This window comes from Anabaena sp. UHCC 0187 (genome assembly GCF_009712035.1).
In the GTDB taxonomy this organism is placed as follows: domain Bacteria; phylum Cyanobacteriota; class Cyanobacteriia; order Cyanobacteriales; family Nostocaceae; genus Dolichospermum.
The window spans coordinates 1-50,258 of record NZ_VILB01000018.1 but is presented as its reverse complement, the minus strand read 5'-3'; the positions used below and the strand labels follow the sequence as shown (position 1 = coordinate 50,258).

Sequence of the window (50,258 nt, the reverse complement as noted above, 5' to 3'; positions counted from 1 at the left end):
TTAGTGCGGTTCTTAGTTCTAACGTACTATCCGCACCATCTTTAGGAGAGACAACACCTGAACCACGTTCAGTTTTAACTCCTAATTTATCAACAGGACGATCTCCATCGCCCAAATTAAGACGGGAAGCAACTCCCAAACAACAAACAACTCCCAAACAACAAACAATACCCAAAGAACCAACAACTCCTAGGCAACCAATAACACCCAGACAACAAAGATCCCGCACATCTCCTAACTGGTCAGAGTTGCAGATAGGTTTCCTGTTGATTTTTCTGTCTGCGGTGGTTTCATCCCTTTACAATGTTGCTATTAAAGCGATTTTCTATACAGGTTCTAATTCCTTGGCAGGATTGCAAACACAGCAGTTGATTTTACCTACATTGGGTAATATTTTCTTAATTTTAATGCTACGTTTATTAGTGGTTGTACCATTAATGTTACTTTTATCACCTATATTACATCCCCCTATTTGGCAAGAACTAGAAAATTTATTGGCTTCGTTACGGGCAAATGCAACTCCTAGCCAGAAAAAAACCAAACAGGCTTTATTTTTATCAGTCATCAGCGGTTGTTTGTTATTTTTGTCCCAGGTATTTATTTACGTTGCTATTGGTGAAGTAACAACAGGAATGGCGATCGCCCTTTTCTTTATCTATCCGGTTATGAGTGTGTTCCTGTCGTGGTTTCTATTTCAGGAACGTCCTAAGTTATTCGTTACGGGTGCAATGGCGGCAATTTTTTGCGGTGAATTATTAGTTTTAGGTAGTCAGTCTGTAGGGGTGAATAATACTTCCTTAGGAAGCACCACAGCTATTCTGTCTGGGATAGCATTTGCAATTTATGTGATTCTGACGAGGATATGCGCTACTAAACTCAAACTACATCCCGTATCTTTGACTTTAATTAATTTCACTACCATGTTGTTATTAAGTTTTATCTGCTTAATAATTCCTTTACCCAGTAATTTAAGTTTAGCAATTAGCTCTTCTAATATCCTGGAATTGGTGTTAAGTGCTTTTATATTAGGCGTTTTGACTTTGTGCGGTTACTTATTTAATAATTTTGGCATTCGTAAACTAGGCTCTCCTGTTTCATCTTTAGTTGGAGCTACAGTCCCAATTTTAACCGTAATTTTTGCTGGTTTAATGCTGCAAGAATCCCTAAATATTGTCCAAGTGATAGGAGTTATCTTGGTTACGGCTGGTGCAGCAAGTATTAGCTGGAGAAAAACACCCAATCAGCCACAACCTAGTACCGCAGTGCGGAATTAAAAATTTGACAAAAGCAGATTACACAAGCTTTTGTCAAATTTTTAATGGTTGATTGACTTACGCCGTTGTGTACTAGTAAATAACGCAGTTAGGACATCAATTGATCATACTGATCGGAAAACTGCATCCACATCGGTGTTTTACTTGTCACTCTTGACTTTTGCTAGATCCGGAACAAATTCATGGAAAAATTTTTTAAAAATGTATAGATATTTCAGCAATAGAAAGTTATAATGGTCTCTTAGATACAAAACACAAATCATTTTAGTTTCTTACGTCCTTCTCTATATCCCTGCATCCCAACACCCTGGATACCTAAAGTTTTCTAGTCATACCAGGGGGAGGGGTTAGTTGGTCAGACGCGAGAAATTACCAATTTACGCCCCAAACATTTACCACCTAAAAATTTCCGAGTCAACCAGTAATTTTAGGTTTAGATTTAAAATATTTGTATCCAACTGGGTGTATAATTCGTAGTTTGATTTGAATATCACACTTGTAAACGAGCCATTTATCTGTCTGTAGAATATGACCAACGACATCGATCTGATCAAGCGTCTTGGCCCTAGTGCGATGGATCAGATCATGCTTTATCTGGCCTTCAGTGCCATGCGTACAAGTGGCCACAGGCATGGAGCATTTTTAGATGCAGCCGCAACAGCCGCAAAGTGTGCAATTTACATGACCTATCTAGAACAGGGACAAAACCTGAGAATGACTGGACATTTGCATCACCTTGAGCCGAAGCGAGTTAAAATCATTGTTGAGGAAGTCAGACTTGCTTTAACTGAAGGCAAACTTCTAAAAATGCTGGGTTCCCAAGAACCTCGTTATCTGATCCAACTTCCTTATGTCTGGATGGAAAAATATCCTTGGCAACCAGGAAGATCCCGTGTTCCCGGTACTAGTTTGACCAGTGAAGAGAAAAAACAAATTGAGCAAAAGCTCCCAGACAATCTTCCTGATGCCAAGTTAGTTTCCTCATTTGACTTTATGGAGTTAATTGACTTTCTCCATAAGCGATCGCAGGAAGAATTGCCTCCTAATCATCAGATGCCCTTGAGTGAAGCATTAGCCGAACATATTAAGCGTCGTCTACTGTATTCAGGAACGGTAACACGCATTGATTGTCCGTGGGGAATGCCCTTTTATGCTCTCACTCGTCCGTTCTATGCTCCAGCGGATGATCAAGAACGCACGTACACAATGGTAGAGGACACGGCTCGATATTTCCGAATGATGAAATATTGGGCAGAGCGTAAACCAAACACGATGCGGGCGGTAGAAGAACTGGACATTCCGGCTGATTGGATTGAGCCAGCAATGGAGGAATTAGATGAAATTATTCGTTCTTGGGGGGATAAATATCACCAAGAGGGCGGAGTACCGATGATCTTACAAATGGTTGTTGGTAATAAAGATGAATAGAAAACACAATTTTTATGTTGGGTAGGGTGGCATATTTACCAACCCTACAGTTATGAATCTATTTACTCATGGGAGTTGATGGACAAAGCGAAAGTCTTCAAGTTGGGGTTACAAACCCAATGGCTTTGTAGACACCCCGCCAAAACCGCTAGATCCCTCACTGGCATCAATACAAGTATTTAATGCCTGAGTAGGACTTAAATCAATTTCTCGACGTAAACCAACTACGCATTCAGCAAAAGTTACTGGTAACAAACTGCGACCACAGGATGTTAAAGTAGCTGAATTTTCTGAACCCTGATTACTCTTACTAATGCTAACTACACAGGTTGCTAGATCCTGTGGACGACGAGCCTGCTGACAGGAATAAAGGGCATCCACAGGTGTGATTTGTGTAAGCTTATGAATTTTTGCTACACATGAGGATAACTCTCGTGGTCGAAGTGCAGTGGCACAACTTTGAGATGCCGATTTAGCTGTGACTCCCACGCTTAATAGTTGAGCAGCACAAACCCGATAGTCATTCCCATAGGAATCGGTAACAGCCAGAGTAGGTAAACTACTGGTTATTAATCCACCTATGGTTATAAATGATGCTGTAAATGCCCTGAAGGCATAATTGGTTTGTTTGTTCCCAAGGTTACTCATTTTTTTTCGCTTTTTAACATAACCGTTTTCGATTCAACCAAGGTTATGCTACCGTAGAATTTAGTCCCAATCTTCTACCATCAAGGAATGTCGGTGCAATCACCATAAATCCACCGAAAATTGGTGAATTCAACGGATTGATTTCTCTGAATATTAGCGGTAAATAAAAGGCAATTTAGCTATAAAATGTCTATGCTTTTGGGAACTATGCCATAATGGTAGGTCTGAATAAAATTTTAGAAGGATTAAATTAAGGAAACTCATGTCCCGATATAGAGGACCCCGCCTCAGAATTGTCCGTCGTTTAGGCGAATTACCAGGCTTAACTCGGAAGAGTGCTAGACGTGCTTATCCCCCCGGACAACATGGTCAAAACCGTAAAAAGCGCTCTGAGTATGCTATCCGTTTAGAGGAAAAGCAAAAACTCCGCATGAACTACGGTTTAACTGAAAAACAAATGCTTCGTTATGTCCGTAAAGCTAGACGAGTAGCTGGTTCTACCGGACAGGTGTTGCTGCAATTGTTAGAAATGCGCCTGGATAATACCGTTTTCCGCATGGGTATGGCTCCCACAATTCCAGCCGCCCGTCAATTGGTGAATCACGGTCACGTCACTGTGAATGGCAAACCAGTAGATATTGCCAGCTATCAGTGCCGTCCTGGTGAAGAAGTCGCTGTGAGAAACAGAGAAGTTTCTAAGAAGTTGGTGGAAGCTAACTTGCAATATCCCGGTTTAGCTAACCTGCCTAGTCATCTAGAGTTTGATAAAACTAAGTTGTCTGGTAAGGTCAATAGTGTGATTGAACGGGAATGGGTAGCTCTACAAGTTAATGAACTACTTGTGGTGGAATACTACTCACGTCAAGCGTAGTAGTCAATGGTCAGTGGTCAGTAGTTAGTGGTTATTAAACAACGAACAACTGACTAATGACTAACCGCCAATTTGCGACATGGTACGGGTATAAGTGCCGACAGTACCAGAGTCGCGTTGTTTAAAGTTTATTTCTGATTTGATATTTAAAATTCGTCTGACTTGTTCTTGTAATTCGGTGGTGCTAATACCTGCACGTAATGCGGTTTTTAAGTCAATTTGACCTGTTTCGTTTAATAAGCAGGGACGTAGCCAACCGTCGGCACTCAGACGCATCCGGTTACAGCGATCGCAAAAACATTCTGACATTTGGCTAATAAATCCTATTGTGCCTTTAGCCCCAGGAATTTGAAATACATCAGCCGGTCCATTACCACGAATTTGAGATTCTGTCAAGCCCCAACGATGCCGGATTGATTGACGCAAATCTGCGGAAGATATCCAACCGCGATCGCCAAATAAGTCTCCGTTACCAATGGGCATAAATTCAATAAATCTAACGTGCCATTGTTTATCAATGGTTAAAGCTGCTAAATCTAAAATTTCATGGTCATTAACGCCAGGAATTACGACTACATTTAATTTTAACGGGTCAAATCCCACATTATACGCGGTCTGGATACCTTGCCATACTTGTTGCCAGCGTCCACGTCCATGATTACCGATAATTTCTTCAAATATATGTGAATCTAGGGAGTCTAAACTAATATTAATTCTTTTTAAACCTGCATTATAGAGATTTTGGGCGATAGGAGCGAGTAAAAACCCATTTGTAGTCATTGCTAAATCTTCGGTTTGGGGAAGATGAGCAATTTTGGCGACTAAATCAACTACATGAGGACGGAGTAAAGGTTCACCACCGGTTAAGCGAAAGCGGGTAAAACCAACGGGGATAAATACTTCTTGAATGAGGGTAAGCAGTTCCTCATCAGTTAATAATTGCTGCTTGACGATATAATCAAGTTCTGCACCTGCTGGCATACAGTATTGACAACGGAAATTGCAGCGATCAATTAAACTGATGCGGAGGTAGTCCACTTTGTTTATAGTTGCGCTGGTTGTCATATTTGGGAAGTCAATTATTTAGAGCGGTTGTACCAAAATCATCTTAACTGATTTTTCAAAGGAATAAAATAAAGGCAAATGATAAGTTAGCGATCGCGCTATTCCTCTCCAGCCATAAATTCAAAGAGAGATTACAGTGTAACTTTCCAATTATATAGACTTAAGTGCAAGTTCAAAAGCTAATTGAGAACTATAAAAACACACATCAAACTCCTGAAAAAAATTGATTCTCCCTAAAAGTAAAGGTATATTTTTAGCTTGAGTCCAAGCAAAAACTAAGGTAATAGGTACAAATGGATCAATTGTGGCTGATAAAATAACTCCTTTAGCGGGAAAATTGGCTAAATTACCTGCCAGAGTAACAGATGTATTATAGTTATCCCAATTTAGCCCTAGTTGTAATCCTATTTCATAGGGTAAAACATTGACACTTGCTCCTGTGTCTAATAATCCTGATACTGAAATCGAACTATCTGGAGATGATAAGCTAAAAGGAAGATAGGGAACGAAGCTAATTTCTCCTAAAGAGTTTGATTTTTCGATAAATTTAAAGCGTTTTTTCAATGTCATTTTATTGCTTTATTTTGTTTCTTTTTGTAATAAATGTTGTTCTAACATATCGGTTAAAACTTTTTCTGCTGAGAAAGCATCATAAGGTGACCAAACTTCATAGGTTTTTCCATTTTCAATAACACCTGAATCTTGTTCTTCTTTAGCTAATTCTATGGCTAAAAATTGAATGGCTTGGATTTTTTCTCGATGGGATAATTTTTGGAGTGATGGCAATATTTCTGTCAATGTCATATAAATAAATGATAAAAGACTATTTAGATTATAGTGCGCTATTCTCAAGGAAGGCATTCTATTTGTGCATGAGGATGGAATTCAAGAAACATCAGCGATTCCTTAGTCTTTGCAATACTTCATCGGCTGGAATTAACTCGATTTGACCTTCATCTATTGCCTGTATGCGATTTGCAATTTCTGTTTCCCAAGCAGCCTCGACTTCAGGATTAATTTCATCAAGACTTTTGAGAAGATGTTCAGCAAGCATCGCTCTGTATAGAGGAGGTAAAGTTAATACTGCTCCAAAAATTTCATCGTAAGTAACGTTAGCCATACAGAAAACTCCTTACAGAGTGCGGTAATGGCATTTTAGCATAAATGCGGTTAATTTGGGAGTAATAACTATGTGTTATTTACTAACAGAAATTATAGTCATGAAATTTGATTTTGATGAATTTACAAAATAATTCATCTTATGTATTATTATATTTTATCGTAAATTAATCATTAGAAATAAGATACCCGACTTCTTTTTTTAGCCTGTAAATAAATGGTAAATTGATCATAGAAGTCGGGTATCTGGGTTTAGAAATATTCACAAATCCATAAGACTAATTTTGATTAGGTAAGTATTTAGCTAAATTACCCAGCAAAAACGCCATTATTTTTTTGAGATTTGGGTGCTTTTTAATGTAGCTTGCAGCTATCGGACCAAAACGATAATAATGACCAATGAATTTCCTTCCTAAGATATTCTTAGTTAAATATTCATCCCTGAAGTAACGATATTTAATTACTTCTGGTGAGTATGGTGTACCGTAAGTGGCTGTAACAACAAAGCAATCCGAAGAATTGTTAGTAGTTTGAGACTGTGTTTGAGATTGTGGTTGATACTGCTGCTTTTTAGAAATATCTAGAGCTATCTTTTCCAGTCGAGCAAAAAATTCAGCATTTAACTGATATATGGCAGGATATCTAGACTTTATCCGCTGTGCAGATGCGAAAACTTCGTTATCAGGTGAGTTGCTAATTTCATCAATGATACTTTTGAAATTTCTTTCTCGTTCATAGGCAGAATCTTCTGCTCCCAATGCGGTTACAATGCCGAATGCTGCTAATCTTTTAAAGCCGGGGATAATTTGATAATCATCTTTGAGAATATCATATTGACTGAAAGCACTAACAACTTCTGAAATGCTCTTATGTATTTTCCCAATTTCACCATTACCAGGACTGAATCTTTTTGCTGCTTCCATGAAAGTTAGTGCAGCTTTTAATATGTTGGGGTTTATGTATTTTGCACCAGCTTCAACTAGTTCAAATCCAATCACGGCAAATTTAGATGCAACGTAATTGCGTACATCTTCATCTTCTGGTAAACAAGAAATAATCCGTTCTGCTGTGGATGTAACTTGTTCTAGTTGACTACTGCGTAAATAAATAATACAAAGGGAGAAAAGTGCATCAAAGTCTTGAAAATCAACTTTTCCATCTGCACCTATAGCTTTCTCTGTCCAGTTGACAGCTTCTGAGTAATTTTCTTCAGCTAAAAAAGTTTGGGCAATCACCATGAAAGGTTGTGAGTTAAAAGACTCTAACTCTATTGACTTTTTAAAGCAAGTTCTCGCTCCTTTATAGAGTTCAGAACGCTGAGAATCGTTTTCTGAAACAGATTCTGCTTTTTCTTTATAAGTACAACCAAAATTCGACCAATATAGAGCAACATCAGGATTTGATTTAGTTAAACTATAATACAGTTTTCCAGCTTCATCTAATTGTTTGTTATGGATATAACATAATCCCAAACGATTACGAATTGGATCGGAAGTAGGAGAAAGTATCAGAGTATGTTTGAGGAGACGAATTGCTTCAGTCCAATTTTCCTCATTGATTCTATCTTCGGCTTGACTTAGGAGTTGAATAATTTCTCCACCATGTTTCTGTAATGAATCATAGCCTTGCTTGGCTTTAGGATCGGATAGGGTCTCATAAGCCTCTCGAATAAGTTTGAACCTTTCAGGATCTTTCTCCGGTGAATGTTTGCGTACTAGACGATAATATGAACGGCGAATTTCTTCACTAGATGCTTGTGTGGGGAGATTTAGTGTTTCGTAAAGTTCGTAAGCCATTTGATTACACCCCTATTGATTTTCCCAGTCATACATCATGTCTATGAGGCGATCACCTGCTACTTCAATCTCATGAGAATTGTCAGTCATCAAAGCCTCTTTCAAATCCATTACCGCGCGAGAAAGAGGCGATCTTTCCTGGGGTGGAATACCTGCCATAAAGCCTTCAGCTTTATTGATCAAGCTTTCAAATTCTTTTGCTCGTTCATTCTGTTTCCATAAGTCTTGATTACGTTTTGTAGCGGCTTGTTTTTCCTCATCAGTCATGCGTTTGTCTGACTTTCCATAGACAATTTCAACACTTTTACGAATATCGGGAATACTGGCTGTAAGTGTAGCAAGCCCATTAATATCGTAAGAAAATTCAATTTCAATTGGATAAGGATTGCCATTTGGTGCAGGTGGGATATCAGTAATCTGACCAGCAATTCCCGTATCTTCAGCATCTACAGGCAGTTTAGCCTTGCCTGTACGATCTTCATAGAGTCGCACTTCAACTTGCTGTTGTTCAGCATGAAGTAAGGTGTAAGTTTTTTTGACTGAATAAGGGATAGTAGTGTTTGGTTGAATCAACGGTTCATAAGTCAACATCACTTGTCCACCGATGATGCTCACCACATCAATTCCTAAACCACGGGAGGATACATCTGTTAAAATAATGCCGCTTTCTTCATTAATTAATCCATTGGCTAGAGCAGCTTGTATACAAGCACCAATACCAACTGCTAAATCTGGATTAACATCTAATTTTGGTTGTTTTCCAAACATTTCCGCTACCATTTTCCGCACTGCGGGAATATAGGTTGTACCACCAACTAGCAACACTCTATCAATTGCACTTGGTCGGATTTTCTTAGCATTTAATGCTCCTCGGATACAAGTTCTTGCTCTTTCTAAAAGTGGAGCGATCGCTTGTTCAAATTCTGTGCGAGTAATTTCTACATCTAAATCAATTGCTTTTCCATCTTTAGTTGCAAAATTGGAAAAGTGAACATCACAAGATTGTTCTGTAGAAAGTATTTTCTTTGCTAGTTCTGCTTTTTCCTTTAATTCCGTTTCACGGTTATCAACTGAAACTTCTGGATGCTGTGCTGCAAATTTTTTGAGTAACAGCAAAATCATCACATCATCAAAATCCTTACCACCCAATTCCTCATCACCGAAACTGCTTTTTACCTCTAACACTCCTTCAAACATTTCTAGAACTGAAATATCTAAAGTTCCACCACCAAAGTCAAACACAACAAGTTGTTCTTCAGAATTAATATTTTTAATGCCAAATGCTAATGCTGCTGCGGTTGGTTCATTGATCAAACGGAGTATATTCAAACCAGCTATCTCACCAGCATTATATGTGGCTTTACGAGCAGCATCTGGAAAATTAGCAGGTACGGAAATGACTACATCTTGAATTGGGTGTCCTAAGGCTTCTTCAGCATTATCCTTTAATTTCCTCAGAATCAAAGCGGCAATTTCTTCTGGACGATAATCTTGTTCTCGTAAGCTAATTACTTCACCTTTTCCCATTTTTCGCTTGCTTTCTCTCACACCAAAACCTGCACGATCAACAATTCCCCTTGCTGTTTCTCCAACTAAAAGTTTTCCTCGCTCATTGATAGCAACAATTGAAGGGATAATAGGAATTTTTGTACTCGGATCAGAAATTGGTAAAGACTCATTATTTTTATAAACACAAATTTCTGAGGTTGATGTACCTAAATCAATACCAATGGCGTAATTTGTTGTCATTTTTGAAATCTCCTGATAATACCTTTCGTAGTGATGCAATTAAAGTTACAGTTTGAATAATACTCTCTAAGAATCAGTCTTGATATCTTTAAGAGGTTCTACAGGTGTTTCTTATTCAGAAAAATCTAAGGATTCAGGTTTTTTGGCGAGAATTACTGCTGCTGGTTGTAATACTTTTTCACCTAATCTATATCCCCAACGATTGCATTTTAGAATAGATCCATCTTCTAGTTCTGATGATATTTCTTCACCCTTAAACTCATGTTGAGTTTCATCAAACTTACCGTTAATAGATGGAATGATGCGATATAAACCCCGGTTGTTAAAAAGCATTTCAAACTCTCGAATATTTTTCTCAATCACTTCTAGACGCTCATGATTTTTTTCAGTTTCAAGTCCTCGTTCCAATGTTTGAAAAAAATCAATAGCACTCTTGTACCAATTATTTAATTCACGCTGGCAATTACCCTTTTCTTGACGCAGTTCCATCAATTCTTTGGCAATAGACTTGTTACTCTCTATAAGCTCTCCAATTTCCTGTTCAATACCGTTATGTAATTTATCAACTCGCGCACTATTTTCTTCAATAGCAGCAGTATTTCTGTAATACTCTCTGCCAACTCTTTTGAGTTCTTCAATTGTTTTTGGCAAGACACCCACCAATTCTTGATCCTGATCTCGCAGTGAGATCCATAAGAAAAAGCTAAAAGATACCAAAAGGTAAATTGCTGAAATAACGAAGAGGATATCGCGCCCAATTTTAAGGGGATTAGGTAAAAGAATAACTGCAAGACCTATCAGAGAAATGACGAAAATAATTGCAGTAATGCCATAAAGAAGCGGATGTTTTTTAAAAGGGTTTGTAGTTTTACGCATTTAGAGAACTCCTTTGTAAATTGCCGGAAAGTTAGATATTGAGTGAGAATGCCGTATTTAGAGTAAATACTGCTCGTTAAGCTTATCTATCAGTATCATTACATTCTATATTTATATTGGAAGATACCTATTCCAATAAATAGCTTATTTAATTGTGTGGCTTTTCTGTAAGCTACCTAACAAAGCCACGCTGACTTGTCCTGTAAAAGAACCAGTTATACCAACACCAAAAGTAAATGCACCAACTATCATCCAGTCTGAGAACTGCCCCATCTCGACACCTTAACGATTTTTATACTAAGCTACTCAACTAATCTCATTAAATCACAATTAGAAATAACTAATACGTCAAAATTACTGAAATTATCTTATATTCATATACAATAAATTAAGAAAAATTACGCAAATATCACCCTGAAACCAAATTCCAGAGTGCATCAAATTTTATCAAAAATAAAATAGATCCCCGACTTCCGAAAGAAATCGAGGATCTAGCTTTCAATTAATCACAAGTATTAAATTAAACAGCAGCTAATTCTGGAGTCGGACGCTTACTGTTACGGATATTGGTAATCGCCTCAGCATAATCAGGGGCATTGAACACAGCCGAACCCGCTACAATAGCATTAGCGCCAGCTTCCAAAACTTGCCAAGTATTATTAGCTTTGAGTCCCCCGTCCACTTCAATCCAAGGATCTAAACCGCGTTCATCGCACATTTGACGCAACTTGCGGATTTTAGGAACTACGCTAGGAATAAAGCTTTGACCACCAAAACCGGGGTTAACGCTCATAATTAGCACTAAATCGCACAATTCTAGGACATATTCAATTAACTCCAAAGGTGTACCCGGATTGAGTACAACCCCAGCTTTCTTACCGAGTTCTCTGATTTGTCCGAGGGTGCGGTGCAGGTGAGGAGATGCGTTATGTTCTGCGTGGACAGAAATAATATCAGCACCAGCCTTAGCAAACCCTTCTACATACTTTTCTGGTTCCACAATCATCAAGTGGACATCCAGAGGTTTGGTTGTAACTGGACGAATCGCCTCCACAATCAGGGGACCTATTGTAATATTAGGGACAAAACGTCCATCCATTACATCAACGTGAATCCAATCTGCTCCCGCTTTGTCTACGGCGCGGATATCGTCACCCAGACGGCTAAAATCTGCTGATAGGATAGATGGAGCGATAACTATAGGCTTTTGAGATGAATTTTGGGTCATGGCTAGTGGGTTTTAAGCGTCTTCGTCTGTAGGCATTGTAACAAAATATGGAGAAATTATTAAAAATTAATTCAAAATTCAAATTTTTAAGAAAACTTCCCCCTCTTCCCTAAAAATATGAACAAAAATTGGCTAATTTTTTGGAGTGTAGGTTTTTCTTGCTTGACTTTACCCGTCTTTGCTGGGGTGAAGTTTGCAAATTTTTTAGGTGCTAACGGTATTGATGCGCTGAAACTACATCAAGCCCCTTATAATTTGACTGGGCGAAAAATTGCCATTGGTCAAGTAGAAATTGGTCGTCCGGGGATGTTTGGCTGGGATAAAGCCGTATCTAAAAATCGGGCTGTATCTCCATTTGCCGTGTTTTCACGCAATGCCCCTGCTAAATCGAATGTTGGCGTTGATCCTCATGCCTATAATGTTTCTGGTGTCATGGTAAGTCAAGATAAGGCTTTTCCTGGTGTCGCCCCAAACGCCCGTTTATATTCTTCCGCTGTAGGATCTACAAAAAAAATTGGTCAACCGGAGGAGTGTTTATCAGCACAACATATTGCATTACAAAATGGTGGTGATGTGCGGGCGATTAATTTTAGTTTTGGTGAAACTCTGGAACGTGATCCCCGACCAGAAGCTGTTTTAGATGGTAATGCTTTATTAACATTATGTATTGACTGGTCTAGCCGGGTTCATGATGTTGTATATTCAATTGCTGGCAATCAAGGCAAAGGCGGGATTCCCATTCCTACAGACAATTTTAACGCAATTAATGTGGCTTTTTCATCGGAACGAGAGAGAATTTTTAATAAAGTTCACGTTTCTAATCTAGCGAGTATTAATCAAGGTATAGAAAATCGTTTGGCTGGGAAAGAATTTAATATTGGTGGGAGAAGTGCAATTAATATAGTTGCTCCTGGGACTAATATTCCTTTACTTAATCCTGATGGTCAATTAAATAAATCTACGGGTACGAGTTTTGCCGCACCACAAGTTACGGCTACGGTGGCTTTATTACAGGAATTTGTTGATAGACAGTTACGAACTAAACAACCAAATTGGACTATTGATGCTCGTCGTCATCAAGTCATGAAAGCAATATTACTCAATTCAGCCGATAAAATTAAAGATAGTGGTGATGGTTTACGGTTGGGAATGACGAGGACGTTAATTGATAAACAAAATCAAGATTGGTTAGTAACGGACGCTTATAAAAATGCAAAAATTCCTCTAGATGCTCAAATGGGGGCAGGTCATTTAAATGCTTTCCGAGCTTATCAACAATTGAATGGTGGTGAGTGGAAACCTGATGCACCAGTTCCGCCTATTGGGTGGGATTATGGTACTGTTAATGCTAATTCTTCTAGGGAATATACTTTGCAAAAGGGTTTGAAACAAAATAGTTTTGTGGCTATTACTTTAATTTGGGATCGTTTGGTGGAGTTGGATGATAAAGATAATAATCAGGAATATGATATAGGTGAAACATTTATAGATAAAGGATTAAATAATCTTGATGTTTATTTAGTTAAAACTAATGAAGTTGTTGTTTGTGATTCTGTGAGTGAGGTTGATAGTGTGGAACATATTTTTTGTCCAGTTCCCGCTAATGGTAATTATAAAATTCGGGTGCAATTTAAAAAGCAGGTTAATGAAGCTATTCAACCTTATGCTTTGGCTTGGTGGACTGTCGGGGAAAGGTGATATTTGGTAATTGTCAGATTAAGCGATTAAATCATCTTCTAATAGTTCAGCTATTTTCATTATTGATTTTAAAGTCCCCAGCTTTAGATCTTGATTTCGATGTACAGGAATAGAGATAATTTTAGTCTCATCAGGCTTTTCATAAATATGATGACTACCTGTAATTTTTTTGAGAATCCAGCCTTTTTTCTCAATAATTTTACATAATTTTTTCCCTGAGATTGATTTCATACTGCAATTTCAATAATTTGTGAGATAGGATCTGGTTTTTGGATTTCATTCGCTACTTCTAACCAGCCTTGTATCGCATCTTGAAGGTTATTAACCAATTCTTCCATTGTATCTCCTTCGGTTATACAACCTGGAAGAGCAGGTACTTCAGCCCAATAACCACCTTCTTCGGCAGGATAAATAATGGCTTTAATTTTCATTGCTTTTACATTTATAGTTGTTGATATGAACAAATTTTAACAGATCACCTGCTAAAAATCAGCACAGTGAAATATCCTGGCTTGACCTAAGTTCTGTTAGATAAGGCTAATTTACTGTCCTTGTGGATAACTTAAAGCAGTTCAAGTTATGATTGTATCGCAGATGCAGTATAATTAATTTCATGGAGTTAAGTTATCCCATAGCCGTACTTTTTGTAAATTATTGCGAAAGTATAAATATAATAAGTATTAAAAAACATAGCATGACTATAATTATCACCAATGACGACGGTATAGACGCACCAGGTATTGCAGCTTTACTTAAAGCAGTAAATGGTAAATCGGTAATTATTGCTGCACCACAAACCCATCAATCAGGCTGTGGACATCAAGTTACTACCCACCAACCGATTAATCTGCAACGTCGTTCTGATTTTGAATATGCAATAGCGGGAACTCCCGCTGATTGTATCCGAGTTGCCATATCACATATTACAGAAGATGTCAAGTATGTGATTTCCGGGATTAATGCTGGGGGAAACTTGGGAGTTGATGCGTATATTTCTGGGACTGTGGCTGCTGTCAGAGAAGCCGCAATGCACGGAATTCCCGGAATTGCAGTTTCTCAATATCGTCAAGGTAAACGTGATTATGATTGGGATGCGGCTATTAGATGGACATCTGCATTGTTAGATAATTTGATGGAACTTCCCCTAGAACCTGGATGTTTTTGGAATGTCAATTTACCGCACCTATTACCGCAACAAGCAGATCCAGAAGTGGTATTTTGTCAAGCTTGTACGAAACCTTTACCTGTTAATTATCGAATAGAAGGTGATGATTTTTACTACATAGGAGAATATGGTAAACGAGAACGGACTCCTGATAGTGATGTTGATATATGTTTTTCTGGAAAAATCGCGGTGACAAAATTAAGGGTTTGAGACAATTAGGACTTACTAATTCAGGTTCTAGATTATTCCTTCTTCTTCCTTCTTCTTCCTTCTTCTTCCTGACTCCTGACTCCTGACTCCTTCCATCATTATTCATCTTGTAATAAGGATACAAGCCCATCTAAGGTTTGTGATAACTGAGTAATTTGTTGCATGGAATCTTTTTGAGAGTCAGCTAAACTTTGCACAGCGTCACACAAAGCAAAAATCTGATAACCTTGCTGCTGTACTTGTTTTCCTTGAGCTTCTACTTGTAGACTTAGGGCATCTACTCTTTGAGCAAGACGTTCAATTGTCTCGGTTGTCGAGAGTACAGCGTCTCCAATTTGTTCAACAAGAGATTCTAAGCGACTGATTTTTGCTTCTACTCCAGTTGCAATCATTTCTGGCCTGCTCCAATCTTGGGAAAAAATCATCACACTAATATTCCTAAATATTCATCCAATAGTTTCATAATCAGCATCATTAATAAATAAAGTAATTGGTAATAATTCCTCCGTTATAGCTAGATGAATGTAATTTTTAATTCCTAATTAAGCAATCCCAATACCTGTTCCCCAATCCCTCAGTTAAATTATTGAGTATCCCAAAAATACGATACCAATTGCACAAAATATAAACCCAGCAAATCTAGCAATTTTAGGTAAGATTTCGTTAAATTCATTGATGCCAAAAGTTACACCTATTTCTCTGGAACTCATGATAATTATTGATTGAGATAGAGTAACACCAATCACGTAAGTAATTACGGTGAATATTTCCGCACCAATAATATGGGCTGCATCAGCGTAACCTTGAAATATGCCAGCAGTAACGCTTAATATGGCGATAGCTAACCAATTCATAGAAATTGGTGTAACTAACATCATCCCTAAAGCGATAGTACAAATAGCAATAGCTATTGATGATCCGGGTAAGATTACTGGAGACAAGTTAATTAGTTGTCCACAAATAGCAGCAATCACAAAGGTTATATTTAACCAACTACCACGGACGAATCTAGCGGAGAATAAACCCAGTGCCACAATACCCGCAAAACGGTCTAAACTAATCACTGGATCGGCTATGCCCCAAATAAACCCTTCCCAGCCATTGGAAACATTGTGTTCAATGGGTGATCCACCGGCTGAAGTCAGCAAACTAATGACAACTAAAATACCTATTGCCCCTAGAAGACGCTGCTGTTTAGATTTGGGCAAACTACTGGACTCAGAAGCTAATGATGGTGAATTTTTAAACATCTTTAGATTATGTCAAATTAGTTTTGTTGGTAATTAATATTACTGCTAATTATTACAAAAATTAATCCATTTTGGTTCAACGTAATAGTTCTTCTACTTGATGCTGATTCCACAAAGTTTTGTAAAGTCCCGGCTGTGCTACTAATTCTGAGTGATGACCAATTTGGACAATTTTACCCTGATCCATCACCAAAATGCGGTCAGATGAGGCAGCGGCGGAAAGTTGATGAGTAATGAAAATTACAGTTTTTCTTTTTGTGCCAGTAGAAAGATTATTCAGAATTTGTGTAGCAGTTTGATTATCTACACTGGAAAGAGCATCATCTAACAGTAAGATCGGGGCATCAATTAACATTGCTCTTGCTAAAGCTGTGCGTTGTCTTTGTCCACCAGAAAGAGTAATCCCACGCTCACCAACTAAGGTTTCATACTGTTGGGGGAAATTCTGGATTTCTGCATCAATTTGCGCCATTTTTGCGGCGTAAACCACATCTTCCTCTGCTGTAATGGGATCGCCATAACGGATATTATTTTTGACTGTGGTACTGAATAAAAAACTATCTTGAGGTACGTAGGCGATCGCTCCCCGTAAATCACTCACAGCTAGTTTAGTAATGTCTAAGCCATCTAAAAACAACTGTCCTGGCTGAATATCCAATAACCGTGGTAGAGCATTGGCTAAGGTTGATTTTCCTGAACCAATGGGACCAACAATGGCCACCACTTCCCCAGGGGAAATCGTAAAATTAAGATGTTCTAAAGCTGGGGTATTTACGCCGGAGTATGTGTAACTAAAGTTTACTGCTGTCAGTTCCCCTTTGAGTTTGCTTGCCTCCACATGGATAGCATCTGGTGTGTCTTGAATTTTGGGAGTTACACTGAGAATAGTCTCTAAGCGGTCAATACTAACTTCACCCCGTTGATAAGCAGTAATGGTAAAGCCTAACAAAGCGGTAGGAAAAACTAACCGTTCTACATAAATTAGCAACGCTAAAAAATCCCCAATGGCCAGAGAACCACTAGATATCCTGGCTGTACCTAACCAGATAATGATCAAAGAACTGAGATTTGCTAACCCACCAATCAGCGGAAATAGGGTATTACGACTTTTCGCTAGTTTGAGGTTAGCTGTTAATAGCTGTTCATTTTTCTGATTAAATGCTTGACGCTCATTGTCTTCTTGGGCGTAAATTTTAATCAGTGCCATACCGCTCATATCTTCGCGCACCAGTTCACTGATTTCTGCAAGTTGCTCTTGGACAACGGTTTGTTCGTTACGCAAGCGATCGCTAAACAAATGCACCATCAGAAACATGAACGGGTAAACTGCTAGTGATGCCAATGTCAGTTCCACGCTTAGAGACAGCATAACTGGCAATGTCAAAGTATAGGCAAACAAAGTATTTGCCAAACTCAAAACAGCAAAACCTAACAACCGTCGAATATTATCTACATCGCTGGTGGCGCGACTAATTAAATCCCCAGGAGTATTAACCGTAAAATAAGCGGGTTCTAATTGCAATAAGTGCTGAAAAATCCGCTGTTTCAGGTCAAATTCTACCTGTCTGCCCACACCAAATATCCAAATCCGAGAAGCCATTCGCATCATCCACATAGCGGAACTAAGTAGAGCGATGATGACTACATAATGGATGACCTGATTAAAACTAAAACTCTTAGAAAGAGTATCTACCCCTGACCGAATTAACAAAGGTATATAAACACCTAGCCCATTAACAACGAATAAGGCAATAATACCCAATATAGTTTCTCGCCAATGGGGGCGTAAATAATCGGCGATTTTAGCAAGTCTGTGAGATTTGGCCATGCCAGCAATTATGTAACTTTTTAGTAATGGGTAATTACAGGAGGAGTCAGAAGTCAGGAGTCAGGAGTCAGGAGTCAGGAGTCAGGAGTCAGGAGAAGAAGAAAGAAGGAAATTTCTCCCCCTGCTCCCTGCTCCCTGCTCCCTGCTCCCTGCTCCCTGCTCCCTGCTCCCTGCTCCCTGCTCCCTGCTCCCTGCTCCCTGCTCCCTGCTCCCTGCCCCCTGCCCTCTGCCCTCTGCCCCCTGCTTCCCTGTCTCTTTCCTTACGTCCGGCCACGTAAGAAAATATAAATCTGGTTGAGATAACTTTCCCATACTTGGGTAGTAAGTTGCAGAGTTTCCGCATTAGGAACAAAGTCTTCTACTCGTAACCCCCGTGTCCTAATTGCTTGAGGATTTTGGAGTAGATAGGAAGGAATATTCACATTGAGACTATTGAAAGCTACGGTTGGGGAATTTATCTCTCCCATAGGTGGGATGATATTTTGCCCAATATCTGAGATTGTGAAATTAGGATTTGCTGGACCCAAGGCGACTAAGGTTGAGGCAGTTTGCTGATTTAGGTTCATCCCCTCAACTGTAGCCACTGGTGATCTGACTAAGAAGTAAGCGATCGCTGGGGTGCTGGATAGGAGTAAAACCGTTAGCGCCCATCCTAATAAGAAACCTCCTGGTTTATCAATGCCACCCCCTTTAATTTTTTGAGCAGCCAAAAACAACATTAAAACCGCTGCTCCCAAAGGCTTGAGGGGAAAGGAGATAAACCGCCACAAGGAAGACACCGCTGGTTCACTAGGATTGAGAAATGCTAAGGCTAAAACAACTAGAACCAGACCTAAAAGAAATTTGCCGACAAAAGTTATTGATGGATAGAATCTTTGAAACAAAGAGTAGGCTACGACACCAATTAAGAGCCATAGCAAAACCCGGCTTAACAACTGAAACATAGATTAACTCTCTAATTTTTTAGGGACGTAAGCCTAGAGGACGGAGGAAGTGGATTAATTTTATAAGAAAATAGGCTGAAAACCTCGGAATTAACAGCTAAAAACTTTGGGGATTTTTAGCTGTTAATGTCTTTTAAGCCGGGGATGTCCGCGTTCAGCGTTCCCGAAGCAAGGGATAAATCACCTAGGGACTTATGGTGTTATCGTCAAGTTGACTTAAAAATACCTCACACCTCACACCCAAAGATTACCGTCGTAGTGATTTTAGTGCATTTTTTTGACACTGAGTGTATTATTTGCGATTTTCCCAAAGAGTAATTTTTAGATAAAACTTTTAGGACATAGATCCCTGACTTCTTCAAGAAGTGAGGGATTTAAAGATCGTACTTATTTATACGTACTTATTTGCTTGAGAATCTCCCTCTTGCGGGGTATAAGCATAATCAACCCTTTGATGGACGGTCTTAATCATAAAAATATCTAATGTATAGATATTAGAACAAAAACACTAAAAACTAATAACTCAATTTTACCAGGTTCTAATGTTAATAATAATCCCTTGACAGTTGTAATCCCTTGACAGTTGATGACATCAACTGATGATGAAACTGCCACAGGAGCAAGATTGTCAACCTGTTACCTGCCACATTCGTAAAAAGTGGAGATGGAAGTAGTATGTCTCTTTTAAAAATCAAAGAATTTGATCCAAATTATCGGGAAACTTTTGAAGGCAAAGACATCAAAGGTATGGGTGTCTATGCCAGCGTAGAGGAAAAGATTGGTACAGTCAGCGATATTTTAGTAGATGAACAAGGACATTTCCGCTATTTTGTTGTTGACTTAGGCTTATGGATTTTCGGAAAAAAGGTTTTGTTACCGGTCGGTCGTTCGCGCATTGATCATACCTCCGAACGGATTTATACAGTGGGAATGACCAAACAACAAGCGGAGAATTTACCTGAATTTAACGACCACAAAGAAATTGATTATAACTATGAAGAACAGGTCAGGGGAGTATATCGTTCAGAAGCATTTTTAGAAAGTTCTGGTTCTGTAGAAAGTTCTGGTTCTGTGGATAAGGCTAGTTCTAGACCTGCTGGAGCTACTATGGTAGCCCCCCCCATAGCCCCACCGAGAAAGTCTGGTAACGGCAATGGCTATGACTATCAACAAGAACCTGGTCTATATGCACTCAATGATCAGGATCATCAAACTTTCAAACTATATCAAGAAAGATTAATTGCCAACAAAAACCGGGCTAAGACAGGAGAAGTCATTGTTGGTAAGCATACAGAAACAGAAAAGGCGCGGGTTTCAGTCCCCATAGACAAAGAAAGAGTTGTCATTGAACGAGTAACTCCTACTGGGGCTGGAGAAACAGTAACCTTGGGTGCTGATAGCTTTGGCACAACTGAAGTGGCTCATATCGATCTTTATGAAGAAACTGCGGACATTCATAAAGAAGCTTTCTTACGTGAAGAAGTCAGAGTCAATAAAATTGTAGATCACGAAACGATTGAAGCGGAAGAAACTCTGCGTCGGGAAGAATTGGATGTGAACACCCAAGAACATCCGAATGTCGAGAGAAGATAAAAGCCAGATTCTGTAGAAGTAAGTTTTTTCTCAATTAGGAGCGGATTATGAGTATGAAAAATAGAGCTAAGGCAACTGCCAAAAACATTGAAGGTAAGGTTCAAGAAGCCGTAGGTGATTTAACTGGAGATCCACAAACTCAAGCAGAAGGCAAAGAAAAACAAGCAGAAGCCAAAGTTCGCCACACAGTTGAAGATGTGAAAGATCAAGCCAGGGAACTGATTGAGTAGATTTTTGTAAGCATTCAGCCTTCGGGGAAATACAGGTAATTAAAACTTCCTTTTCTTTGCTATTTCTGTTCTTGGCTGAATGCTTACAAATTGTTTTGATCTTTCAATCTAGTTCTTAATTACCCTTGTCATCTGCCTGCTATTTATTCCCTTTTGGAGAGGATAAAAAAATGACTTTGATTAATAATAAACGAGCAGTAGGAGTATTTTCTAGCCACGAAGACGTAGAAAATGCTCTAAACGGGCTGCGAGATAACGGATTTGACATGAATCAGGTATCTGTGATTGCTAAACATGATGAAGACTTAAATCAGCGATACCGAACTGGTGACACACGAGTTCAGGAACCCATGGGAACCCATGAAACCACCAATGAAACCAGCTATGAAACCACTCATGTAGAGGAAGGAGCGAAAACTGGAGTCGAGGCAGGAGGGGCAGTTGGGGGGCTGACAGGGTTACTGGTTGGCTTAGGAACTCTAGCTATTCCGGGAATTGGTCCAATTATGTTGGCAGGAGCAACGGCCACTGCAATCGCTACAACTCTTGCTGGTGGAGCGATTGGGGCAGTGGTTGGTGGTTTGATTGGGGGGCTAGTAGGTTTAGGGATTCCCGAACATCGGGCGGAAGTCTATCACGATTATGTAGTTGATGGAGATTATCTGGTGATTATTGATGGGACAGAGGCGGAAATCCTGCGAGCAGAAACAATTTTGAAGAATAAGGGAATGCGTGAATGGGAAGTTTATGAAAGCCCAACTATTACCCGTTCGGCTCATCCTGTTGCCTCTCGTGTGTAAACATATATAACTTAGACCATACACAGATGCTTTCGCTTGTCAGGTCTATTTTTGGGGATTTAAACTATGAAAAAAATTACGCTTTTAGTCCTCAGTAGCATTTTACTTCTGGGAACAGTTGCTTGTGACAATAAGGCCAAAACTAGCAGCAGTGCGCCGGATTCTACTGAGAAAACTGGTGAAGTTCCCACAGACAAAACAATTTTAGCCAATCAAAAAGATGCGACTAGCCAAGTCCGTCGAGATCAACTTAATGCAGATATTCGCGCCCGTGAGCAACGCAATCAACTAACTGGAGGAAATACAACTCGCGCCAATAGTGATCTTGCTAATGAAGTTCGCTCTAAGTTGGAAGCTAATATTCCCTCTAGTCAATTAACGGTGGTTGCTAAAGATGGGGCGATTGTCGTAGCCGGAACTGTACAAAATCAAGATCAACTGAACAAAATAGATGCTCTTGCTAAAGAAATCAAGGGTGTGAAAAGTGTGAAAGTTTCCGTTAAAATTGCCTCTGCCGCACCAAATCCAAAACTATAACCGATGGCATTTATTAATTAACAACTTATAAATGGGGACAATTCAATGATTTTATTGCAAAAATTTCGCAAGTTTTTTCTCATTATCAGTTTAGTTCTATTACTGGGAACTTTCACAGCTTTTGCTGCTGAGGATAGTTTAGCTCAGACTCAAATTGCTAGTATGAATCGGGTGGAAGCAACAACTAAAAATATTGAAGGTAAAGTCCAAGAAGCTGTGGGTAATGTTACAGGAAACAAAAAAGATCAATTTATGGGCAAAGCCAAGCAAGCCGAAAGTAAAGTTCGTAATGCAGTTGAAGATATAAAAGATGCAAGTTTGAACCAAAAATCAAAGGCAGCTATAAAAAAGATGGAAATTAAAACTGAAAAAGCCATAGATAATAGTATTGTCAACCCTAATTATCTACCTAGCGGCAAAACTGATGACATAAGGAGCGAATCGCGTAACCCAGCAAATCAAATGAAAGATGAGATTCGCAATACTTTTAAATAGTCCTTAATTAATATTTGGAAATTTGTAGCGACTATCTTGATTGTCAAGGGATAGGCTGGGTTTCCTTACGTTAACCCAACCTATCATTTTTTTTTACCAATCACTAATGTTATTCTCGTCCCAAACCTGTAATTTCAATTCTTGAAGATAGTTTAACCCATTTTCAATTTGTGCTTCTGTTCCTTGTAAATCTAAGTCAAACCAACCATCACCTATAGCATTCTGTCCGAGAATTGCGGCTTTGATATTTACAGTCAAGCCGTATTCTGAAACTAGGCGAGAAATTACAGGTTCTTGATGATAATTTTGCGGGATTCTGACGCGAATTCGTTTATTTGTCAGGGTATTTTCATTACTCATAACAACTCCTAAGATGTAATTTAATAGTTGTCTAAAAATTGGTAATTACCAATTATCCATTACCCATTATTCAACTTCTTTAATTTCGGTTTTTCGTTCTATAATTTCCTTCAGAATCAAGGTGATAACTGCCAGAAATGCTAACAATACAGCAGCAGAAAAAGCAGCTTCTGTTTCATATTGTTTGTAAGCATCTTCCACAAATAACGGTAAACTTTGGGTTGTATTAGCAATGTTACCAGATACCACAGAAACTGCCCCAAATTCACCCATAGCTCTGGCATTGGTTAAGATTAAACCGTAGAGTAAACCCCAACGAATACTCGGTAAAGTTACCCGCCAAAAAGTTTGCCAATCGTTTGCACCTAATGTCCTCGCAGCTTCTTCTTGGTCTTTACCAAATTCTTCTAAAATAGGAATTACTTCTCTGGCCACAAAAGGCATACTCACAAAAGCGGTAGCCATAAACATCCCTGGAAAGGCAAAGATGATTTTAATATCATGGGCTTCCAACCAAGGCCCAAACCAGCCCTGTCTGCCGTACAGCAAGACTATCATTAACCCGGCGACGACTGGAGAGATGGAAAAGGGCAAATCAATGATACTGAGAACTATAGCGCGTCCTGGGAATTTATGCCGAGCGATCGCCCAAGCCGCACATAATCCAAATACTGCATTCACAGGGATAGAAATCACAGCTAGTAATAGAGTTAACCAAGCTGCATGGAGAAATTCTGGTTTTGTCAGGTTAGATAAAAATGGGCCAGTTCCCTTTTTGAAAGCTTCAAAAAAAACATTAATAGCTGGAATATATTGAACCAGAAATAAGTAAGCAATCGCAATCCCAATTAAAACTGCTGGCACCCAACTTTGTTTTTTTGGTTTTCTGATTTTATCTATTGTCATATCTTCTTGCCCAAGCTTGTAAGAAATTAATTGCTAATAACATCACCAAGGAAATTCCTAATAAAACCACACCAATGACAGTTGCACCAGCATAGTCATATTGTTCCAACCGCTGGAAAATTAACACAGGTGCAATCAAATCTTCATACGGTGTATTAGAAGAAATAATTACTGTTGAACCATATTCCCCCACTGCGCGGGAAAAACCCAAAGCTACACCAGTTAAAATTGTCGGAAATAAAGGGGGTAAAATAACCTTCCAAAAAGTTTGCCATTCAGAAGCACCTAAACTCCAAGCTGCTTCTTCAATTTCCGATTCCATTTCTTGTAGTACCGGTTGCACAGTTCTCACCACAAAAGGTAAAGATATAAATATCATTGCCACTCCTACCCCCAAGCGAGTAAAGGATACCTTAATCCCCATTGGTGCTAATAATGAACCCAACCAACCATTATCACTGTAAACTGTTGCCAGTGTTAAACCCGCTACGGAAGTTGGCAAAGCAAAGGGTAAATCTACTGTGGCATCAATAATCCGTTTAAAAGGAAAATCGTACCTTACCAGTACCCACGCAATCAAAGTTCCAAATACGCCATTGAGCAAAGCTGCAAATAATGAAGTCACAAAGGTAACATTATAAGTTGCCAATGCTAACTCGCTGGTGGCAATTTCCCAAAACTTTGCGGGAGCTACCGTACTAGCCTTGAGAAACATGGCCACAATGGGGATAAATAACATTACAGTTAAATATCCCAAAGTAATCCGCCAAGTCCAAGGAAGATGAATCAAATTATCTAGAAACATCTTCCAAATTGGAGGTTTAATATGAGTTTGTACAGAAGAAGATACAGCCATAATTTAGTTAGTTTTTGAAGAAGAAGTAGGTTGGCGTTGAAAATTATCGTTATGGCAAAGCAAAGGCAAAAGTGAAGATCGTAATGGGTAATAAAGTTACTGTTTTAATCCTGTTTATCCTCTAATCCTGGACATCCTGATATGGCTTGCGCCACGCTACGCTATCAGACAATCATCAATTACCGTTTATTTTTAGCTTGAATTTGGTCAAAAATTGCCCCATCATTAAAGAACTTTTTCTGAACAGCATCCCAACCGCCTAATTCTTGAACTGTACTTAAAGTTTTTATTTGGGGATATTTGTCAACAAATTCTTTACTCTTTGCTACTGTTTCATCAACAGGGCGAAATCCTACTTTAGCAAATTCCTGTTGTGCTTCGGGAGTAAATAGATATTTAACAAAAGCTTCCACTACTTCACGATTACCATGTTTATCAACATTTTTATCCACAACAGCAATAGGATTATCAATGGAAATATTGACATCAGGGAGAATATAATTTGTTTTTTCGCCCTTATCTGCTGCTAAAACAATTTCATTTTCATAGTTAATCAAAGCATCACCTTGTCCTTGTTTAAAAAATGCGTCTGTGGCTTCACGAGCATCTTTTGTTAACACCGGAACATTTCTATAAACCTTAGTCACAAAATCAATGGCTTTAGTTTCATCTCCACCAGTTTTAATGACTGAATTCCAAAGTGCGAGAAAATTCCACCGCGCTACCCCAGAAGTTTTCGGATCTGCGGTAATTACTTTAATATTATCTTTCGCTAAATCAGCCCAATTCTTAATCCCTTTGGGGTTGCCTTCACGAATTACTAAAGCTGCAACAGATTTAGAAACAATACCATTATTAGGAAATTTTTTCTCCCACCCAGGCTCAATTAATCCCGCTTTTTCAATTTTTTGCGTATCCAGAGCCAGAGCTAAGTGAACAACATCTGCTTCTAAACCATCAACTACCGCACGAGTTTGCGAACCAGAACCACCATAGCTTTGTTTAAAAACCACAGTTTGGTTATGTTCCTTTTGCCATTTTTCCACAAATTTGGGAATAATAGCGGCGTGAGCAGCTTTAGTAACAGCAAAGGATACAAGGGTTAATTCTACATTCTGTTTTTTACCCGTATCAGTAGTTGCATTAGGGGAATTACTGTTGTTTGTCCCGGAGCAAGCAGCAAGAGATACACTCAATAGCGTTCCTACTAAAACAAGTGATACAAAGCCTTTGAGCGAATTTGGACTAAACCTCAGTTGCAGTCCTTTCAGTAATTTTTGCCACAAATTCATTTTTTTTCCTCCTGTGAAACTACGGTTAATTAATCTTTGAGTTTATAATTGCGCTTCAATACATAATTTTAATTACTAGCCGCTTGCAGGTATTTAGTAATCAATACCAGCTAAAACAGCATATTGACGATAGGGAATATGGAGATTTTACCAGTTTCAGGACAAATTACAACGCCTCTAATTGACAAGTATCAATTTTTGATCATCTTTATGTTGGTTAACTAAATAAATTCGCTTATATATATTGTTAGTTTAAATACTTTATGAAATAAGTATTTGAGAAAAAAATCTAGAATTTAATTTGCCAAAATATAGTCTATGAAACCTGTATAGGCAATTAAACCATTACAAAAATAATTCAAAAATTAAATACATACAATACTCGATAGGAAAATAGTTGTTTTTAAGTAAAAAAAACTATTGATTTTATTTATTACATCTGGTACGCTCTTTTTCTAGAGAGTAAATACTGTATCTCGACAGAGTTACCGTAGATTATGTTCAAACCAATTTAAGGACATCCCATGACAGATAATTCTTCAAACCCTGCAAAATTCCTTCAAATAACAAAGCCGTTATTTCCTGCTTTATTCTTGGCAACAATGTTACCCGTTCAGTAGTTGCGCTGGAAACTCGCGCAGGTAATCCTAAAAAGATCAAAACTTGGACAGATTTAGCAAAACCTGGGGTGAAGATTGTTACCGCAAATCCCAAAACATCGGGTGGTGCTAGATGGAATTTCCTCGCTTTGTGGGGTGCTTTGGTGAAAAATGGCGGAAATGAAACCCAGGCTTTAAAATTTGTCACTGATGTGTTTAAGAATGTGGTTGTATTACCCAAAGATGCACGGGAATCAAGTGATGCTTTTTACAAAAAAGGTCAGGGTGACGTATTACTAAACTATGAAAATGAAGTCATTTTAGCGGCACAGCAAGGAAAAACAGATATTTCTTACGAAGTTCCTCCAGTCAATATTTCCATAGAAGGACCTGTCGCAGTTGTGGATAAAAATGTTGATAAGCACGGAAATCGTCAGGTTTCCGAAGCTTTCGTCAAGTTCCTGTTCACTCCCGAAGCACAACGTGAATTTGCTAAAGTTGGTTTTCGGCCAGTTAACGCTACTGTAGCCAAAGAAGTACAAAGTAAATTCCCCAAGATTGCCCGACTCTACACTGTAGATAGTTTGGGAGGTTGGAATGGTGTCCAGAAGAAGTTCTTTGACGATGGTGCTATCTTTGACAAAATTCAAGGTGGAAGGCGGTAAATATAGCAGTTTTTAATAGCTCTGTCCTAGACTATTTCGGCAAATACCAGCATTTTTACTGAGATTTTCGGCAAGGACTGAATATATATGCTTATGTTCTGAAAATCTTTAGCTGCGTGAACGTAAACAAAAAAATTCTCGGTTTCTTAGATCATTTTGGATTTTAGATTTTTGAGGGTAAAAGACTTACTGCGTCAGGTTTGTAGTTTTTATCTGTCATCATCATTTTTCAAATTGGTACTAGAGAAATCGAGAATTTTTGCTGGGTGCAAATATCAGGGTTTATACGGGTTTTCTTTTTACCTAATAAATTTTATATTATTCATGCGATACAAATCGTATTTAATTGCTTTAACACAACTATTTAAAATCAGATATATCTATATATAGTTTATACTGATTCTGTTCATATATATTTATTCTAATTGTATCCATTTATATTTGTCACCCATTTTCAACAAAACCTTGTTGCTATACTGAAAAAATAATCAAGTATATAGTATGCTCAATTAAGTAAATGACACAAGTAATCAAGTTGTAATTTAATCAACACTTATGGAATTAGATAATTTACTGGGAGCATTTACAAAATGTAATCAACTCCAATATAATGGTAAGTTGGATGTTAAAGATATACGAGGAAATCAATGGACTTTTTATTACAATTTAGGACAAATAGTGTGGGCTACAGGGGGAATTAATCCTCATAGACGTTGGCTGCGAAATATAGCTTTAATTTGTCCACAAATTGATATAAATAAACTCCTGATCCAAGAAGAAGAAATTTTAATAGATTACTGGGATTATTTACTGCTAGAAAATTTATATCACAAACAGGAAATCAATCAGGCACAATTTAATGATTTTGTAGTAAATACCGTAGGAGAACAGTTATTTGATTTAGCACAACAGGCAAATATTAGTGGTTTGACTTGGGAATGTAGCCAAGATACAATTTTAAAAGCTATTCTCACTTCTACAACTACAAATATATTTATTCAGGAAATGAAAAAATCCTGGGATGATTGGTCAAAAGCTGGGTTAATAAATTTTTCTCCTCACTTATCACCGATTTTAACAAAACCAGAAAAGCTCAAACAACAAGTAAATAATACTGTCTATAAAAACTTTGAACGGTTGATTAATGGTAAACATACTCTCTGGGATTTAGCCGCCAAAATGCAGCAAAGTACCTTGGCTATAACTACTTCCTTATGTCCTTTTGTAAATCAAGGGATTGCGGAATTTGTACAAGTATCTGATCTGCAATTATCAACCAAAAAAGTTAAACTAAACTCTTCCTCAAAATCCGTACAAAAAGATAATTGTTTTATTGTTGCTTGCGTTGATGATAGTCTGCAAGTATCTAAAATTCTAGAGAGAATTATTACATCTGAGGGGATAAAGTTTATTGGTATTCAAGAACCTTTAATAGCTCTACCTATGCTAGTCGAAAGTAAGCCAGATTTGATTTTTGTGGATTTGATGATGCCATTAGTTAATGGTTATGAAATTTGTGAACAATTACGGCGTATTTCTATTTTCACTCAAACACCAATTATCATTTTAACAAGTAGCGATGGAGCTTTTGACAGAGTTCGGGCTAAGGTATTTGGGGCAACTGATTTTATTAATAAACCTGTAGAAAAAGATCAGATATTGAAAATATTGAATAAGTATTTACAAATAAGTGAAACTGAGCATCCACAGAATTTTGCCTGGTTTTGTTAGCCGATTTGTTGCCAAAAGTTAGGCAAATTTTAGGGGTGAACCATCCTGAAATATGAGCAATTCTCCCGGTTGAATCTGTGTCCAAACTTCGTTATCAGTTAGGGGTGTAGTCACAATCACAGCCACACGATCTTTAGGTGTAGTCAATTCACTAAAATCTACAGTCATCTCTTCATCAATTAAATGAGCCGCAGCAAAAGGGGCTTGTCTAATAATGTAGCAAAGTTTAGTTGAACAATAGGTGAAAAAATGCTCACCATCTGATAATATATAGTTAAAAGATCCAAAGGCTGCTATTTCTTTGGTAATTTCATGTAATGTCTGATAAAGTTCCTTTAAAGGTGGTTGTCCTGCTGGAAAATGCGATCGCAAAGTATTGAGAATTAAGCAAAATGCTTTTTCGCTGTCCGTAGTCCCCACAGGTTGAAAAATACCATTATTTTCTGGGTTAAAATCTGGTAAGTTGCCATTATGAGCAAATACCCAATACCTTCCCCAAAGTTCCCGACGGAAAGGGTGACAGTTTTCTAGGGCTATTTCACCCTGGGTGGCTTTACGAATATGGGCAATAACATGAGTAGAATGAATGGGATACTGACGCACAAAATCGGCAATTGGTGAAGCAATAGAGGCTTCAGCATCTAAAAAAATCCGACATCCTTTCCCTTCAAAAAAAGCAATTCCCCAACCGTCGCTATGTTCATCTGTTTTTCCTCCCCTGGCAGAAAATCCTTCAAAGGAAAAGCAAATGTCCGTGGGTACGTTGCAATTCATTCCTAGGAGTTGGCACATTGGTATTTTAGTTGTAACGATAAACTTAAGAATAACTGATTAATTATAATGCGATCGCTGTAATTCTTACATTTAATTATCAAATATTAATAAGCACCTGTTTAGAGAACTTCTTCAAAGCCCATTTGCCAGATGCTAATTTAAGAGTATCACATATTCTTTTCAACTAGGCAAGACGTTTTTAGATAATTTTCATCAATTTCTCCGAGAGAATTTAGAAATTTATTGAAGTTTCTTGTCCGTGGAAGAGAAAAATAGCAAATAATAAAATGATGGACAAACGCTATTTTTTGCAAATCGGTGCCGTATTGGTCGGTACAGCCTTTTTTTCCCGCTATATCAATTGGAGTTCAGAAACGATGGCACTTTCTAATACAGAGTTTGCAGTGACCAAAACCGAGGAAGAGTGGAAGAGTATCCTCACACCAGAACAGTTTCGGGTGTTACGGCAACATGGTACAGAACCCTCCCATACCAGTCCCCTCGATAAACAATATGAACCGGGTACTTATGTCTGCGCTGGTTGTGGACAGGCTTTATTTACTTCAGATACTAAGTTTAATAGTGGTACTGGCTGGCCAAGCTTTTTTAACCCCATTGAGGGAGCGATCGCTACTACTACAGATCGATCATTGTTCATGACGAGAGTTGAAGTTCATTGCAGTAATTGTGGTGGACATTTAGGCCATGTATTTAAGGATGGGCCTAAGCCAACTGGTCTCCGCTACTGTATGAACGGTGTATCATTGCAGTTCACACCTGTATAGATTACTAAGACAGTTCACTTTTTAAACTCTAACAAGGGGTTTAAACCCCTTGTTTTATTCTCTCAAAAGCAGGAAATTAGAAGATAGCAGGTAGTGTTTAAATAAAATTCTTGAACCACAAGGATAAGTAAGGATTAAATAATGCAAGTTCTCAAAAGATCCATCAGGCCAGAAGGTTATATATCGTTTCTCCACACCTACCAAACCACTTGGGGGACTGCTGGTGATATTTGTTTAGTTCGTGAATCTGTAGCTAAAACCAGTGGATCGAAATTCGTCGGCCGCAGAATCGAACTAGCTATCCCCAAGGGGATGGAACGTGATTACGTAGTGAATATTCCAGTGATTAAAGTTGCAGGTCATGTAGGTGATGGACATCCTAAAGATCCGCAGTCCGAATGGGAGGCTTATGATGGAGTAGATCCCGAAATAGCGAGTGCTGTTCTAAAAATTTGGGGTTTTAAGTTAATTGAGTTGTAGGGGGTTTTAGTTTTGTGATGATGAATATGTCAAATACTTGGTAGTATATGATTGAAGGCGGTTAAAACCGCCCGTGTCGCTTATATCTCAGCACTGAAGTGACTAAGCTTTACGCTTACCGGATATTGCTGTAACTTATACCATTTTCATCCCCAACTCCCTATCAACTCCTCCAACTGCTTCTACCTTCTCCAAGGCTGCGAACAGAAGCGATCGCCTCTGCCCGATTCAGCAGCTTTTCATCTGGTAACAAAGTCAAGCTACCTGCCGAACGTGAACGCACCAAATTCCCAGTAATCAGGGTAGTTTCCTCCAATAGCAAGGCCAATTCACCGGGAGTTTTAGAACATTGCATTTCTATCACCTTTAGTCCAGAAACAGCATCAATACTGTATCAAGAAGTGAACTCTAGTTGAAAATTTCCCCTGATCAGGATAAAGATAAGAAAGATAAGCAATGTGAAAATTTAAGTACAGGTAAGTGATTTTCTGAGTATTACCTGATAATATTTAACTATATACGGAACTGTAGGCAGAAATCATTTATGATTTTTGTTACAGAAGTTTGTGTGACACAATGTTAAAAATTGTTGATTTAGGTTATTAATCATTTCCAATTATAATTATTAACATAAAAACTTGATTGCAAATTCAGTATTACAAACAGGAACATCCGAATTCAAAGCTAATTTATTGGTTGTTGATGATCATCCAGACAACCTGCGGACACTCTTTGCAATTCTTAACAAACAAGGCTATAAAGTGAGAAAAGCAATTAGTGGAGAAGTTGCTTTGGAGAATATCCGCACGCAATTGCCGGATATTATTCTTCTAGATATTAAAATGTCAGGTATAGATGGTTATACAGTTTGCTCAATCCTCAAAAAAAGCGATAATACTCGCCATATTCCTGTGATTTTTTTAAGTACGTTAGATGCAACTGCTGATAAAGTGAAAGCATTTAAGGTAGGTTGTGCTGATTATATTACTAAACCTTTTCAAATAGAGGAAGTATTAATGAGAGTTGAGAATCAATTAACCATTATCACACAACGCCAACAACTTCATCAACAACATCAATATTTACAACAGGAAATTAATCGCAGAAAGCAAATTGAATCTAAACTGCAATTATTGCTAAAAACCATTAATTTAGTCAGTCAAGCTGTTAATTTTGATCAAGCTCTAGATGCGGTATTATCTGAACTTCGACAAGTGATTGATTGGGATTATGGTGAGGCTTGGATTACTAATCCAGAACATACAGAATTGCATTTAATTAAAGCTTCTTATGATAATTCTGATCAACTTTTAACCTCCTTTGCACAAGCTAGTCAGAAATATACTTTTCCTTATGGAGTAGGAATACAGGGTAGGGTTTGGGAAGCACAACAATCAGACTGGATTGAAGATATTTTGCAAGTGAAAGAACATACGTTTTTGCGGTGGGAATTAGCCAAAAATGCTCAACTTAGGTCTATATTGACTGTACCCATCACTTTGCAAGGACAATCTCTAATTGTCATGTGCTTTTTCAAGCGATTACCTATACCCTATAATTTAGAACTTCTAGAGTTAATAAATGCTGTGGCTCTGGAGTTAAGTGGATTTATTCAATATAAACAAACTGAAGAAGCTCTCAAAAAAGCCAATGAAGAATTAACAAAATTAGCAAATATAGATGGCTTAACCCAAGTTGCTAATCGTCGGTGTTTCAATGAAAATCTTAGTAATGAATGGCGACGAATGTGCCGAGAACAATCATTTCTAGGACTAATTATGTGTGATATAGATTATTTCAAATTATATAATGATTATTATGGTCATCAAGCAGGAGATAAATGTTTATACGAGGTAGCTCAAACAATTGCACAAACTTGTAAACGCTCTGCGGATTTAGTGGCTCGTTATGGTGGTGAAGAATTGGTGATACTATTACCAAATACTGATTTAGAAGGAGCAGTTCATGTTGCTAAACAGGTTCAAAATCACATTGCTAATATGGCTATTCCTCATCAATGTTCATTAGTAAATAGTTATGTCACACTGAGTATGGGTGTTACTAGCATTATTCCTAATAAAGACAATTTAGCAGAAAGTATTATTACCCTAGCCGATAAAGCACTTTATAGAGCTAAAGATGAAGGACGTAACACCTATTGTGTTTATACTTCTATTTAATTTAATTATTCCCAGGTAGCTACATTTCGCAACACACTGGGAATTTCACCTTGTGATAGGGGAAATTCTAACATTGTTTCTCGATAACCTAAATAGCCTGATTCAGTAAAGGATAAAAGCATTCGTTCTACTGCAACCCAAACTTCTGATTCATATTCCCAATCACTATAACGTTTAGCACGTCCAGCAATGGAACGTAATGCCCAAAAGTAGGAATTCCTAACTACAGAACCGCCTTTTTTAAATTCTGGTACGTCTTCCTTGTGAATGAATAAAATGTTATTTTCAATTCTGGATCTCATAAATAAAATGGAATATAAGAATATAACTAACGCCAGGCTGTACTATTATAATAAGGGAAAATGTACCTAATTTGCATATTTGGGCGGGCAGGGATGCCCACCCCACAAGAATGTTATTTTTTATCCTTCTGTTTTTTCAGATAATCTTTAGCCCAAGCATAACGGTATGAATCTTTTCTCAAGAGATAATAAACTAACTCATGACGCTGTTTTTCATCCTTCGTCTTTTTCAAAACTGATTTAATTTCTGAATCAGTATCTCTTGGATTAGCACCTCGTTTAATTGCTTCATTAAACCAATATTCACCATCTGCATATTGATGTCTTTCAAAACAAATAGCTCCCATTAATGTGTAAGGGTGATGACTATCTGGTTGATAATTCATTGCTTCACGAGCGCAAATTTCTGCATCACCTAATTTATCAATATCTCGAAATGCTCCACCCCTAGTAGTTAATAAAGCTGACTTGAGTTTATTATCTTTAATGTTGTTGAGTGGTAAATTATTGGTTAACTGTAATGCTAATTCTGATTTATCTGCTTTGCGTAAATGACTACTAGCATTTGCTAAATTCCATTTATTACCAGTTTGTTTAACAAATCCCAAAGTTTCTGATAGTTGGTTATCTTGCAACCATTTATATTCTGACTCAATTAAGCGTTCTGAGATATCTATCTTTTTTAGAATAGAATAAAGTAGAATATCAGGATGAGAATCTTGATATTCAGTAGCTTTGTATTTAGATTTTAAATTAATAAATCTTCGAGTTTCAATACCAATTGAATTGGCTTGTTTAAAACCATGTGATACTAACCAATTCAATTCTTTTTCGGAGAGAAAATCCCCTGAATCAATCTTACAAAGTATAAAATATAAAGGGCTTGTTATCCAAGAAATATTATAGTTCTCAACTTTATATTTTGATTTTAACTTTGTAAATTCAACATCTAAAGTTACTCTTGTTTTCATTCTATGCTGCTGTTCTTTTTGAATACTATTGAACGTTGTTGAAAGTTGTTCTTTTTGCAAGTAAATAGATTCAAAATCAGTAAGTTCAACGCCTAAATCAGCTTTTCTGAGAATGAAATAAAGTGGACTAGAAGGAGAAGAATCTTGATGGTTATTAGCTTGATACTTATCTTTTAAAGCAGCAAAATGTTGGCACTGAATTTCGTACTCTGAATTCATATTAATCATACCTACAACAAAATTTCTCTTCTCCGCGCTCTTCTCTGCGACTCCGCGTGAGACAAAAAAGTTTTGGAAAAAAGAGTGTACCAGTATAACAACAATACCAAACAGGGGTATTCCAGATCAACACCCCATCAAAATTAACTACAACACCTTACATTGTCCATAATGACGTAAGAGATGATCACATAAAACCAAAGCCACCATAGCATCAACCATAGGCACAGCGCGGGGTAAAACACAAGGATCATGTCTTCCCTTACCCGCTAAAACCGTTTCTTCACCTTCCTTAGTTACGGTTTTTTGTTCCTTTCTAATAGTTGCAGTTGGTTTAAAAGCCACGCGGATAATGATATTTTCACCGTTGGAAATTCCCCCTTGAATTCCCCCAGAACGGTTAGTTACTGTTCTAATTTCGCCATTTTCATCAATATAAAATTCGTCGTTATGTTCAAAACCTGTTAACAAAGTTCCGTCAAAACCTGAACCGATTTCAAAACCTTTACTTGCGGGAAGTGACATCACCGCTTTTGCTAAATCTGCTTCTAATTTATCAAAAACTGGTTCTCCTAAACCCTTGGGAACATTCCGCACTACACATTCAACCACACCACCGATGGAATTACCATCTCGACCGGTTTGTTCAATTAAGGAAATCATAGTATTAGCAATTGTGCCATCTGGACAACGGACAATATTGCTTTCTACATCTTCCAAAGTGACGGTATTCGTATCAACAACACCTTCTAAATCCTTAATTCGCTTTACATAAGCGATAACTTCTACACCTGCAACTTGATGTAAAATCTTTTTAGCGATCGCACCTGCTGCTACTCTACCAATTGTCTCACGGGCTGACGATCTGCCGCCACCTTGCCAATTTCTGAATCCATACTTAGCATCATAAGTAGCATCTGCGTGAGAAGGGCGGTATTTTTGCGCCATCTCATCATAATCTTCAGGACGGGTATTTTTATTTCTGACCAAGATTGCAATTGGTGTTCCCAGAGTTTTCCCCTCAAACACCCCAGATAGAATCTCACAGGTGTCTGCTTCTTTGCGAGGGGTGGTAATTTTACTTTGTCCTGGCCGTCTTCTGTCTAGTTCAAATTGAATTTCCTCAGCGGAAATTTCCAGTTGTGGGGGACAACCATCAATAATAACTCCCACACCGCCGCCGTGAGATTCGCCAAAAGTTGTAATTCGGAAAAGATGACCAAAAGTGCTACCCATGATGTTGAGGAAATACAGACCGGAATCTGTATTTTACATGGTGTTGGGACAAAAACACCACTATTCGGTACTAGCACATAAATGATAATGTTGTTTCATATTTATACTTTACTTATTCTTGCATCATGTAAATTTTGAGACTATGATTGAAAGGTAAACTCTTGCATCATAAAATAATATGGTGTCCTTTCATTGTTTTCGTGATGGCAAATGCGAGTGGAACAAGGGATTAAAAGATTTTGCTGATCAATTTAATGAGACTTATGGAAAAAATTATAGTCTTTCTAAATGTCTTGATATTTCCAAGAAAGAGACAAAGCAACCATAGGTATTACTAGAAGCATCCGGTGATCAATCAATGGTCATTGAATGCAAACAGATAGTTTATCCTAAAGATTATTATCAAAAGCATAGACATTTTTATGATTTTTTTAGTTCTTTTCAAAAAGCTTTTAAAATAGATTTAAGGGAGACTCTACCTGAAGATTTATATCAAATTACCATCGATGAAAGTATTCTTTATCAGAATTCCAAAAGTAAATTAGATGGTTTATCGAGAGAAATAACACTTTACATTAAAAATAATCTTGAAGACTTTTTAATTTCTGAGATCATTTTTATTGATAAACCTATTCGTTGTTGCTTTCGTCGTATTCCAGACAATGAACGTGATGATACTTCAGATAAATCTGGTCTGAAATTATCTGGCTCTTGGAAAGATATTGGAGTTTATTATAAAGAGATGATGGAAGCTGAACCAGTAATAGCTCAAGAATTAGCTAGACATTTAGCAGCTACAGAAAAAAATTTCAGGAATATACAGATTGTGTAAAGATTCTAATTATAGAAATAGGTGGTGATTTTCTTTTTCCTGAGAAAATCATAGAAATTATCGAAAATGCAAACATTCCACCTATTGTTGATCAGATATGGCTTGCAGATCCAGAAGATGAATTAGAACATATAATTACATACCATCGAGTTGTGTGATTTTATCTAGTAGTAGGTTGGGTTGAAGGAAGGAAACCCAACATTACAGTATCAAGTATTTTACAAAACAAAAATCCGTTGTTTAGCTAGATTCAAAATCTATTGATTTTTTATTTTTGCTTGTTTTGCAGAGTTTATTTCTAATCGTTCAAGCAAATAATCATAAAGTTCTAAACATTTTTTATAATTCTCTGGCTGATTCAACAAATCATCACCAGCTTTTAAAGTATCAAAAGCAAATTGATAATTCCCCTGTTCACAATGATGATAAAAAGCATCAATATAATCTGTTAAATCATCTTCCCAATCCCAATTTTCCAGCCAATCACCTTCTATATCATCAACATAAAGATGAATATAATCAGCACCATAATTTTGTTTATCTAGCTGCAACTGTTGGGATGCTTCCAGATATTTCCAATCTACCTCAGAATTGAAATGACTATCAATATTTACATCTTTAATCATAAAAATTCCCATCCTGTAAATCCTTAAATCCTGGAAATCCTGATTCTGACAAAAAATACCTTTAAAACATCTTCTTAAATATCTTGTTGATCTTTAATTCTATTAAAAAGGGGCATTCCAGATAAATACCCCATCAATATTGTTTACAATTCCAACTTCCTAAAACACCTTAAACTGATTTTTGTATTAGTTTTGGTGTTGGTATTGGTTTTGCTTCTAGTGTTGGTTCTGGATCTGGTAAACCATAGATAGAACGATAAAGTTTATCGTACTCCTTAGCGGATTCATACCAACTGAAGTTTTCACTCATCCCCCGTTTTTGTAATTCTTGCCATTGAGGTTTGAAACGGAAACCCTCCCAAGCCCGAATCATGCAGGTAAAGAGGTCCAGAGGTTCATAGCGGTCAAAGCAATAACCTGTACCTACTTCATTGACTGGATCAAAGTGGCTGACAGTATCAACTAATCCCCCTGTGCGACGAACAATGGGAACAGAACCGTAACGCAAAGCCATCATTTGGCTGATTCCGCAGGGTTCAAAACGGCTAGGCATTAGGAAGGCATCAGTACCAGCATAAATGCGACGGGAGAGGGCATCATTATACAGGAGGTAGGTGGCCATGCGTCCGGGATAACGGGATGCTAGTTGCCACATTTGGGTTTCATAATAGCGATCGCCTGTTCCCAAAAGAACAAACTGAGCATCTGTATAAGCCATGAAACGGTCAAGGATTTGTAATACTAAATCCATCCCTTTTTGTTCTACCAACCTTGTCACCATGCCGATAAGAAAGGCATTAGAATTAACTTCTAAACCCACCTCTTCTTGCAGGGCTATTTTATTAGCTTTACGTTGATCAAGGGTATCTATGGTAAAGGTTTGGGTGATGTATTTATCATTACTAGGATCATAAATATCGGTATCTATGCCGTTAATTATCCCTGATAATTTGCCACTAACAAAAGATAATAACCCTTCTATTTGTTCACCATAAGCAGGTGTTTTTATCTGCTCGGCATAGGTGGGAGAAACTGTATTGACTTTATTGGCAAACTGGACTGCGGCCGCCATTGTATTGTGTCCTTGCATATACCAGGGACACCAAGTAATTTTCTCTAAATACCACCGCCAAGGACCTTGATAAGCGAGGTTGTGAATGGTGAATACACTGGTAATATCTGGAGATTGATTCAACCAGACAGGCAACATTCCTGTGTGCCAATCATGACAATGGACAATTTCCGGTTTCCAGTAATTCCAGCAAAATTCCGCCGCACCATTGGAAAATAAAGTAAATCTCCAATCTTCATCTTCTCCACCGTAAACCCGCCGAGGTGAAAAAGATGGATGTTGAAATAAATACAAAGGAACATCAGTACCAGGCAGCACACTTTCGTAAACTGCAAACTCCTGGAACATGGCTGAACCTTTCCAAATGGGTTCTTTGGGAACTGGCATTTTGTCAGGAACAAAGCCATAATAAGGCATGAAAATCCGCACATCATGACCCATTGCTCTTAAGACCTTGGGTAATGCACCGACAACATCCCCCATACCGCCAACTTTGGCAATGGGAGCAGCTTCCGCTGCTACAAATAAAATTTTCATGGTAATTGGTAATTGGTAATTGGTAATTGGTAATTGGTGATTGGTGATTACGTGATTAAAGTAGATTTCACATATTTAGCCCAAAGCCTGAATCAATGTATTTCTTTGCGCCTTTGCTCCTTTGCGTCTCTGCGCGAAATTAAATGTAGTTCATTTACCTGAAAATTGCTGTCACCCTATGATCCTCGTTGAACTTCGGTAAAGATTTTTTCTAAGATTTCTGTAGCGCCTTGTTCCCGTAAAATACTGGCTAGTTGTGCGCCTAACTTTTCAGCATCAGCAGCCGCACCGGTGACGGTATCTTTCACGATTTGTTGACCATCAACGCTGGCTACCAGACCTTTTAAAGTTAATTCGTCACCATTAATTACCGTATTTACACCAATGGGAACTTGACAACCGCCCTCTAAAACTCGTAAAAATGATCTTTCTGCTAAACAGCGATCGCGTGTTTGCGGGTGTTCAATGGCTTTCAGTAGGCTAATTACTTCCGTGTCATCTGCCCGGCATTCTATCCCCAAAGCACCTTGTCCGACGGCATGGAGGGAGACTTCTGGAGTCAGAACTTGATGGATGCGATCGCTCATTTCCAATCTTTCTAAACCAGCTACTGCTAAAATTAAAGCATCATACTCACCTGCATCCAGTTTGGCCATGCGTGTGATCAAGTTTCCCCGCACATCTTTGAAGGTAAAATGAGGGAACTTATGGCGTAACTGTGCCAATCTTCGCAGAGAAGAAGTCCCAATTACCGCACCTGGGGGTAAAGTCTCAAGTTTTTCACCTTTATACTTTTCATGCAGCACCACCGCGTCTGCGGGGTTTTCCCGTTCTGTAATCGCTGCCAGTGTCAACCCTTCTGGCAGGTTTGTAGGCAGATCCTTGAGAGAATGCACAGCAAAATCAATATCCTTATTGATCATGCCCAATTCCAGTTCCTTGGTAAATAGTCCTTTATCGCCAATTTTAGCCAAGGCTACATCCAGGATTTTGTCCCCTTGGGTAGACATGGTATGGACTTCAAAAGTAATGTGGGGAAAGCTTTTCTGGAGTTCCGCTTGTACCCAGTATGTTTGAACTAGAGCTAGTTGGCTTTTACGTGAACCAATACGAATAGTGCGTGCAGGACTAGAAACTGAAGTCATAAAACTATTTGTCAAACCAGGCGATAAATTAACATTTATCTAGACTACCGCAGGGAGTGACGTACCGGATTAGATTAACCTAATTCTGTGAAGATTTTATTTGCCAATAACTTTACATTTATTTACAATTTTTGAAATATATCCCCGACTTCTCTGAGCAGTCGGGGATCTGGAAATTAGAATATAATCAAGTTAGCAATAATTCGGTTTTAAGGAAATTATATGCTTTTACTTCCAGAATTATCTGAACTATTACAAGCCGAAGATCCAGAAGAACGGCAAACTATCACTGGTGTTAATTGGAAAAATTATGAAGCTTTACTCAATGATTTGGGTGATAGCCTCCAATATAGAGTTACATATTTAGATGGAGTCATAGAATTAATGTCACCAAGTCGCCGCCATGAAAATCGAAAAACTGTGATTGGATCTTTATTAGAAGACTATTTAAAAGAAAAACGCATTCGCTATTTTCCCCTTGGTTCTACAACCTTCCGTAAACAAGCGAAAAGAGGAGGAGTAGAACCAGATGAATCCTACTGTCTAGGCACAGAAAAAGAAGTTCCTGATCTTGCCATTGAAGTTGTACTCACCAGTGGGGGAATTGATAAATTAGAAGTTTACAAAAGATTAGGCGTGGCAGAAGTTTGGTTTTTTCAAAACAATCAATTTGCCGTTTATCATCTGCGCGGTGAAAGTTATGAATTGGTGGCAAAAAGTGAATTATTGCCGAACTTAGATTTGTCAATTTTGGCGCAATATGTAGTCGCAGATGACCCTTTAGATGCAGCTTTAGAATTTCGGGAGAAAATCAAAGAAATGATAAATTAGATTATTCCTGGTCCTTTACCTCTCTTATCAAAATCCTCTGTTAGTAGACCTGTTTTATCTGCATTTACTTCTCGCAATTCCTTTATTCGGTCTGCTTTTTCTTGTTCTACCTCTTCTTCTGCATCACCAGGAACTTCATAATACATTTCCGGTTCAACTGCATAATTATTCAACAATCCCTCTTTATCCACAGTATAACCGTCCGTTGTCCGAATACTGTAAATATCAGTTTGGTCATCAGTGGCAGCATTGGCAAGATCCTCTTCAGTCGGCAAGTGTTTATAATTTACCCCTTCTCTTTTCATTCGGGCTGCTGTTTCAGCGGGAATTATGCCCCGATCATAGGTATCTGTGCTAATCTTCTCATTCATACAATTAGCCTTTTTCAGCATTACAAAAACTAGATTAGAATTTTCTAGCAAATAAATCTACTACCTTCGGGAATAATTGCCAAAAATACTTTTATGAAAATTTTCTATCTATAGATATATTTTATATACTCAAATCCAAAATAAAATGTAGGTTGGACTTTGCCTAGCCTACATTTTATTAACTCTAAAAAACCTTTAACCTAAAGATTGTTGTTTAAAAGAGTTAAATTTCTGGGATAATTCTTGCCGAGTCTCAAATTTGAGGAGATAACGAAAAGCAAACCAGATAAAGTAAGATATGCCAATTAACTCGAAAATTGGTTGTAGCAAAGGTACACCATTCACAGCTTCTAGTAATGCGATCGCTACCTTAACTGTGACAAAAGCTGATAAAATTAAAACTAGGGTGATTAAACCCTGCTTATTGTTGTTAAAAATACTGCCTAAATAATCTGGCAGGTTATTTAAAAATTCAACAATTTGTCTAATAATTTGCTGCCATTGCGATTCTGATTCCTTAGCAGCAGGTAATTTTGGCAAATTGCGATTATCTCCACCGGAAAAAGATAAGATATCTTGTGGTACAGAAGACTTTTCTTGCTCTGGTTGCTGTGCTTGAGTTTCCATCATATTTGTTATTTAGTAATTACAACATTTTCGACAATTGAATAGACATGATTAAAATATCACAGTTCAGAGGCTAAATTTCCAACTATTAAAAAAACTAATTTATTTAACCTCTTTTTAACTTATGAATATTTTCCTCCCAATTTGCACCATCAAAAGGTACAACTTCAAAATTGCCAATGACATTTCCATCTAAACACCGCACATTAACATCAATACAATCAGGGTGGCTACGGGGAATATAAAAGGAATGAATTCCACAAATACTGCAAAACTTATGTTGTGCGACTCCCGTATTAAATTTGTAAATTTTTAAGACATCTTCCCCTTGTAGCAAAGTGAACTGTTCTTTGGTGACAATCAAATGTAAAAATCCTTTTTTAGCACAAATTGAACAATTACAATCATCAACTTTGTGGTTATTAACTACTACCCGAAACCGCACCGCACCACAGTGACAACCACCGTCATAAGTAATGGATTTATCTTTACTTGACATTAAGTTTCTCCAGTTGATTAACGCGAATTGTGAGTTTGTTAATTTTCTCTTTTAATTCAACCACTAAAGTCGCCAAATTCTTAAACATTTTCTCCTGTTGTGATTGTGATAAATTCTGTTTCATATTCGGAGAAACTGGAGAATTGTTAGTACCAGGTAATTGATTATTTTTACTAACCATTAACTCAAGTTGTTGTAAGCGCAATTGTAAACTTCTCACATCAGATTCTAAATTATTTACCCGGAAATCAACTTGCTGAGGTGACGCAGAATTCAATAAAACACCACTCCAAACAATAATCACACATATCCCAGTTATTAACAATCTTCTCAACATCATATTATCAAATTAAAATTGTAGGTTGGGTTGACGAAGGAAACCCAACAAATGTTTGATTTTATCAATCTTTACTTATCAGAGTGTAAAGAAGAAAATAGCTTTGTCCAATTTAAACTATCAGCAATTACTTCACTTTCCTTAACTTCAAAAGTGAGATTACTAGCTTTTGGTGATTTAATTGCTTGTACACAAATTTCCGCAACATCATCACGGCTAACTTTTCCCCTAATATTATCACCTTGTTCAAAGATTAATTCCTTCCCTCCTGCTGTTTCTGTCAACGCACAAGGTCTAATAATTGTATAAGGAATTCCACTAGCTTTGACACTTTCTTCTCCTCGCAACTTCCAAGTTAAAATTCCTCCCAATTGGTCATTTAATCTTACTGCTGGTGGTTCTTCATCTAAATTAATTCCTGGTCTTCCGGGACGAGTCACCCCAGCAGAACTGATTAATACAAATTGAGGTAAAGTTTCCCCACCATAAGCTTGAATTGATGCAACTTCCAGCACAAAAATACCCGGATTAAATGCAGGATTTAAAGCACCATCATATTCAAACTTACTCAACATTAATTGCACAGAACAAACTTTACTCGCGTCCATTGCTGGACAATCTTTAACAATTTTGGCACGAAATACCGGAACTAAATCTGTAAAAGGAATCTGAATATCTAGCCAATTATTAGCAACAGTATCAAAAGAATAGCTATAACCAACACCGTCCCAATTTGACTCTGTGCGGATAAATATTTTATAACGTTGACCGTCACCTTTTACCCGCAATTTCACACCTTGATAACCAGATAAATCAAGTAAAGGTGAAAAATTCTTAGTTCTTACCGAAGCAAAACCCCCAGAATTAGCCGTAGAAACATTACCTGTAAATACTGCAGTATTTTCTCTAATTTGGAAACTGCTAGAACTGACACCACCCATAACCACATCATCTAAAGCACCCCAAATATTTTTGATTTCATCTGATGGTTTAGTAAAATCAAATATGGGTTTTTCTCCGACAGAAACTAAATATTTTGCGGCTGCTGTGACTAAATTTTTCACACCTTGATATTCAACATTTTCTGGAGTATCTCCGACAATTTCCGGGAGATAAAATTTCACACCTTGATTATATTTTGCCCTATCTGGTGTGTCTCCCTCCACAGGTTGAACACGCACCGACGTACAACAAATTACAGCTTGAATATTAGCCATAACTAGATTTGTCAAAGTTTCTGGTTTCGTAATATCTCCAACTACCAAATCCACATCATCACCCAAAATTGGCCGCGCTTTTTCAATATCTCTAACCAAACAGCGCACATTATAACCCTGTGCTACCAATTTTTTAACAACACGTTTACCCACCCCACCCGTCGCACCAGCTACCAGAATTACAGCCATATTTCTTCCTTCTTTTGATATATCTTGATTATCTTTTGGACTACCTTGAAAGAGTTTTTCTATCCAGTTAAGAACTGGAAATACTTCAAAATAAGTTAGAGTTTTGAGAAACCTGCACAAATCCCATTGAGAACGATTGTTGTTATTCATAACTACTATTTAACCACTCTATTTTAGTCTTATTGTATTAATTTTATATGGATATAGTAGATAAAGGATAAAATCCTGGGTATAATATCTCCTTTTCCTCTTCCTCTGCGTACTCTGCGCCTCTGCGGTTGGTTAAAAAAATATTCTTCACAACTCAAATAGAATTGCTATACAGCCTTTTTAATGTAACTCAAAAAATATCTCGTCTGCGGTTTAAAGGTAATTCATCGAACCACAGAGGCGCAGAGGACACAGAGAGAAGAGTTTAAGGAGGAATTTTTATTGTTCTTAAAAAGGGTAGTATAATATTCCTAAAATAGGATAATTGCGATGAATCAATTTGAAAAAGCCCAAGCTGAATATGAGAAGTTTTCTGAAGAATTTACTAGTATTATTATTAGTACGGTAAATAAACAGGGAATTCCTAATGCTAGTTATGCTCCTTTTGTTATGGACGATGATAGAAACATCTATATTTATGTGAGTGGACTAGCTACTCATACCCAAAATATTCATGATCATCCTTTTGTAAATGTTCTATTTATTGATGATGAAGTTAAAACTCAACAAATTTTTGCCCGTCGGCGGTTAAATTTTGATTGTACCGCAAGTTTGATAGCCAGAGAAACAGAGAAATGGCAGCAAATAGTTGATAAATTTCAAATTCGTTTTGGAGAATTGATTACGACATTACGCAGTTTACCCGATTTTCGGATTTTGCAACTTACACCGAATACCGGACGTTTTGTCATTGGGTTTGGGGCTGCTTATAATATTAGTAGTGATAATATAAATCAACTTGTCGAAATTACCAAGGATTCACTTTCATAATTATGCTTCAGTTTCAACCTCCTGGTTTTGGTAGTAAATTCATTCATACATCTTTGGGGTCAATGGTTTACTATACCCAAATTAATTCCCCTTGGGAAAATGCCAAAGATCAAAATTTACCACCATTGTTATTTCTACATAATTTTGGTGGTGGTGCTTCTGCTTATGAATGGTCGAAAATTTACCCAGCTTATGCGTCACAATATCGAATTTTAGCCCCAGATTTAATTGGTTGGGGAAAATCTGCTCACCCGGTACGAGATTATCAAATTGAAGATTATTTAACAACAATTCTTGAGTTTATTACTCAAACTTGTGATCAACCTGTAACTGTAGTAGCATCTTCTTTAACAGCGGCTTTAACTATTCGTCTCGCTGTCACTTATCCCGACTTATTCAAAGCTTTATTTTTAGTTTGTCCTTCGGGATTCAATGACTTTGGAGAAGGTGCAGGAAGAAGATTACCACTTTCTTTAATTAATACACCGTTGGTAGATAATTTAATTTACGCTTTGGGTGCAGAAAATGAAATTGCCGTTAGGAATTTTTTGCAAAGTTTTCTGTTTGCTAACCCAGAAAGAGTTACCCAAGAAATGGTATCAGCTTATTTAAGTTCTGCACAACAATATCAAGCCAAATTTGCGGCTTTGTCATTTTTACGCGGAAATCTTTATTTTGATTTGAGTTTATATATTCAGCAACTTCAAGTTCCAACTGTCATGTTGTGGGGTGAAAAAGCACAATTTACCAATATTCAATTAGGACGACGGTTAGCAAGTTTAAATCCCGGTGCAATTAAAGGCTTTCAGGAAATACCAGACGCGGGAATTCTCCCCCATTTAGAAATACCAGCGGTTGTCATAGGAATATTGCAAAAATATCACAAAACTGGGGAATTTAAAATTTAATGCCCCCTGTGGTTAGCTTAAATAGTCAATAAAAAGCGCTGCTGATTTTCTGTTTTCATCTTTACAGACTCAGCAACGCCCATTTTTTGGATATGCAACAGCCAATACTTAGTATTTATACGGCTTCTGTATTCTTTTCTCCTGTCCGAATCCGGACAACTTGTTCAACAGGGGAGATAAAAATTTTACCATCACCGATTTCACCAGTGCGGGCTGCGGCGATAATTTTATCTACAACCATATCAACTTGGGCATCTTCAATGACGATTTCCACCTTCAGTTTTTGCAGAAATTCCACAGTGTATTCCGAACCTCGATAGCGTTCAGTTTGCCCTTTTTGCCGTCCGAAACCCCGAACTTCAGAAACTGTCATGCCGACAATACCCGCATTAACCAAGGCAATTTTTACTTCATCGAGCTTAAATGGACGGATAATGGCTTCTACTTTTTTCATTTTTTTGATTCCTGACTTCTAATAACGTCGTTTATATATCTAACCAGATTCGTTGTCTCACGCTGTAAATATAGCCATAGTTATTTAACTTTGGACTAATGTATTGGATTCCACATTTTTCTCATTATCTCCAATTATGGACTATTTTCTTGTAAGAGTGCGCCCCAATCGGCGATCGCCTGTTCCGTCCACAGCCAATTTTGTGACAATTTCTCAATAGTAAAGTCTGCGGGTGCATTTTGAATCACCATTTGTCGAAGTTTAATCGCTTCACGTAAATATTGTTGGCGTTTATCAGGAGGTTGAGTATTGGCAGATTTATATAAACCCAACGCTAACCCAGCATAAGCTGTTAAAGCTTCCGGTTGTCCAGCTATTTGTGGATATTTCATCGGGCTAGAACTTTTATTCTCCTGGGGTTTTAATGCTAAACTCAGAGACTTAAACCAAGCATCATTAGCATAATTAAGATTATTCTCCGCATAATAGGCAAATCCTAAAGCATTATTATATACAAGAGAATCTGGCTGATTTTGTACAGCCCTAGCCCAATAACGACGGGCATCATCAATACTGTATTTATTATTTTTTGTTTGTACTGACTGCCAAGCTAATCGCCCGCGAAAAAAGTTCACAGATGAATTTTCAGCATCTTGAGCAGGAATCAAATTTAAAGCCGTTTCCGCAGAGGCGAAAGCACCACGATTGAGTAATTCATTAATAGCATCCAAGCCAGCCTTTAAATTGCCTTGACTCAACTGTGCCATAGCTGTAGCCGTGACAATTCCTGTAGCTGAATTAGCTAAATTAATACTTGGATACTGATGATTCTGGGAATTTTGTCCGGGAATTTGCGGAACATCAGTAGACTTCTGAGCTTGTTTTTGATGCCACCACCAACCAATACCAACAATGACAGAAATTGCACTTGCTCCCACCAAGCCATACAACAACAATGGTGATTTTGTCTGGCGAGAGCGATTACCTTGTGGAGGGACAGGTGACGGTGATAACTGAGGATTTACCTGACGCTTTTCAATATTGGAGGAGGTTGAGGTAATCTGACTGGGTACATTTCCCCAATCTAAATTTTGTTTCGTCTGGGCAACTTGCATTTCCGACAGATGATGCTCCTGTGGTATGAGTTCGGCTTTCATACTTGGTTCTTCTGTTTTATTAACCGGAGTCCCAAGTTGACGAAATAAATCAGAAACTATTGCCGAATCCTCATGATAGCTAGGATTATCATACTCAATTTCATCTACCAGATCGCCCCAAGTATCTTCCCCTAGCCAGTCTACCCCGGCACTATCCTCTGGCAAATTAGGATTGAGGATATCATCAATAGCTAAAGGTATTTCTAAATTACTAGCCCCAGTAGAATAGTTATAACTATTTGTCTGCTTAGGGGGTTGATATTCGTTCAATAACTCCGATAGCCCGCTAGGCGTAGTCATGTAGCCAGGTAAGTTAACTTTTGGTATCAAACAACCATCAAATTCTCGCTGAAGATACAAAATCGGTAACGCCCAGTACATCTGCTCAGAACCATAGGCAGAAATCAAACCCTGACGAACCCGACTTACACATAAATCCAAGGGATAGCCCTGACTCAAGTTGCGATAAAACAATTGTGTCAGCGTCAACGCCACCTCATCAGGAATGCGTTCTGACATCGCCAATATGCTTCTAATTCCGCGTTTTACCAAGCTTTCTGTTAAATTCCGTTCTCCTGAGTCTTCCAACGCCTCGGACTTAGCCCGATATGCTCCCAAACAGGAGTTAAACACAGCCATTTGAATATTATTATTCACCAGTAATCCAGCTAAATCATCTCCGCTGAGAGTTTCTGTTAAACCAGTTTTTTTACTGACTAGATAAATTTGCCCACCATTCGCGCCCAAGTTGCTATGACCGGAATAGTGAAGAATATGGTAATGTCCCTGCTCTAAAGCTTGGGTGAGTTCTTCCCGACCTGGGCCGTCCAGAACAGTCAATTCAATTTCTGGGAGATGATGATGATGATCATCAACCACTCTTAATGCTTGCCGATGCAGTTCCGCTTTTAGGTTAATAGCTTCCTGTTTGAGTAAATCCAGCCGCACTAAGTCGGTAGGCGAAGAAATCACCATTAACACTTTTATCCCCCGTGCTTCTGGCGACGGGGGCAGATTATGACTCAGTAACCGGGATGGTGGGGCAATACCACTTTGGTAACGGGCAAAGGTAATATAAGGGCCTGTAGCTAAAGGGCGATCGCCCGCGTGCATCACTTCCCAAGGCAACCGCGCCAACCTCGTATCCTTGAGTCCCAATCTGAGCCGCAGCACCTGTTGGTGATTTTGGGCAATACCTTGGGCAGTAATCCAACTATCCCTGAGAGTTCCTTGAAACAGGGCGTTATACAACTCTTGACCCAAGGACACCAAGTTAACAGAGTTTCTGGAGATCATATCCCCCTGCAAAACTAACTGCAAAGGGTCATCCATCAAATGTCCTGCGGCCGCTAACCATTCAGCCACAGGCCAATGCACCAGTTCTTCTGCCAATGGCACCCCAGGTGCAACTTGTTCCGTCCTCACCAGGTAGTCATTTTGCCCTACTGGAGTTGCGGAAAGGTGAAATTCCTGGGTCACAACTTCTGCTCCATAAAACTTAGACAATGCTGATAGCACAGTGTGGCTCAAGCCATACATTGCTGTTTATTTCCCGTTTCCACCAAGGTAGAAGACTACTTCTTTTCCACGGGCGTAACTTTTGTACATTCAACAAGTGATCAGCCACATTAAAATTTCCATCCATTGTGATTATATGCCCTAAACATTAACTGTTCTGGCATCGGTAAACATGATCCTGTTTAAGCTACACAAGGAAACTTAGAGGAATTAGCAGTATTGCTGTTGGGAATAAAGTCACAAGTGGCTAGTCCGGCTAATACTTTAGATGTATTTTGCCATTCTAATGTTTCAGATCCACATTGCTCTCTTCTCTATTGATCTTAATCTAGTTTTTCACCCCTGTTCCGCTTCTACTTACTTTATCCGGATTGGCTAATTCCCGTCGGGAACTCTTTATTGGTAGATGCACCTTGATCTTCAATTCCCCTAGTTGGCTAAAACTCACTAGGGGTTTTCTTTGGGTTTTCTTTTTTTATTTTCGCAAATAAAAAACGTTCCTGGTTGACAAGAACGTTTGCAAGCTTTTATATATTAGCTATTAAGTAGATGTAGATGAGATCCTAACAACTAACTCCCCTACCCAGCCACTAGCCACAGGAATTTTTTCAGGATGTGACAAACAGCAATATTTGGGTAACTTTGTCCGGAGCATAAATTAAAAACAATGAACAGTTAATTGGTAGATGCACCCTGATAACTTAACTCCCCTAACTGGTAAAAATCACTAGGGGTTTTTTCTTTTTTGTGATTAGCACAACATAATCAATATCATACACCCATTTTTTTCCGGAAAA

52 protein-coding genes and 2 pseudogenes are annotated in these 50,258 nt (G+C 38.0%); 19 read left to right on the top strand and 35 right to left on the bottom strand.

The genetic code is table 11. From position 1 onward, the window contains the following. Together FJR11_RS19130 and hetR are read left to right on the top strand one after the other, a co-directional pair. Nucleotides 1–1,274 (top strand): DMT family transporter (locus tag FJR11_RS19130; protein ID WP_168506561.1); only part of this gene is annotated, 1,274 nt, incomplete at its 5' end. A 528-nt stretch (nucleotides 1,275–1,802) separates the two neighbouring features. Next, nucleotides 1,803–2,702, top strand: a complete 900-nt coding sequence (gene hetR / locus FJR11_RS19125; protein WP_168506559.1) for a heterocyst differentiation master regulator HetR — start codon at nucleotides 1,803–1,805, stop codon at nucleotides 2,700–2,702. A 108-nt stretch (nucleotides 2,703–2,810) separates the two neighbouring features. Here the strand turns inward: hetR and FJR11_RS19120 are convergent, their stop codons facing one another. Continuing rightward, complete coding sequence (locus FJR11_RS19120) at nucleotides 2,811–3,350, bottom strand: hypothetical protein (protein WP_168506557.1); 540 nt, start codon at nucleotides 3,348–3,350, stop codon at nucleotides 2,811–2,813. Nucleotides 3,351–3,612: 262 nt separating this feature from the next. Here FJR11_RS19120 and rpsD point away from each other — a divergent pair, with 262 nt between their 5' ends. Then, nucleotides 3,613–4,221, top strand: a complete 609-nt coding sequence (gene rpsD, locus FJR11_RS19115; protein WP_168506555.1) for a 30S ribosomal protein S4 — start codon at nucleotides 3,613–3,615, stop codon at nucleotides 4,219–4,221. 60 nt (nucleotides 4,222–4,281) lie between these two features. On the opposite strand, the gene moaA is transcribed toward rpsD, so the two are convergent. The 9 genes from moaA to rpe all read right to left on the bottom strand — a co-directional run bounded on the left by moaA (nucleotide 4,282) and on the right by rpe (nucleotide 12,054). Then, complete coding sequence (gene moaA / locus FJR11_RS19110; protein ID WP_168506575.1) at nucleotides 4,282–5,268, bottom strand: GTP 3',8-cyclase MoaA; 987 nt, start codon at nucleotides 5,266–5,268, stop codon at nucleotides 4,282–4,284. 168 nt (nucleotides 5,269–5,436) lie between these two features. Next, on the bottom strand, nucleotides 5,437–5,856 hold the full coding sequence (locus FJR11_RS19105) for a retroviral-like aspartic protease (RefSeq protein ID WP_168506554.1): 420 nt from the start codon (nucleotides 5,854–5,856) through the stop codon (nucleotides 5,437–5,439). Between the two features lie 9 nt (nucleotides 5,857–5,865). Beyond that, complete coding sequence (locus FJR11_RS19100) at nucleotides 5,866–6,090, bottom strand: hypothetical protein (protein ID WP_168506552.1); 225 nt, start codon at nucleotides 6,088–6,090, stop codon at nucleotides 5,866–5,868. Between the two features lie 91 nt (nucleotides 6,091–6,181). After that, entirely contained in the window at nucleotides 6,182–6,406 is a 225-nt protein-coding gene (locus FJR11_RS19095; protein ID WP_168506550.1) for an addiction module protein, read from the bottom strand. A gap of 277 nt (nucleotides 6,407–6,683) precedes the next feature. Next, on the bottom strand, nucleotides 6,684–8,201 hold the full coding sequence (locus FJR11_RS23645; RefSeq protein WP_254444792.1) for a CFI-box-CTERM domain-containing protein: 1,518 nt from the start codon (nucleotides 8,199–8,201) through the stop codon (nucleotides 6,684–6,686). A 12-nt stretch (nucleotides 8,202–8,213) separates the two neighbouring features. Then, nucleotides 8,214–9,950 carry an Hsp70 family protein gene (locus tag FJR11_RS19080; protein ID WP_168506548.1) on the bottom strand — a complete coding sequence of 579 codons (1,737 nt, stop codon included), beginning with the start codon at nucleotides 9,948–9,950 and terminating at the stop codon, nucleotides 8,214–8,216. Between the two features lie 111 nt (nucleotides 9,951–10,061). Further along, nucleotides 10,062–10,826, bottom strand: coding sequence for a nucleotide exchange factor GrpE (grpE, locus tag FJR11_RS19075; protein ID WP_168506546.1), 765 nt, complete (start codon nucleotides 10,824–10,826; stop codon nucleotides 10,062–10,064). 144 nt (nucleotides 10,827–10,970) lie between these two features. Next, nucleotides 10,971–11,099, bottom strand: coding sequence for a hypothetical protein (locus FJR11_RS23785; protein WP_256366780.1), 129 nt, complete (start codon nucleotides 11,097–11,099; stop codon nucleotides 10,971–10,973). Between the two features lie 247 nt (nucleotides 11,100–11,346). After that, nucleotides 11,347–12,054: a ribulose-phosphate 3-epimerase gene (gene rpe / locus FJR11_RS19070; RefSeq protein WP_096670666.1), complete on the bottom strand. Its 708-nt coding sequence runs from the start codon at nucleotides 12,052–12,054 to the stop codon at nucleotides 11,347–11,349. Nucleotides 12,055–12,171: 117 nt separating this feature from the next. Between rpe and FJR11_RS19065 the strand changes: the two genes are divergently transcribed. Continuing rightward, a complete protein-coding gene (locus FJR11_RS19065; RefSeq protein ID WP_168506544.1) occupies nucleotides 12,172–13,752 on the top strand; it encodes a S8 family serine peptidase in 1,581 nt (526 codons plus the stop codon). A gap of 18 nt (nucleotides 13,753–13,770) precedes the next feature. Here the strand turns inward: FJR11_RS19065 and FJR11_RS19060 are convergent, their stop codons facing one another. Both FJR11_RS19060 and FJR11_RS19055 read right to left on the bottom strand, forming a co-directional pair. Then, entirely contained in the window at nucleotides 13,771–13,983 is a 213-nt protein-coding gene (locus FJR11_RS19060) for a type II toxin-antitoxin system HicA family toxin (RefSeq protein WP_168506542.1), read from the bottom strand. Beyond that, entirely contained in the window at nucleotides 13,980–14,183 is a 204-nt protein-coding gene (locus tag FJR11_RS19055) for a type II toxin-antitoxin system HicB family antitoxin (RefSeq protein ID WP_168506540.1), read from the bottom strand. The genes FJR11_RS19060 and FJR11_RS19055 overlap by 4 nt, the downstream gene beginning before the upstream one ends. A gap of 263 nt (nucleotides 14,184–14,446) precedes the next feature. Between FJR11_RS19055 and surE the strand changes: the two genes are divergently transcribed. Then, nucleotides 14,447–15,127, top strand: coding sequence for a 5'/3'-nucleotidase SurE (surE, locus tag FJR11_RS19050; protein ID WP_168506538.1), 681 nt, complete (start codon nucleotides 14,447–14,449; stop codon nucleotides 15,125–15,127). A 98-nt stretch (nucleotides 15,128–15,225) separates the two neighbouring features. Here surE and FJR11_RS19045 read toward each other — a convergent pair whose 3' ends face one another. The 4 genes from FJR11_RS19045 to FJR11_RS19030 all read right to left on the bottom strand — a co-directional run bounded on the left by FJR11_RS19045 (nucleotide 15,226) and on the right by FJR11_RS19030 (nucleotide 19,149). Next, nucleotides 15,226–15,519 carry a hypothetical protein gene (locus FJR11_RS19045; protein ID WP_174763133.1) on the bottom strand — a complete coding sequence of 98 codons (294 nt, stop codon included), beginning with the start codon at nucleotides 15,517–15,519 and terminating at the stop codon, nucleotides 15,226–15,228. Between the two features lie 186 nt (nucleotides 15,520–15,705). Then, nucleotides 15,706–16,377 (bottom strand): HupE/UreJ family protein, encoded by a 672-nt coding sequence (locus FJR11_RS19040; RefSeq protein WP_168506536.1) that lies wholly within the window; start codon nucleotides 16,375–16,377, stop codon nucleotides 15,706–15,708. 76 nt (nucleotides 16,378–16,453) lie between these two features. Further along, the gene (locus FJR11_RS19035) at nucleotides 16,454–18,205 is read right to left on the bottom strand and encodes an ABC transporter ATP-binding protein (protein WP_168506534.1); all 1,752 of its coding nucleotides are present in this window, start codon (nucleotides 18,203–18,205) and stop codon (nucleotides 16,454–16,456) included. A gap of 260 nt (nucleotides 18,206–18,465) precedes the next feature. Beyond that, nucleotides 18,466–19,149 carry a hypothetical protein gene (locus FJR11_RS19030; protein WP_168506532.1) on the bottom strand — a complete coding sequence of 228 codons (684 nt, stop codon included), beginning with the start codon at nucleotides 19,147–19,149 and terminating at the stop codon, nucleotides 18,466–18,468. Between the two features lie 675 nt (nucleotides 19,150–19,824). On the opposite strand from FJR11_RS19030, the gene FJR11_RS19025 reads away from it, so the two are divergent. The 5 genes from FJR11_RS19025 to FJR11_RS23925 all read left to right on the top strand — a co-directional run bounded on the left by FJR11_RS19025 (nucleotide 19,825) and on the right by FJR11_RS23925 (nucleotide 22,804). Next, nucleotides 19,825–20,742, top strand: a complete 918-nt coding sequence (locus FJR11_RS19025) for a DUF2382 domain-containing protein (RefSeq protein WP_168506530.1) — start codon at nucleotides 19,825–19,827, stop codon at nucleotides 20,740–20,742. 47 nt (nucleotides 20,743–20,789) lie between these two features. Continuing rightward, complete coding sequence (locus FJR11_RS19020; RefSeq protein ID WP_168506528.1) at nucleotides 20,790–20,972, top strand: CsbD family protein; 183 nt, start codon at nucleotides 20,790–20,792, stop codon at nucleotides 20,970–20,972. Between the two features lie 170 nt (nucleotides 20,973–21,142). Further along, entirely contained in the window at nucleotides 21,143–21,772 is a 630-nt protein-coding gene (locus tag FJR11_RS19015; protein ID WP_168506526.1) for a signal transduction histidine kinase (STHK), LytS, read from the top strand. A gap of 66 nt (nucleotides 21,773–21,838) precedes the next feature. After that, the gene (locus tag FJR11_RS19010) at nucleotides 21,839–22,309 is read left to right on the top strand and encodes a BON domain-containing protein (RefSeq protein WP_168506525.1); all 471 of its coding nucleotides are present in this window, start codon (nucleotides 21,839–21,841) and stop codon (nucleotides 22,307–22,309) included. Nucleotides 22,310–22,354: 45 nt separating this feature from the next. Further along, entirely contained in the window at nucleotides 22,355–22,804 is a 450-nt protein-coding gene (locus FJR11_RS23925; protein ID WP_168506523.1) for a CsbD family protein, read from the top strand. Between the two features lie 93 nt (nucleotides 22,805–22,897). On the opposite strand, the gene FJR11_RS19000 is transcribed toward FJR11_RS23925, so the two are convergent. The 4 genes from FJR11_RS19000 to FJR11_RS18985 form a co-directional block, all read right to left on the bottom strand. Next, entirely contained in the window at nucleotides 22,898–23,164 is a 267-nt protein-coding gene (locus FJR11_RS19000; RefSeq protein ID WP_168506521.1) for an NIL domain-containing protein, read from the bottom strand. A gap of 66 nt (nucleotides 23,165–23,230) precedes the next feature. Next, nucleotides 23,231–24,070, bottom strand: a complete 840-nt coding sequence (gene cysW, locus FJR11_RS18995; RefSeq protein ID WP_168506519.1) for a sulfate ABC transporter permease subunit CysW — start codon at nucleotides 24,068–24,070, stop codon at nucleotides 23,231–23,233. Beyond that, nucleotides 24,057–24,926 (bottom strand): sulfate ABC transporter permease subunit CysT, encoded by an 870-nt coding sequence (gene cysT / locus FJR11_RS18990; protein WP_168506517.1) that lies wholly within the window; start codon nucleotides 24,924–24,926, stop codon nucleotides 24,057–24,059. The genes cysW and cysT overlap by 14 nt, the downstream gene beginning before the upstream one ends. Nucleotides 24,927–25,105: 179 nt before the next feature. After that, nucleotides 25,106–26,218, bottom strand: a complete 1,113-nt coding sequence (locus FJR11_RS18985; RefSeq protein WP_168506515.1) for a sulfate ABC transporter substrate-binding protein — start codon at nucleotides 26,216–26,218, stop codon at nucleotides 25,106–25,108. A gap of 604 nt (nucleotides 26,219–26,822) precedes the next feature. Here FJR11_RS18985 and FJR11_RS18980 point away from each other — a divergent pair. Next, nucleotides 26,823–27,482, top strand: a pseudogene (locus tag FJR11_RS18980) (sulfate ABC transporter substrate-binding protein); the annotation flags it as partial. A gap of 555 nt (nucleotides 27,483–28,037) precedes the next feature. Further along, the gene (locus tag FJR11_RS18975) at nucleotides 28,038–29,213 is read left to right on the top strand and encodes a response regulator (RefSeq protein ID WP_168506513.1); all 1,176 of its coding nucleotides are present in this window, start codon (nucleotides 28,038–28,040) and stop codon (nucleotides 29,211–29,213) included. Between the two features lie 18 nt (nucleotides 29,214–29,231). On the opposite strand, the gene FJR11_RS18970 is transcribed toward FJR11_RS18975, so the two are convergent. Further along, complete coding sequence (locus FJR11_RS18970; RefSeq protein ID WP_168506511.1) at nucleotides 29,232–30,005, bottom strand: class II glutamine amidotransferase; 774 nt, start codon at nucleotides 30,003–30,005, stop codon at nucleotides 29,232–29,234. 272 nt (nucleotides 30,006–30,277) lie between these two features. On the opposite strand from FJR11_RS18970, the gene msrB reads away from it, so the two are divergent. After that, a complete protein-coding gene (gene msrB, locus FJR11_RS18965) occupies nucleotides 30,278–30,772 on the top strand; it encodes a peptide-methionine (R)-S-oxide reductase MsrB (RefSeq protein WP_168506569.1) in 495 nt (164 codons plus the stop codon). Between the two features lie 141 nt (nucleotides 30,773–30,913). Beyond that, a complete protein-coding gene (locus FJR11_RS18960) occupies nucleotides 30,914–31,252 on the top strand; it encodes a hypothetical protein (protein WP_168506509.1) in 339 nt (112 codons plus the stop codon). A 187-nt stretch (nucleotides 31,253–31,439) separates the two neighbouring features. Here the strand turns inward: FJR11_RS18960 and FJR11_RS18955 are convergent. Continuing rightward, nucleotides 31,440–31,637, bottom strand: a pseudogene (locus FJR11_RS18955) (MBL fold metallo-hydrolase); the annotation flags it as partial. A 253-nt stretch (nucleotides 31,638–31,890) separates the two neighbouring features. Between FJR11_RS18955 and FJR11_RS18950 the strand changes: the two are divergent. Next, nucleotides 31,891–33,432 (top strand): diguanylate cyclase domain-containing protein, encoded by a 1,542-nt coding sequence (locus FJR11_RS18950; protein WP_168506506.1) that lies wholly within the window; start codon nucleotides 31,891–31,893, stop codon nucleotides 33,430–33,432. A gap of 5 nt (nucleotides 33,433–33,437) precedes the next feature. On the opposite strand, the gene FJR11_RS18945 is transcribed toward FJR11_RS18950, so the two are convergent. From FJR11_RS18945 to aroC, 3 genes are all read right to left on the bottom strand, one after another. After that, nucleotides 33,438–33,734 carry a hypothetical protein gene (locus FJR11_RS18945; protein ID WP_168506504.1) on the bottom strand — a complete coding sequence of 99 codons (297 nt, stop codon included), beginning with the start codon at nucleotides 33,732–33,734 and terminating at the stop codon, nucleotides 33,438–33,440. A gap of 113 nt (nucleotides 33,735–33,847) precedes the next feature. Continuing rightward, the gene (locus FJR11_RS18940) at nucleotides 33,848–34,924 is read right to left on the bottom strand and encodes a hypothetical protein (RefSeq protein WP_168506502.1); all 1,077 of its coding nucleotides are present in this window, start codon (nucleotides 34,922–34,924) and stop codon (nucleotides 33,848–33,850) included. Nucleotides 34,925–35,071: 147 nt separating this feature from the next. Beyond that, on the bottom strand, nucleotides 35,072–36,160 hold the full coding sequence (aroC, locus tag FJR11_RS18935) for a chorismate synthase (RefSeq protein WP_168506500.1): 1,089 nt from the start codon (nucleotides 36,158–36,160) through the stop codon (nucleotides 35,072–35,074). Between the two features lie 358 nt (nucleotides 36,161–36,518). Here aroC and FJR11_RS18930 point away from each other — a divergent pair, with 358 nt between their 5' ends. Continuing rightward, complete coding sequence (locus FJR11_RS18930) at nucleotides 36,519–36,992, top strand: hypothetical protein (RefSeq protein ID WP_168506498.1); 474 nt, start codon at nucleotides 36,519–36,521, stop codon at nucleotides 36,990–36,992. Nucleotides 36,993–37,249: 257 nt separating this feature from the next. Here FJR11_RS18930 and FJR11_RS18925 read toward each other — a convergent pair whose 3' ends face one another. The 3 genes from FJR11_RS18925 to hemC form a co-directional block, all read right to left on the bottom strand. Next, a complete protein-coding gene (locus tag FJR11_RS18925) occupies nucleotides 37,250–37,618 on the bottom strand; it encodes a hypothetical protein (RefSeq protein ID WP_254444791.1) in 369 nt (122 codons plus the stop codon). Nucleotides 37,619–37,787: 169 nt separating this feature from the next. After that, nucleotides 37,788–39,227: a glycogen synthase GlgA gene (gene glgA / locus FJR11_RS18920; RefSeq protein ID WP_168506496.1), complete on the bottom strand. Its 1,440-nt coding sequence runs from the start codon at nucleotides 39,225–39,227 to the stop codon at nucleotides 37,788–37,790. Nucleotides 39,228–39,403: 176 nt separating this feature from the next. Next, nucleotides 39,404–40,372, bottom strand: a complete 969-nt coding sequence (gene hemC, locus FJR11_RS18915; protein ID WP_168506494.1) for a hydroxymethylbilane synthase — start codon at nucleotides 40,370–40,372, stop codon at nucleotides 39,404–39,406. A 222-nt stretch (nucleotides 40,373–40,594) separates the two neighbouring features. Between hemC and FJR11_RS18910 the strand changes: the two genes are divergently transcribed. Beyond that, nucleotides 40,595–41,203 carry a Uma2 family endonuclease gene (locus FJR11_RS18910; protein WP_168506492.1) on the top strand — a complete coding sequence of 203 codons (609 nt, stop codon included), beginning with the start codon at nucleotides 40,595–40,597 and terminating at the stop codon, nucleotides 41,201–41,203. Here FJR11_RS18910 and FJR11_RS18905 read toward each other — a convergent pair. The 5 genes from FJR11_RS18905 to FJR11_RS18885 form a co-directional block, all read right to left on the bottom strand. After that, on the bottom strand, nucleotides 41,200–41,574 hold the full coding sequence (locus tag FJR11_RS18905; protein WP_168506490.1) for a hypothetical protein: 375 nt from the start codon (nucleotides 41,572–41,574) through the stop codon (nucleotides 41,200–41,202). The two genes, FJR11_RS18910 and FJR11_RS18905, sit on opposite strands and share 4 nt — an antisense overlap. A 195-nt stretch (nucleotides 41,575–41,769) precedes the next feature. Beyond that, nucleotides 41,770–42,204 carry a CAAD domain-containing protein gene (locus tag FJR11_RS18900; protein WP_371417590.1) on the bottom strand — a complete coding sequence of 145 codons (435 nt, stop codon included), beginning with the start codon at nucleotides 42,202–42,204 and terminating at the stop codon, nucleotides 41,770–41,772. A 103-nt stretch (nucleotides 42,205–42,307) separates the two neighbouring features. Further along, entirely contained in the window at nucleotides 42,308–42,700 is a 393-nt protein-coding gene (locus FJR11_RS18895) for a GFA family protein (RefSeq protein WP_168506488.1), read from the bottom strand. Further along, on the bottom strand, nucleotides 42,690–43,004 hold the full coding sequence (locus FJR11_RS18890) for a hypothetical protein (RefSeq protein ID WP_371417589.1): 315 nt from the start codon (nucleotides 43,002–43,004) through the stop codon (nucleotides 42,690–42,692). Before FJR11_RS18890 ends, FJR11_RS18895 begins: the two co-directional genes overlap by 11 nt. Before the next feature lie 104 nt (nucleotides 43,005–43,108). Then, the gene (locus FJR11_RS18885; RefSeq protein WP_168506486.1) at nucleotides 43,109–44,593 is read right to left on the bottom strand and encodes a CIA30 family protein; all 1,485 of its coding nucleotides are present in this window, start codon (nucleotides 44,591–44,593) and stop codon (nucleotides 43,109–43,111) included. 330 nt (nucleotides 44,594–44,923) lie between these two features. Here FJR11_RS18885 and FJR11_RS18880 point away from each other — a divergent pair, with 330 nt between their 5' ends. Continuing rightward, entirely contained in the window at nucleotides 44,924–45,424 is a 501-nt protein-coding gene (locus tag FJR11_RS18880; protein WP_168506484.1) for a HugZ family protein, read from the top strand. 2 nt (nucleotides 45,425–45,426) lie between these two features. Further along, nucleotides 45,427–46,332: an alpha/beta fold hydrolase gene (locus FJR11_RS18875; protein WP_168506482.1), complete on the top strand. Its 906-nt coding sequence runs from the start codon at nucleotides 45,427–45,429 to the stop codon at nucleotides 46,330–46,332. 115 nt (nucleotides 46,333–46,447) lie between these two features. Here FJR11_RS18875 and FJR11_RS18870 read toward each other — a convergent pair whose 3' ends face one another. Next, a complete protein-coding gene (locus FJR11_RS18870; protein WP_015119884.1) occupies nucleotides 46,448–46,786 on the bottom strand; it encodes a P-II family nitrogen regulator in 339 nt (112 codons plus the stop codon). A gap of 134 nt (nucleotides 46,787–46,920) precedes the next feature. After that, the gene (gene hetF, locus FJR11_RS18865; protein WP_168506563.1) at nucleotides 46,921–49,422 is read right to left on the bottom strand and encodes a cell division protein HetF; all 2,502 of its coding nucleotides are present in this window, start codon (nucleotides 49,420–49,422) and stop codon (nucleotides 46,921–46,923) included. Nucleotides 49,423–50,258: the final 836 nt, after the last annotated feature.

Bases quoted from the DNA above. Each gene is read 5' to 3' on its own strand.
- cysW (WP_168506519.1), bottom strand. From the start codon at position 24,070: ATGACAATAGATAAAATCAGAAAACCAAAAAAACAAAGTTGGGTGCCA.
- FJR11_RS18960 (WP_168506509.1), top strand. From the start codon at position 30,914: ATGCAAGTTCTCAAAAGATCCATCAGGCCAGAAGGTTATATATCGTTT.
- FJR11_RS18880 (WP_168506484.1), top strand. From the start codon at position 44,924: ATGAATCAATTTGAAAAAGCCCAAGCTGAATATGAGAAGTTTTCTGAA.
- FJR11_RS19080 (WP_168506548.1), bottom strand. From the start codon at position 9,950: ATGACAACAAATTACGCCATTGGTATTGATTTAGGTACATCAACCTCA.
- rpe (WP_096670666.1), bottom strand. From the start codon at position 12,054: ATGACCCAAAATTCATCTCAAAAGCCTATAGTTATCGCTCCATCTATC.
- FJR11_RS19015 (WP_168506526.1), top strand. From the start codon at position 21,143: ATGACTTTGATTAATAATAAACGAGCAGTAGGAGTATTTTCTAGCCAC.
- FJR11_RS18895 (WP_168506488.1), bottom strand. From the start codon at position 42,700: ATGTCAAGTAAAGATAAATCCATTACTTATGACGGTGGTTGTCACTGT.
- cysT (WP_168506517.1), bottom strand. From the start codon at position 24,926: ATGGCTGTATCTTCTTCTGTACAAACTCATATTAAACCTCCAATTTGG.
- hemC (WP_168506494.1), bottom strand. From the start codon at position 40,372: ATGACTTCAGTTTCTAGTCCTGCACGCACTATTCGTATTGGTTCACGT.
- FJR11_RS19100 (WP_168506552.1), bottom strand. From the start codon at position 6,090: ATGACATTGACAGAAATATTGCCATCACTCCAAAAATTATCCCATCGA.
- FJR11_RS18905 (WP_168506490.1), bottom strand. From the start codon at position 41,574: ATGAATGAGAAGATTAGCACAGATACCTATGATCGGGGCATAATTCCC.
- FJR11_RS18945 (WP_168506504.1), bottom strand. From the start codon at position 33,734: ATGAGATCCAGAATTGAAAATAACATTTTATTCATTCACAAGGAAGAC.
- FJR11_RS18870 (WP_015119884.1), bottom strand. From the start codon at position 46,786: ATGAAAAAAGTAGAAGCCATTATCCGTCCATTTAAGCTCGATGAAGTA.
- FJR11_RS19035 (WP_168506534.1), bottom strand. From the start codon at position 18,205: ATGGCCAAATCTCACAGACTTGCTAAAATCGCCGATTATTTACGCCCC.
- FJR11_RS19095 (WP_168506550.1), bottom strand. From the start codon at position 6,406: ATGGCTAACGTTACTTACGATGAAATTTTTGGAGCAGTATTAACTTTA.
- FJR11_RS18970 (WP_168506511.1), bottom strand. From the start codon at position 30,005: ATGTGCCAACTCCTAGGAATGAATTGCAACGTACCCACGGACATTTGC.
- FJR11_RS18925 (WP_254444791.1), bottom strand. From the start codon at position 37,618: ATGATTAAAGATGTAAATATTGATAGTCATTTCAATTCTGAGGTAGAT.
- FJR11_RS18910 (WP_168506492.1), top strand. From the start codon at position 40,595: ATGCTTTTACTTCCAGAATTATCTGAACTATTACAAGCCGAAGATCCA.
- FJR11_RS23785 (WP_256366780.1), bottom strand. From the start codon at position 11,099: ATGGGGCAGTTCTCAGACTGGATGATAGTTGGTGCATTTACTTTTGGT.
- FJR11_RS19030 (WP_168506532.1), bottom strand. From the start codon at position 19,149: ATGTTTCAGTTGTTAAGCCGGGTTTTGCTATGGCTCTTAATTGGTGTC.
- glgA (WP_168506496.1), bottom strand. From the start codon at position 39,227: ATGAAAATTTTATTTGTAGCAGCGGAAGCTGCTCCCATTGCCAAAGTT.
- FJR11_RS19040 (WP_168506536.1), bottom strand. From the start codon at position 16,377: ATGTTTAAAAATTCACCATCATTAGCTTCTGAGTCCAGTAGTTTGCCC.
- FJR11_RS18875 (WP_168506482.1), top strand. From the start codon at position 45,427: ATGCTTCAGTTTCAACCTCCTGGTTTTGGTAGTAAATTCATTCATACA.
- FJR11_RS18975 (WP_168506513.1), top strand. From the start codon at position 28,038: ATGGAATTAGATAATTTACTGGGAGCATTTACAAAATGTAATCAACTC.
- FJR11_RS18930 (WP_168506498.1), top strand. From the start codon at position 36,519: ATGGTCATTGAATGCAAACAGATAGTTTATCCTAAAGATTATTATCAA.
- FJR11_RS18900 (WP_371417590.1), bottom strand. From the start codon at position 42,204: ATGATGGAAACTCAAGCACAGCAACCAGAGCAAGAAAAGTCTTCTGTA.
- FJR11_RS19060 (WP_168506542.1), bottom strand. From the start codon at position 13,983: ATGAAATCAATCTCAGGGAAAAAATTATGTAAAATTATTGAGAAAAAA.
- FJR11_RS19000 (WP_168506521.1), bottom strand. From the start codon at position 23,164: ATGAGTAATGAAAATACCCTGACAAATAAACGAATTCGCGTCAGAATC.
- aroC (WP_168506500.1), bottom strand. From the start codon at position 36,160: ATGGGTAGCACTTTTGGTCATCTTTTCCGAATTACAACTTTTGGCGAA.
- surE (WP_168506538.1), top strand. From the start codon at position 14,447: ATGACTATAATTATCACCAATGACGACGGTATAGACGCACCAGGTATT.
- FJR11_RS19120 (WP_168506557.1), bottom strand. From the start codon at position 3,350: ATGAGTAACCTTGGGAACAAACAAACCAATTATGCCTTCAGGGCATTT.
- FJR11_RS19055 (WP_168506540.1), bottom strand. From the start codon at position 14,183: ATGAAAATTAAAGCCATTATTTATCCTGCCGAAGAAGGTGGTTATTGG.
- FJR11_RS23645 (WP_254444792.1), bottom strand. From the start codon at position 8,201: ATGGCTTACGAACTTTACGAAACACTAAATCTCCCCACACAAGCATCT.
- FJR11_RS19010 (WP_168506525.1), top strand. From the start codon at position 21,839: ATGAAAAAAATTACGCTTTTAGTCCTCAGTAGCATTTTACTTCTGGGA.
- hetR (WP_168506559.1), top strand. From the start codon at position 1,803: ATGACCAACGACATCGATCTGATCAAGCGTCTTGGCCCTAGTGCGATG.
- FJR11_RS19105 (WP_168506554.1), bottom strand. From the start codon at position 5,856: ATGACATTGAAAAAACGCTTTAAATTTATCGAAAAATCAAACTCTTTA.
- FJR11_RS19020 (WP_168506528.1), top strand. From the start codon at position 20,790: ATGAGTATGAAAAATAGAGCTAAGGCAACTGCCAAAAACATTGAAGGT.
- FJR11_RS19025 (WP_168506530.1), top strand. From the start codon at position 19,825: ATGTCTCTTTTAAAAATCAAAGAATTTGATCCAAATTATCGGGAAACT.
- grpE (WP_168506546.1), bottom strand. From the start codon at position 10,826: ATGCGTAAAACTACAAACCCTTTTAAAAAACATCCGCTTCTTTATGGC.
- msrB (WP_168506569.1), top strand. From the start codon at position 30,278: ATGGACAAACGCTATTTTTTGCAAATCGGTGCCGTATTGGTCGGTACA.
- rpsD (WP_168506555.1), top strand. From the start codon at position 3,613: ATGTCCCGATATAGAGGACCCCGCCTCAGAATTGTCCGTCGTTTAGGC.
- FJR11_RS19065 (WP_168506544.1), top strand. From the start codon at position 12,172: ATGAACAAAAATTGGCTAATTTTTTGGAGTGTAGGTTTTTCTTGCTTG.
- FJR11_RS18885 (WP_168506486.1), bottom strand. From the start codon at position 44,593: ATGAATAACAACAATCGTTCTCAATGGGATTTGTGCAGGTTTCTCAAA.
- FJR11_RS18940 (WP_168506502.1), bottom strand. From the start codon at position 34,924: ATGAATTCAGAGTACGAAATTCAGTGCCAACATTTTGCTGCTTTAAAA.
- FJR11_RS19045 (WP_174763133.1), bottom strand. From the start codon at position 15,519: ATGATTGCAACTGGAGTAGAAGCAAAAATCAGTCGCTTAGAATCTCTT.
- FJR11_RS18985 (WP_168506515.1), bottom strand. From the start codon at position 26,218: ATGAATTTGTGGCAAAAATTACTGAAAGGACTGCAACTGAGGTTTAGT.
- FJR11_RS23925 (WP_168506523.1), top strand. From the start codon at position 22,355: ATGATTTTATTGCAAAAATTTCGCAAGTTTTTTCTCATTATCAGTTTA.